This window comes from Cohnella phaseoli, assembly GCF_003386235.1.
Classification (GTDB): Bacteria; Bacillota; Bacilli; order Paenibacillales; family Paenibacillaceae; genus Cohnella; species Cohnella phaseoli.
This window is the reverse complement of the sequence record NZ_QRDZ01000036.1, coordinates 1-57,671: the sequence shown is the minus strand read 5'-3', so window position 1 is coordinate 57,671 and position 57,671 is coordinate 1. Positions and strand designations below refer to the sequence as shown.

General features: G+C 53.0%; 42 protein-coding genes and 1 other RNA gene (1 of these 43 running past the window's edge). 22 read left to right on the top strand and 21 right to left on the bottom strand.

Annotated features, from left to right (window positions below; translation table 11 throughout):
* The 7 genes from DFP98_RS31945 to eno all read left to right on the top strand — a co-directional run.
* Positions 1-1,451, top strand: partial view of a glycosyl hydrolase gene (locus DFP98_RS31945; RefSeq protein WP_116064693.1) — the 3' portion only. 1,198 nt of this gene lie to the left of the window's left edge; the window shows 1,451 of its 2,649 coding nt (coding positions 1,199-2,649); the start codon falls outside the window, past its left edge; it ends in the stop codon at positions 1,449-1,451.
* 479 nt (positions 1,452-1,930) lie between these two features.
* The gene (locus DFP98_RS31940) at positions 1,931-2,959 is read left to right on the top strand and encodes a sugar-binding transcriptional regulator (RefSeq protein ID WP_116064692.1); all 1,029 of its coding nucleotides are present in this window, start codon (positions 1,931-1,933) and stop codon (positions 2,957-2,959) included.
* Between the two features lie 100 nt (positions 2,960-3,059).
* On the top strand, positions 3,060-4,070 hold the full coding sequence (gene gap, locus DFP98_RS31935; RefSeq protein WP_116064691.1) for a type I glyceraldehyde-3-phosphate dehydrogenase: 1,011 nt from the start codon (positions 3,060-3,062) through the stop codon (positions 4,068-4,070).
* 438 nt (positions 4,071-4,508) lie between these two features.
* Positions 4,509-5,690 (top strand): phosphoglycerate kinase, encoded by a 1,182-nt coding sequence (locus DFP98_RS31925; protein WP_116064689.1) that lies wholly within the window; start codon positions 4,509-4,511, stop codon positions 5,688-5,690.
* Positions 5,691-5,701: 11 nt separating this feature from the next.
* Complete coding sequence (tpiA, locus tag DFP98_RS31920) at positions 5,702-6,457, top strand: triose-phosphate isomerase (RefSeq protein ID WP_116064688.1); 756 nt, start codon at positions 5,702-5,704, stop codon at positions 6,455-6,457.
* Position 6,458: 1 nt separating this feature from the next.
* Positions 6,459-7,994 (top strand): 2,3-bisphosphoglycerate-independent phosphoglycerate mutase, encoded by a 1,536-nt coding sequence (gpmI, locus tag DFP98_RS31915; RefSeq protein ID WP_116064687.1) that lies wholly within the window; start codon positions 6,459-6,461, stop codon positions 7,992-7,994.
* A 39-nt stretch (positions 7,995-8,033) separates the two neighbouring features.
* The gene (gene eno, locus DFP98_RS31910) at positions 8,034-9,326 is read left to right on the top strand and encodes a phosphopyruvate hydratase (RefSeq protein WP_116064686.1); all 1,293 of its coding nucleotides are present in this window, start codon (positions 8,034-8,036) and stop codon (positions 9,324-9,326) included.
* A 99-nt stretch (positions 9,327-9,425) separates the two neighbouring features.
* On the opposite strand, the gene DFP98_RS31905 is transcribed toward eno, so the two are convergent.
* The 4 genes from DFP98_RS31905 to DFP98_RS31890 all read right to left on the bottom strand — a co-directional run bounded on the left by DFP98_RS31905 (position 9,426) and on the right by DFP98_RS31890 (position 14,640).
* A complete protein-coding gene (locus DFP98_RS31905) occupies positions 9,426-10,772 on the bottom strand; it encodes an ABC transporter substrate-binding protein (RefSeq protein ID WP_181918068.1) in 1,347 nt (448 codons plus the stop codon).
* A gap of 1 nt (position 10,773) precedes the next feature.
* Positions 10,774-12,177, bottom strand: a complete 1,404-nt coding sequence (locus tag DFP98_RS31900) for an ABC transporter substrate-binding protein (RefSeq protein WP_181918067.1) — start codon at positions 12,175-12,177, stop codon at positions 10,774-10,776.
* Between the two features lie 27 nt (positions 12,178-12,204).
* Positions 12,205-13,578 carry an ABC transporter substrate-binding protein gene (locus tag DFP98_RS31895; protein ID WP_116064683.1) on the bottom strand — a complete coding sequence of 458 codons (1,374 nt, stop codon included), beginning with the start codon at positions 13,576-13,578 and terminating at the stop codon, positions 12,205-12,207.
* Between the two features lie 171 nt (positions 13,579-13,749).
* Entirely contained in the window at positions 13,750-14,640 is an 891-nt protein-coding gene (locus DFP98_RS31890) for an AraC family transcriptional regulator (protein ID WP_181918066.1), read from the bottom strand.
* A gap of 117 nt (positions 14,641-14,757) precedes the next feature.
* Here DFP98_RS31890 and DFP98_RS31885 point away from each other — a divergent pair, with 117 nt between their 5' ends.
* The gene (locus DFP98_RS31885) at positions 14,758-16,575 is read left to right on the top strand and encodes an ADP-ribosylglycohydrolase family protein (protein ID WP_116064681.1); all 1,818 of its coding nucleotides are present in this window, start codon (positions 14,758-14,760) and stop codon (positions 16,573-16,575) included.
* Between the two features lie 601 nt (positions 16,576-17,176).
* Here the strand turns inward: DFP98_RS31885 and DFP98_RS31880 are convergent.
* Complete coding sequence (locus tag DFP98_RS31880) at positions 17,177-18,922, bottom strand: alpha-glycosidase (protein ID WP_116064680.1); 1,746 nt, start codon at positions 18,920-18,922, stop codon at positions 17,177-17,179.
* Positions 18,923-19,511: 589 nt separating this feature from the next.
* Between DFP98_RS31880 and DFP98_RS31875 the strand changes: the two genes are divergently transcribed.
* The 3 genes from DFP98_RS31875 to DFP98_RS31865 all read left to right on the top strand — a co-directional run bounded on the left by DFP98_RS31875 (position 19,512) and on the right by DFP98_RS31865 (position 23,068).
* Positions 19,512-20,837 (top strand): sugar ABC transporter substrate-binding protein, encoded by a 1,326-nt coding sequence (locus DFP98_RS31875; RefSeq protein ID WP_116064679.1) that lies wholly within the window; start codon positions 19,512-19,514, stop codon positions 20,835-20,837.
* A gap of 90 nt (positions 20,838-20,927) precedes the next feature.
* Positions 20,928-22,238: a carbohydrate ABC transporter permease gene (locus DFP98_RS31870; RefSeq protein ID WP_116064678.1), complete on the top strand. Its 1,311-nt coding sequence runs from the start codon at positions 20,928-20,930 to the stop codon at positions 22,236-22,238.
* Positions 22,235-23,068 carry a sugar ABC transporter permease gene (locus tag DFP98_RS31865; protein ID WP_116064677.1) on the top strand — a complete coding sequence of 278 codons (834 nt, stop codon included), beginning with the start codon at positions 22,235-22,237 and terminating at the stop codon, positions 23,066-23,068. The genes DFP98_RS31870 and DFP98_RS31865 overlap by 4 nt, the downstream gene beginning before the upstream one ends.
* 102 nt (positions 23,069-23,170) lie before the next feature.
* Here the strand turns inward: DFP98_RS31865 and DFP98_RS31860 are convergent, their stop codons facing one another.
* Both DFP98_RS31860 and DFP98_RS31855 read right to left on the bottom strand, forming a co-directional pair.
* On the bottom strand, positions 23,171-23,629 hold the full coding sequence (locus DFP98_RS31860) for an OsmC family protein (RefSeq protein ID WP_116064676.1): 459 nt from the start codon (positions 23,627-23,629) through the stop codon (positions 23,171-23,173).
* 91 nt (positions 23,630-23,720) lie between these two features.
* Entirely contained in the window at positions 23,721-24,770 is a 1,050-nt protein-coding gene (locus tag DFP98_RS31855) for an LCP family protein (RefSeq protein WP_246016939.1), read from the bottom strand.
* 222 nt (positions 24,771-24,992) lie between these two features.
* Between DFP98_RS31855 and DFP98_RS31850 the strand changes: the two genes are divergently transcribed.
* Both DFP98_RS31850 and DFP98_RS31845 read left to right on the top strand, forming a co-directional pair.
* Positions 24,993-25,757, top strand: coding sequence for a sugar phosphate isomerase/epimerase family protein (locus DFP98_RS31850; RefSeq protein WP_116064675.1), 765 nt, complete (start codon positions 24,993-24,995; stop codon positions 25,755-25,757).
* A 150-nt stretch (positions 25,758-25,907) separates the two neighbouring features.
* Entirely contained in the window at positions 25,908-27,101 is a 1,194-nt protein-coding gene (locus DFP98_RS31845) for a GNAT family N-acetyltransferase (RefSeq protein ID WP_116064674.1), read from the top strand.
* Between the two features lie 210 nt (positions 27,102-27,311).
* On the opposite strand, the gene DFP98_RS31840 is transcribed toward DFP98_RS31845, so the two are convergent.
* The 10 genes from DFP98_RS31840 to DFP98_RS31795 form a co-directional block, all read right to left on the bottom strand.
* Positions 27,312-28,196, bottom strand: coding sequence for a fumarylacetoacetate hydrolase family protein (locus DFP98_RS31840; RefSeq protein ID WP_116064673.1), 885 nt, complete (start codon positions 28,194-28,196; stop codon positions 27,312-27,314).
* A 4-nt stretch (positions 28,197-28,200) separates the two neighbouring features.
* The gene (locus DFP98_RS31835) at positions 28,201-28,560 is read right to left on the bottom strand and encodes an L-rhamnose mutarotase (protein ID WP_116064672.1); all 360 of its coding nucleotides are present in this window, start codon (positions 28,558-28,560) and stop codon (positions 28,201-28,203) included.
* Positions 28,561-28,595: 35 nt separating this feature from the next.
* A complete protein-coding gene (locus tag DFP98_RS31830) occupies positions 28,596-29,408 on the bottom strand; it encodes an amidohydrolase family protein (protein ID WP_116064671.1) in 813 nt (270 codons plus the stop codon).
* A complete protein-coding gene (locus DFP98_RS31825) occupies positions 29,398-30,585 on the bottom strand; it encodes a mandelate racemase/muconate lactonizing enzyme family protein (protein WP_116064670.1) in 1,188 nt (395 codons plus the stop codon). Before DFP98_RS31825 ends, DFP98_RS31830 begins: the two co-directional genes overlap by 11 nt.
* 18 nt (positions 30,586-30,603) lie before the next feature.
* Positions 30,604-31,590, bottom strand: coding sequence for a Gfo/Idh/MocA family protein (locus DFP98_RS31820; protein ID WP_116064669.1), 987 nt, complete (start codon positions 31,588-31,590; stop codon positions 30,604-30,606).
* A 21-nt stretch (positions 31,591-31,611) separates the two neighbouring features.
* Positions 31,612-32,529 (bottom strand): dihydrodipicolinate synthase family protein, encoded by a 918-nt coding sequence (locus DFP98_RS31815; protein ID WP_116064668.1) that lies wholly within the window; start codon positions 32,527-32,529, stop codon positions 31,612-31,614.
* A 15-nt stretch (positions 32,530-32,544) separates the two neighbouring features.
* Entirely contained in the window at positions 32,545-33,558 is a 1,014-nt protein-coding gene (locus DFP98_RS31810; RefSeq protein ID WP_246016937.1) for an alcohol dehydrogenase catalytic domain-containing protein, read from the bottom strand.
* Between the two features lie 18 nt (positions 33,559-33,576).
* Positions 33,577-34,410, bottom strand: a complete 834-nt coding sequence (locus tag DFP98_RS31805; RefSeq protein ID WP_116064667.1) for a carbohydrate ABC transporter permease — start codon at positions 34,408-34,410, stop codon at positions 33,577-33,579.
* Positions 34,407-35,276 (bottom strand): carbohydrate ABC transporter permease, encoded by an 870-nt coding sequence (locus DFP98_RS31800; protein WP_116064666.1) that lies wholly within the window; start codon positions 35,274-35,276, stop codon positions 34,407-34,409. Before DFP98_RS31800 ends, DFP98_RS31805 begins: the two co-directional genes overlap by 4 nt.
* A gap of 129 nt (positions 35,277-35,405) precedes the next feature.
* On the bottom strand, positions 35,406-36,731 hold the full coding sequence (locus DFP98_RS31795) for an ABC transporter substrate-binding protein (RefSeq protein WP_116064665.1): 1,326 nt from the start codon (positions 36,729-36,731) through the stop codon (positions 35,406-35,408).
* Between the two features lie 140 nt (positions 36,732-36,871).
* On the opposite strand from DFP98_RS31795, the gene DFP98_RS31790 reads away from it, so the two are divergent.
* The 4 genes from DFP98_RS31790 (at position 36,872) to rnr (ending at position 43,735) form a co-directional block, all read left to right on the top strand.
* Complete coding sequence (locus DFP98_RS31790; protein WP_116064664.1) at positions 36,872-38,632, top strand: sensor histidine kinase; 1,761 nt, start codon at positions 36,872-36,874, stop codon at positions 38,630-38,632.
* Positions 38,625-40,232, top strand: coding sequence for a response regulator transcription factor (locus DFP98_RS31785; RefSeq protein WP_116064663.1), 1,608 nt, complete (start codon positions 38,625-38,627; stop codon positions 40,230-40,232). The genes DFP98_RS31790 and DFP98_RS31785 overlap by 8 nt, the downstream gene beginning before the upstream one ends.
* A gap of 133 nt (positions 40,233-40,365) precedes the next feature.
* Positions 40,366-40,602: a preprotein translocase subunit SecG gene (secG, locus tag DFP98_RS31780; RefSeq protein ID WP_116064662.1), complete on the top strand. Its 237-nt coding sequence runs from the start codon at positions 40,366-40,368 to the stop codon at positions 40,600-40,602.
* A gap of 136 nt (positions 40,603-40,738) precedes the next feature.
* Entirely contained in the window at positions 40,739-43,735 is a 2,997-nt protein-coding gene (gene rnr, locus DFP98_RS31775; protein WP_116064730.1) for a ribonuclease R, read from the top strand.
* 79 nt (positions 43,736-43,814) lie between these two features.
* Here rnr and DFP98_RS31770 read toward each other — a convergent pair whose 3' ends face one another.
* Entirely contained in the window at positions 43,815-44,906 is a 1,092-nt protein-coding gene (locus DFP98_RS31770; protein ID WP_116064661.1) for a M24 family metallopeptidase, read from the bottom strand.
* Between the two features lie 151 nt (positions 44,907-45,057).
* Between DFP98_RS31770 and DFP98_RS31765 the strand changes: the two genes are divergently transcribed.
* The 5 genes from DFP98_RS31765 (at position 45,058) to DFP98_RS31745 (ending at position 49,304) form a co-directional block, all read left to right on the top strand.
* Positions 45,058-45,918: a patatin-like phospholipase family protein gene (locus DFP98_RS31765; RefSeq protein WP_116064729.1), complete on the top strand. Its 861-nt coding sequence runs from the start codon at positions 45,058-45,060 to the stop codon at positions 45,916-45,918.
* A gap of 143 nt (positions 45,919-46,061) precedes the next feature.
* Positions 46,062-46,997: an aspartate carbamoyltransferase gene (gene pyrB, locus DFP98_RS31760; protein WP_116064660.1), complete on the top strand. Its 936-nt coding sequence runs from the start codon at positions 46,062-46,064 to the stop codon at positions 46,995-46,997.
* A gap of 205 nt (positions 46,998-47,202) precedes the next feature.
* The gene (gene smpB, locus DFP98_RS31755) at positions 47,203-47,679 is read left to right on the top strand and encodes an SsrA-binding protein SmpB (protein ID WP_116064659.1); all 477 of its coding nucleotides are present in this window, start codon (positions 47,203-47,205) and stop codon (positions 47,677-47,679) included.
* Between the two features lie 204 nt (positions 47,680-47,883).
* Positions 47,884-48,250: a transfer-messenger RNA gene (ssrA, locus tag DFP98_RS31750) on the top strand.
* A gap of 700 nt (positions 48,251-48,950) precedes the next feature.
* The gene (locus DFP98_RS31745; protein ID WP_116064658.1) at positions 48,951-49,304 is read left to right on the top strand and encodes an HAD family hydrolase; all 354 of its coding nucleotides are present in this window, start codon (positions 48,951-48,953) and stop codon (positions 49,302-49,304) included.
* Positions 49,305-50,306: 1,002 nt separating this feature from the next.
* Here the strand turns inward: DFP98_RS31745 and DFP98_RS31735 are convergent.
* From DFP98_RS31735 to DFP98_RS31725, 3 genes are all read right to left on the bottom strand, one after another.
* The gene (locus DFP98_RS31735; protein ID WP_116064657.1) at positions 50,307-50,567 is read right to left on the bottom strand and encodes a hypothetical protein; all 261 of its coding nucleotides are present in this window, start codon (positions 50,565-50,567) and stop codon (positions 50,307-50,309) included.
* Positions 50,568-50,951: 384 nt separating this feature from the next.
* Positions 50,952-51,212: a hypothetical protein gene (locus tag DFP98_RS31730; protein WP_116064656.1), complete on the bottom strand. Its 261-nt coding sequence runs from the start codon at positions 51,210-51,212 to the stop codon at positions 50,952-50,954.
* Positions 51,213-51,244: 32 nt separating this feature from the next.
* Positions 51,245-56,776 carry a DUF3320 domain-containing protein gene (locus DFP98_RS31725; RefSeq protein WP_116064728.1) on the bottom strand — a complete coding sequence of 1,844 codons (5,532 nt, stop codon included), beginning with the start codon at positions 56,774-56,776 and terminating at the stop codon, positions 51,245-51,247.
* Positions 56,777-57,671: the final 895 nt, after the last annotated feature.

Sequence of the window (57,671 nt, the reverse complement as noted above, 5' to 3'; positions counted from 1 at the left end):
CGTTCGGTGCGTACGGCTGGCATCTCGGTCTGCGGATGATGAAGTGGCTGACCGATTGGCAGGTTGCCAAAGGGATCAACCATTTCATTCTGCACGCCTTCAACCCGAAGTGGCCGGATTTGGACTGTCCTCCGTATTACTACGATGGCGGTTGCAATCCGCAATGGCGTTATTTTTCCGATTACTCGAATTATGCGAATCGGCTGCAGTCGATCTTTCGAGGCGGTCGTCACGTCGCTTCCCTGCTGTTGTTTTATCCGGGATCGCTTGCCTATGCCGGCGCGTCGACGCCGATTGAGGACATTCAGCAGGTACTCTGCGAGCATCAGTACGATTACGATTTGATTCCGGAGGAGGCGCTTGTCCACGGTGTCCAGACGGAGGACGGCTTCCTCGCGATGGGCAAGGAGAAATATCGGGGGCTTGTCATTCCCGGCATTTCGTGCCTGTCCGCGTCGCTGCTTCATAAGCTAGTGGCCATCGCGGAAGCGGGAATTCCCGTGCTGGTCGCCGATCGGTATCCGAAACGGATCGTATCGGCCGAACGGGGGCAGGAGAAAAAGTGCGAGGCTGTGCTTGTGGAACTTCTGAGGATGTCCTCGGTCGGCTTTGTCGACTGTGCGGCGGAACTGCCTGTGGCATTGTCGAAGGCCGGAATCGAATCGCAATTGCTGCTGGACGGTTCGGGCGGGGAAGGAGTGCGCGTACTGCATCGCGTCGGCGATGCGGGACCGATCTGGTTCGTTAGCAACGAAAGTCTGACCGAAACGGCCGAGGGGTGGTTCCGCATGACGGACGTCGGCGGAGGCAGGCCGACCCTGGCCTGGGAGCCGTTGACCGGGGAACGTTGGAGACCTGCCGCTCGAGGGGAAGATTTGTGGCTTAGCCTTCCGCCCTATCGCTCTCTTGTTCTGACGACGGATTCCGTTCTTCTGCCGGAGGGGGCGAACGCCATTGGGCGAACCGTTCCGGCTGCCTATCGAAGCGGCGTGGATGTTTTGAGGAGGCAGCGGGTAAGCGAGGAAACGATCTCGTTCGAATGGAGCGGAGCGAACCGTGCGGGGCTCGTCCCGTGGCTTGAGCTCGATCCTTCATTTTCCGGAACGGTCATTTATCGATGGGATGTGGAATTGGAGGCGTCGAACGAGGGGGAACGGCTGCTGCTTGATCTCGGCCAGGTGGAAGAAATCGCCGAGGTTGTCGTCAACGGAATAGAGATCGGCCGCTCGATCGCGCCGCCCTACCGGTTCGATATGACTTCGGCGCTTCGGGCCGGCTCGAACGAGTTTCAGGTCCGGGTCACGAACGTCGTCTCTAACCGCATGAGCCGGGAGCCGGTTCTCGAACGGCTGCCGGAAGCGGCCAAAGCTGTGCAAAGCGTATACGCGGTTCCGAAAGAGGGCGGTCTGCTCGGTCCGGTCTCGTTGGAATGGCTGCGCGAGGCGGATTAGGAAGCGACACGCTTTGTATATGTTTGGCTTTATTAGGCTGTCCCATAAGTAAAAAAAGTCGTACAAAAAGATAATCGATAGAGAATGTTGTCGTGCATATATCTCCTTCCGATGCTATACGATGCTGAAACCTGAATGGGTAACCCCGTTAAGAGGTGGTTTCAGGAGCGTATGAGGCAGTCCCCAGGAGATACATGCACTTTTTTCTTAGTCGATTATCTTGTACGACCTTACTTATGGGACAGCCTCTTGAGCGGGTATTTGTGGCGCGCGCGCGAAACGCTGCTTCCGGATTGTTCGCGTGTACCTGTATAATGGCGAACAGAATTTCGTGCGACGCAGCCCTTGCAACAAACGGGAAAATTCGCTAATATAGAGGTGGGACTCAAAATGATATGGCGGGACATTTTTCGTCCAACCATACAATTCGCATCATTGCCGACGGTGACCATTCGGTCTTAGGGGGATAGGCGGAGGGAATGCGAAAAATGATCGACATACAGAAAAAGCTGCTTCCGGATCTCCTTCAGGTGATGGAGACGAGGTACGATATTTTGCACCGGATCTATCTGGAGGGTTCGATTGGACGGCGCACGCTGGCGGCGAGCCTGGAGATGACGGAGCGCGTACTGCGTTCGGAGCTGGAGCTGCTTAAGTCCCAAGGGCTGCTGAACACGGCGACGACTGGAATGACGTTGACCGCCGGCGGCAGACAGTTGGTGGAAGAGATGGAGCCAATCGTCAAGGAATTGTTCGGCCTATCCGATCTGGAGGACAGAATTCGCGAAGCTTTCGGCTTGAAGCGGGTTATTGTCGTTCCGGGAGATTCGGACGAATCCGATCTCGTCAAAGCGGAACTCGGAAGAGCGGGCAGCCGCGTTCTGCGGGAAAGTCTCTCCTCCGGAGATGTAGTTGCCGTCATGGGCGGATCTACAATGGCGCATCTGGCCAAACAATTTTCTACTACGTCCCAATTGAAGGATAACTGGTTCGTACCTGCCAGGGGCGGATTGGGCGAGAGCGTCGACTACCAGGCCAACACGATCGCATCGGAGCTGGCTAAGCGAGCGGGCGCGCGGTATAGAATGCTGCACGTTCCGGATCACTTGAGCGAAGAAGCTTACCAGTCGATTATGCAGGAGCCGAACGTCAGGGAAGTCGTCGACATGATCCGAGGCGCGCGAATCGTCGTTCACGGAATCGGCGACGCGGTCACGATGGCCAGTCGGCGAAAGCTGATGGACGAGACGAAAGACGAACTGGTGAAGGACGGAGCTTTGGCGGAAGCTTTCGGATATTATTTCGACCGCAATGGCAAGGTCGTTCATCGGATGGCGACGGCCGGACTCAGGCTGGAGGACATCGAAGCTGCAGAAATGGTTATCGGTATTGCTGGAGGCGGAAGCAAGGGCGAAGCGATCGCATCCGTCATGCGTTTCGGGCACGATGACGTGCTTGTCACGGACGAGGCGGCGGCCCGCGAAGCTTTGCGGTATGTAGAGCGTTAAAGCCGGCAAATCGGGTAATCCTTACTTTATAGAGGTCTCGGCGCCTGTGCGCCTTGATATATAGCATCAACACCTTTTTCAATTCTAAGGAGGAACCAACATGGCAGCAGTAAAAGTGGGTATTAACGGATTCGGACGTATCGGACGCAACGTATTTCGCGCAGCGTTGAACAACCCTGAGGTAGAAATCGTTGCAATCAACGATCTGACAGATGTAAATACACTTGCTCACCTTCTGAAATACGACACGACGCACGGCAAACTGAACGGAACGGTTGAAGTCGGCGAAGGCGCGCTGATCGTGAACGGCAAATCGGTTAAAGTTTTCGCAGAGCGTGATCCGGGCAACCTGCCTTGGGCTTCCGTAGGCGTTGAAATCGTAGTTGAATCCACGGGTATCTTCACTGCGAAAGACAAAGCCGAGCTTCACCTGAAAGGCGGCGCGAAGAAAGTTATCATCTCCGCTCCTGCAACGAACGAAGACATCACGATCGTAATGGGCGTTAACCAAGACAAGTACGACGCAGCTTCGCACACGATCATCTCCAACGCTTCTTGTACGACGAACTGCTTGGCTCCGTTCGCGAAAGTTCTGAACGACAAGTTCGGCATCGTTAAGGGCATGATGAACACGATCCACTCCTACACGAACGACCAGCAAGTACTGGATCTGCCTCACAAAGACCTGCGCCGCGCTCGCGCTGCCGCAGAGAACATCATTCCTTCTTCGACTGGCGCTGCGAAAGCCGTTGCTCTCGTATTGCCTGAGCTGAAAGGCAAGCTGAACGGTATGTCCATGCGCGTTCCTACGCCTAACGTATCCGTTACGGACCTGGTTGCCGAGCTGAAAGTCAACGTTACGGTTGAAGAAGTGAACGCGGCTCTGAAAGCTGCTTCCGAAGGCCCGCTGAAAGGCATCATGAACTACTCCGAAGAGCCGCTCGTATCCAGCGACTACAACGGCGATCCTGCTTCTTCCACGATCGATGCGCTGAACACGATGGTCGTTGAAGGCAACATGGTTAAAGTTATCTCCTGGTACGACAACGAGTGGGGCTATTCCAACCGCGTTGTTGACTTGGCTGCTTATATCGCAAGCAAAGGTTTGTAAGAATACGCTACCCCCTAACTCCCCCTTCTGGAGTCCAACCCCCTAAATCCCCCTTCCCGAAGGGGGACCCCAAAGGGCTCCGCCCTCTGGACACCCGGCGCTGTCGGTTGAGTGGCAGAGGACGGGGGAAGGGGAACAGCTTGCTTGGATCGCTTCGTCCCGGATTTGCTCTGCAAACCCGGGACTACGCTTAACTACCGAGCGGGAAGAGCGGCCGCGGGTCGGAAGAAGGGCGGCTCTCCTCTGCGCATGGCTGCGCTTCTTGAGGAGAGAGGGTTGAAAGCTTGGGTTCCCTACGCGATGACTTCGCCGCTTGGGAACCTTGGGTCAAAAGCAAAGCTTCCCTTCGGGGAAATGAGATACAAAAACAAGGCGGGCTCCCTCTAGGAGCCTAGCTTTGCGCAAGGAGATAGACAGCCATCTGAGGAGGTTCGACCCGTGAACAAGAAAAGTGTAAGAGACGTAGAGGTTGCAGGGAAGAAAGTGTTCGTGCGCGTTGATTTCAACGTGCCGCTGGAAAACGGCGCAATCACGGACGATACGCGTATTCGCGAAACTCTGCCTACGATCAAGCATTTGATCGAGAAGGGCGCGAAAGTCATTCTGGCGAGTCACCTGGGCCGTCCGAACGGTCAAGTCGTCGACGGACTGCGCTTGACGCCGGTTGCCGCTCGTCTGTCCGAGTTGCTGGGCAAGCCGGTAGCGAAGGCTGACGAAGTCGTCGGAGCTTCCGTGCAAGCGAAGGTTGACGAGCTGAAGGACGGAGACGTGCTGTTGCTGGAGAACGTTCGTTTCGAAGCGGGCGAGGAGAAGAACGACGCCGAGCTGGCCAAGTCGCTGGCCGCGCTGGCGGACCTGTTCGTGAACGACGCTTTCGGAGCGGCTCACCGCGCTCACGCGTCCACGGAAGGCATCGCGCATCACATTCCTGCAGTTTCCGGCTTGCTGATGGAGAAAGAGCTCGACGTACTGGGCAAAGCTCTGAACAACCCGGAGCGTCCGTTCACGGCCATCGTAGGCGGCTCCAAGGTAAAAGACAAGATCGACGTCATCAACAAAATGATCGAGATCGCGGACAACATCCTCATCGGCGGAGGTCTCTCCTATACGTTCCTGAAGGCGCAAGGCAATGAGATCGGCTTGTCGCTGTGCGATGATTCCAAGCTGGACCTGACGCTCGAATTCATCGAGAAAGCGAAGAAGCTCGGCAAAAACTTCTATCTCCCGGTTGATATCGTTGTATCGGAAGATTTTAAATCGGCTGTTAACATGGATATTGTCGGCATCGATGGTATCCCGGCTAACAAGGAAGGCGTCGATATCGGTCCGAAAACGCGTAAAATCTACGCGGAAGTCATCAAAAACTCCAAGCTGGTTCTCTGGAACGGACCGATGGGCGTATTCGAAGTGGATGATTTCGCAAACGGTACTCGTGAAGTTGCGCAAGCTTGCGCGGACTCGGACGCTTACACCGTCATCGGCGGCGGCGATTCCGCTGCTGCGACTGAGAAGTTCCATCTGGCTGACAAAATGAACCACATCTCCACAGGCGGCGGCGCTTCTCTGGAGTTCATGGAAGGCAAGGCGCTTCCGGGCGTCGTAGCTCTTAACGACAAATAGAGGTGACAAGGATGAGCAGAACACCGATTATCGCGGGCAACTGGAAAATGTTCAAGACGGCAGGCGAGGCAGCGTCCTTCGTAGCCGAAGTCAAAGGCAAAGCGGAAGTATCCGGCGTGGAGAGCGTTATCTGCGCTCCGTTCACGGCGCTTCCAACGTTGGTCGAGGCGGTTAAGGGCACGACGATCAAAGTCGGCGCGCAAAACCTGCACTTCGAAGACAACGGCGCGTACACGGGAGAGATCAGCGGCGTTATGCTGAAAGATCTCGGCATCGATTACGTCATTATCGGCCACTCCGAGCGCCGTCAATATTTCGGCGAGACGGACGAGATCGTGAACAAGAAAGCACATGCGGCATTCCGTCACGGACTGGTTCCGATCGTATGCGTGGGCGAGAAGCTGGAAGAGCGCGAAGCCGGCACGACGAACGAAGTCGTTCGCGTACAGACGGAAGGCGCGCTGTCCGGCCTGACGGCTGAGCAGGTTGCGGCGACCGTGATCGCATATGAGCCGATCTGGGCGATCGGCACGGGCAAATCGTCCACGTCCGCGGAAGCGAACGAGACGATCTCTTACATCCGCAGCGTCGTAGCCAAGCAGTTCGGCGCGGAAGCGGCGGATAAGGTGCGCATTCAATACGGCGGCAGCGTTAAGCCGAATACGGTAGCCGAGTACCTCGGCCAATCCGATATCGACGGCGCGTTGGTCGGCGGCGCAAGCTTGGAGCCGGCTTCCTACGTGGCGTTGGTTGAAGGGGCGAAGTAAGATGGCAGCTCCCAAACCGGTTGCGTTAATTATTTTGGACGGCTTCGGCATTCGCGAAGAGAAGCACGGCAACGCCGTGGCTCAAGCGAACAAACCGAATTTCGATAAGTACTGGAGCACTTTCCCGCACACGACGCTGACGGCGAGCGGAGAAGCGGTCGGCTTGCCGGAGGGCCAGATGGGCAACTCCGAGGTCGGCCATCTGAATATCGGCGCGGGCCGCATCGTGTATCAGGATTTGACCCGTATCTCCAAGTCGATCCGCGATCAGGAATTCTTCGACAATTCGACGTTGGTCGGCGCGGTGCGCCATGCCAAGCAGAACGGCAAGAAGCTGCATCTGTACGGCCTGCTGTCCGACGGCGGCGTTCACAGCCATATCGACCACCTGTTCGCGCTGCTTGAGCTGGCGAAGCGGGAGGAGCTTGAGGAAGTGTATATCCACGGCTTCCTCGACGGCCGCGACGTAGCTCCCGACAGTGCAGTCGGCTATTTGACCCAATTGCAAGGCAAGATCGAAGAGTTCGGAATCGGTCGCATTGCCACGCTGCAAGGCCGCTACTACGCAATGGACCGCGATAAGCGGTGGGAGCGGGTAGAGAAGTCCTATCGCGCGATGGTTTACGGCGACGGTCCGACGGCGGTTGATCCGATCGCAGCGGTCAAAGCTTCTTACGAGCAAGGCGTATACGACGAGTTTTTCGTGCCGACGGTGATCGTCGGAGCGGACGGCAAGCCGAACGGCTTGGTGGAGTCCGAGGACTCGGTCATTTTCTTCAACTTCCGTCCCGACCGTGCGATTCAGCTGTCCAATGTGTTCACGAACGAGGATTTCCGCGGTTTTGACCGCGGCCCGGGCTTCCCGAAGAACCTGTATTTCGTGTGCATGACGCTGTTCGCGGAAACCGTAGGCGGCTTGGTTGCGTATAAGCCTAAAGAGTTGGATAATACATTTGGCGAGGTACTCGTTCAACACGGGAAAAAGCAGCTCAGAATCGCCGAAACGGAGAAGTATCCGCACGTCACGTTCTTCTTCAGCGGCGGACGGGACCACGTTCTGGAGGGCGAAACTCGGATTCTCATCAATTCGCCGAAGGTCGCCACCTACGACCTGCAGCCGGAGATGAGCATTTACGAGGTAACGGAAGCGCTGGAAAAGGAAATTGCCGACGACAAACATGATGCGATCATTCTGAACTTCGCGAACCCCGACATGGTCGGTCACTCCGGTATGCTGGAGCCGACGATCAAGGCGGTGGAAGCGACTGACGAATGTCTCGGACGGGTAGTTTCCGCGGTAACGTCCAAAGGCGGCGTCTGCGTGGTTATCGCCGACCACGGCAATGCGGACATGGTGCTGGACGACAATGATCGGCCGTTTACGGCGCACACGACCAACATCGTTCCGTGCATCGTGACCCAAGCCGGCCTCACGCTTCGCGAAGGCGGCATTCTGGCTGATGTAGCCCCGACGCTGCTTGCGCTGCTTCAGTTGCCGCAGCCGGAGCAAATGACGGGCCAATCCTTAATTGTCTAACCGCATTAAAAATAAACCCACCGAAGGAGTGTTCTACCTATGACGATCATTACTGACGTATATGCGCGCGAAGTGCTCGATTCTCGCGGCAATCCGACTGTCGAAGTCGAAGTTCAATTGGAATCCGGAGCTAAAGGCCATGCCATCGTTCCGTCCGGTGCTTCTACCGGCGCATACGAAGCGGTCGAGCTTCGCGACGGAGACAAAGGCCGTTACTTGGGCAAAGGCGTTCTGAAAGCTGTAGAGAACGTCAATACCGTTATCGCTCCGGAAATCATCGGCTACGATGCGCTCGATCAAGTCGAAATCGACAGCAAAATGATCGAACTCGACGGCACGCCTAACAAAGCGAACCTGGGCGCAAACGCGATCCTCGCGGTATCGATGGCTGTCGCTCGCGCTGCTGCCGATGCGCTTGACGTTCCTCTGTATACTTATCTGGGCGGATTTAACGCCAAAACGCTGCCTGTACCGATGATGAACATCGTTAACGGCGGTGAGCACGCAGATAACAACATCGACGTACAAGAGTTCATGGTGCTGCCGATCGGCTTGCCGACGTTCTCCGAAGCTCTGCGCGCAGGCACGGAAATCTTCCACGCTCTGAAGGGCGTTCTGAAGGCAAAAGGTCTGAACACGGCAGTTGGCGACGAAGGCGGCTTTGCTCCGAACCTTGGTTCCAACGAAGAAGCGTTGTCCACGATCCTCGAAGCAATCGAGAAAGCGGGCTACAAAGCCGGCGAAGAAATCTTCCTGGGCATGGACGTCGCTTCCACGGAGTTCTTCAAAGACGGCAAATACCACCTCGAAGGCGAAGGCAAGTCCTTCACGCCGGCTGAGTTCGTTGACCTGCTTGCTAGCTGGGTAGAGAAGTATCCGATCATTTCCATCGAAGACGGCTGTTCCGAAGACGACTGGGAAGGTTGGAAATTGCTGACGGAGAAACTCGGAGGCAAAGTTCAACTGGTTGGCGACGACCTGTTTGTTACGAACACCGAGCGTCTGGCTGACGGCATTGAGAAAGGCGTAGGCAACTCCATCCTCGTTAAAGTCAACCAAATCGGTTCCTTGACCGAGACGTTCGACGCGATCGAGATGGCGAAGCGCGCAGGCTACACAGCTGTAATCTCCCACCGTTCCGGCGAATCCGAAGACAGCACGATTGCCGACATCGCAGTTGCGACGAACGCTGGCCAGATCAAAACCGGCGCTCCGTCCCGTACGGACCGCGTTGCGAAGTACAACCAATTGCTCCGCATCGAAGATCGTCTTGGCTCCACGGCTAAGTACGGCGGCAAAGCGGCGTTCTATAACCTCAGCAACCTGAAATAAGTTAAATAGCGACATCTTAGTCAGACAGAACGAACGACAAGAAGGACGAACCCTTGCGCTTAGGCGCGGTTCGTCCTTTTTTTTATTTGGTGAAGGTACTCAGGGATCTGCTTTAAGCCGAAAAGAATCCAACAACTGCTGTCCCTTCGTTTGGATCGTCTCGATTGCTTCGTCCAACGATTTCGCATTATCTGCAACGAGATGAAGTTCATTGGATGCCAATTCTTTGAACGCTTGCTTAAATTCAGGAGTGGCGGCGCTGTCGCTCGAACGTTTTGCGGCGGGCTTCAGGGCAAAGAAAGGTTCGATATTGAAGATTTCTTTATTCGGAACATAGTCTTTGCGTACCGGAATTTGGCCGTTCATCGTTTTGGATTCGACTTTGGCAAGATCTTCGCTATTGATGTACTTCACGACCTCCCAAGCGGCCGGCTTCTGTGCGGAGTGATTGCTAACCGCAAAAATGGAGTTCAGAGAAAGAGCGTTCGTCACATCTGGGTTCGCGGGATCCACGGGAACAGTTGCGACATCGAAGTTAAGAGGCTTGCTGTTTGGCTCTGTTCTCTGTTTGTCAACGATCGTCGAATAGTAGAAAAATTCATTTTCCTTGATGGCGACCCGGCCCTTCGTGAAGAGATCGTTTCTAAATTGTTCTACGATGTCTCCCGAAGGAAAGTGCAGAACATTCGACTGATAAGCCTGCATAACAGACGCGAAAATCTTCTTCCAACTGTCGGAAGCGATGACGATGTTGGAGCCGTCGACGCTGATTGGAGTTAATCCGATCGCAGTGCCTGCGTCCAGTATTAAATCGAACAAACCTTGAGCTGATTCGGGTTCAAAACCGTAAATACGTTCTTCTTCGGTTCCCTCGGACGGGAAACGCTGAGCGAGCTTCAATACGTCATCCCACGACATGCGATCCCTGGGCAATTCCACCCCGTACTGATTAAACAAATCTTTGTTGTAATAGAGCACAGAAGTCGAAAACTCGGGAGCAAGACCATATAGCTTCCCGCTTCCTCCTTCTCTTAGCAGCTCGGTCACCGAGGGGGAAATCCCGTTTAGATCAAATTTATCGCGTTCGATGGCGGGCTCCAGATCCATCAAAGCGCCATCTTCTGCAAGCGCTTCGTACAGTGGGGAGCTGAGCAGTAGGACGTCGGGCTGCGACTTTGAGATGGCCACTTTCTGTTCTTCGATTGAACCAGACGGTTGTTCGATCACTTCGAACTCCACATTAGGGAACTGGCCGATAAGCATATTTCCGTAACGTTGATAGAAGTAATCCGAATTCCGGGACATAACCTTCAGTTTAACCGGCTGATCGGGATCGAAGGTTTCCGAAGGCCCTGAACGCTCGCCTTGGCAGCCGGCTATGAGAGCTATGCTAAGTGCGAAGAGCGCAAGGGCGGCAGCCCGGCGAAGAATGATAGGTTTTGGCATGTTATTCGTCTCCCTGCGAGCTTGACTTAACCAGATAGGCATCGAGCAACTGCTGCCCCTCCGTTTGGATCGTCTCGATTGCTTCGTCCAACGATTTTGCTCCGTCGGCGACGAGTTGGAGTTCTCTTGTGACGAGTGGGCGTAATGAATCGGTTAATTCTGCAGGAGAATGATTATCGCTCCACCGCTTCGGGGTGGTCTTCAAAGCGTAAAAGGGTTCGATGTTAAAATCATCGAACATCTTTGCATATTCTTTACGTGAAGGGGTACTCGTGTTGATTGTCCGTGAGTTTATTTTGGCAATTTCTTCGCCATTGATATACTTGACGACTTCCCACGCGGCTCTCTTATGAGCAGAATGATTGTTTATCGAAAAAATAGATGCCATAAATAAAGCAGCGTCGGTCGTGTCGGGAGTAGCTGGATTGACGGGAACGGTGACGATTCCCAATTGAAAAGAATCGCTGGTATTTAATTTTCTTCTGCCTTCTAGAATTTTTGAGTAATACGAAAAGGTGTCTATTCTCATGGCAACTTGGCCATTGATAAACTTGTCGTTCTTATTGCCAAAAATTTCAGTGTCGTTACGAATAATCTCTTCAAGCGTTGAACCTTTCGCTAAGAGTACACTGCCTGATTGGTAAGCTTGCATCACAGATTCGAATACCTTCCGCCAGCCCTCGGATTGAAGAGCCAGGTGGAGGCCGTCAGAGCTAACGGGCGTCAATCCCATCGTCTTTCCAACACCGATAATCATGTCGTATAACGTAGTTGTAGAGCTTGCTTTGAAACCGTATATTCTTTCCTCCTCGTTGCCATCGGTCGGGAATCGTTGAGCCAGCTGGAGAACTTCATCCCATGACATTCGGTCTGTAGGCATTTCAACTCCGTATTTTCTAAACAAATCTGCATTATAGTAGACTGCTGAAGATACAAAGTCAGGAGAAAGACCATATAATTTGCCGTTTCCACTTACTCTTAGTTGCTCGATCACAGCCGGAGAAATACTGCTAATATCGAATTGATCCTGCTGAATAACAGGGTCTAGCTCCATAAGACGTCCTTCGGCAGAGAGTTCTTCGAAAAGTATGTCACGGGTAAAAAGGATATCCGGCTGCTCGGTATTGATTTGTTCCCGAAAGTCTTCATTGGTCATCCGGCCTTGTTTAAAAGGGAGAACTTCGTATTCGATATTTGGGAACTTTCGTTGTAGCAGGTTTCCATATTGTTGATCAAAGCCGCCTTCAGTACTAAACATGATCTTGAGTTTAACCGGTTCATTAGGATCGAAATCTTCCAGGTCGTCTTTCTCCTTCTTCTGACAGGCTGAGAGGAAGACAAGGCTTAGTACGGCGAAGACTAATAAAATGCTCGTTAAGCGAACTGGAGTTTGTTGTTTTGGCAAGGGAAATCCTCCTTTCCGCGATGACATTTATTCGTTTCCCTGCGAGCTTAACTTAACCAGATAGGCATCGAGCAACTGCTGTCCCTCCGTTTGGATCGTCTCGATTGCTTCGTCCAACGATTTTGCTCCGTCGGCGACGAGTTGGAGCTCGTTTGTGACGAGCGGGCCTAATGATACCCTGGCAAACGTATGCGGGAAACGGCTATCACTATGCCGCGTCGCAGTCGTCTTCAAAGCGTAAAAAGGTTCGATATTAAGCTCCTCGAATGCCTTGGCATATTCCTTGCGTGCCGGGGCTGAAAGATAGGCTGTCCGAGAATGAATTTTGGCGACTTCTTCGCTATTGATGTACTTGACGACTTCCCATGCGGCTCTCTTGTGGGCAGTCTGGTTATTGACTGCAAAAATCAAACCGATCATAAATTGATTGGTCATATCCGGAGTCGCCGGATTGACAGGGGCGGTGACGACTCCGAGTTCAAACGGATGGCTGCTCTTTAATTTTCTTCTACCTTCTAACATTTGTGAATAATACGAAAAGGAATCTAATCTCATGGCAAGTTGACCTTTGATAAAGGGATCAGTTTCAGGGGCAAATGTTATTGGGCCTGTAGGAATGTGCAGGTTTCCCGATTGATAGGTCTTCATGACGGATTCGAAGACTTTCCGCCAGCCGTCGGATTGGAGCGTGAGGCGAAGGCCGTCCGAGCTAACCGATGTCAATCCGATCGTATCTCCAACGACCATAACCAGCTCGGATAACCCGCCAGTAACATCTTTTTTAAAACCGTATATGTGTTCCTCTTCGTTCCCATCGGACGGAAACCGTTGGGCGAGCTTGAAAACTTCATCCCAGGACATTCGATCTGTGGGCAGCTCCACCCCATATTTCCGAAATAGATCAGCATTGTAATAAATCGCGTGAGAAAACAACTCTGGAGTCAGTCCGTATAACTTGCCGTTTCCACTGACTCGCAGTTGCTCGATCACAGCCGGATAAATGCCGCTTAAATCGAACCGATCCTGCTGGATGACCGAATCCAATTCCATAAGACGCCCTGCGTCGGCAAGCTTTTCGTAGAGTGGAAGGCTAAGGAAGAGAACATCCGGTTGTTCCTTATTGATCTGTTGTAAATAATCATCGATTGTAAAGGTCCCCAGTCCCGGAGCTACAATCTCAAGTTCAAGATTGGGATACTTCCGTTGCAACAGATTTCCGTAGGTTTGACCAAAGGTCTCTTCGAGAATATACATGACCTTCAGCTTAACAGGTTCATTCGGATCGAAATCGTCCAGGTCGTCTTTCTCCCTCTTCTGACAGGCTGAGAGGAAGACAAGGCTTAGTGCGGCGAAGGTGAATAAAAGTATGGTGACGCGAGCGCGAGTACGAGGTTCTGACAAAAGAAATCCTCCCTTTTTCTAACCCCTGTAAGTTAAATATGATACTCCATATGTAATACCAACATAAAATGGAAGACAATTACTTTCAAGTTCATAAATAGATTGTTTGGGGTAAATATATACACATACGAGGATAACAAACGGACCCCGCGCAATGACGAGGTCCGTTGTCTATTGCCCAGAGCGATACCGGAACTCCAGAGGAGTGACCCCGGTTATTTTCTTGAACAGCCGACCGAAATAATAAGGGTCGTCGTAGCCGACCTCGCGCCCGATCGCGGCGACGGTGTCGCCCGTTGTCTGCAGCAAATATTTGGCGCGTTGGATGCGCAGGGAGTGGGTGTAGGCGGTGATGGTCGTTCCGGAATATTTTTTGAAGACGGAGCAGATATGGTTGTACGTACGGTCGACCGCTGCTTCGAGCATCTCCTTGGAAAGCTCGCGCTGAAAATTTTCATCCAGCGTGTTGACGATCCGGCGATACAGAATAAAAGATTCCGGTGTCGCCGGGTCCGGATGCTGGCTCTCCATAAAGTCGTTGGCGATCAGTTCCAGCACAGTCCAGATGAGTACCGACAGCCGTACGCGAAAATAACCGGCTGGTTTTCTCATCTCGGCGATCATCCGCTCGAACTTCAAAGCCAACTCGAATCGGCACGAGGGACGATGACGGCGGGGCAGCAGCATTCGGATCTCGGTCGAGGCCGCGCTGCGAAGATCGCCGGACGAACCGATAAACGACAAATCCTGCGCGTAGTCGGTTTCGTCGTCCACTTCCTCGATCTGCGGGTCGGCGCTGAACTGCACCCAGAAGAAGTTGAAATGTTCCCCGCCCTCCTTCCATCCGAAATGCCGCTGCCAGGGCTTGAGCAGCAAGATTTCCCCGGAATGCAGAGTCAGTTTTTCTTCCTCGACCTGTAGATAGACGGGGCCGTCATTCACGAGAAACAATTGAAAATTTGGATTGGCATGGGGCGTGTTGAAGAACAACGGATCGCCCGTATGGCTGTTGGCCCATTTTACGTCCAAGCGCGAGCGGCTGGATAATGACAAGAAGTTCACTGGACACCTCTCCGATTCGGACGGCCGCAAATCGTAACGTCGTCCATTTTATCGCGGAATGCTCTCCGGTATAGTCGGTTTGAATTGATTATATCATCGCGCAGAGGAGATGTACCTATGACCCGGCTATCTGAAGAAGAGTTTTACGAAAAGGTGTACGGAGGTTGGTTAGGCAAAAATATCGGAGGCACGCTGGGCGTCCCCATGGAAGGGAAAAAGGAGCTGCTCGATCTGACTTTCTATCCGGTGCTTCCGGACGAACCGCTGGAAAACGACGACCTGGACATGCAGCTCGTATGGCTGCACGCGCTGGAGCAATACGGCGCCCGGCTGACCGCGAAGGAATTGGGTCAGGAATGGGTGGAGCATATCTTCTTTCCTTTTGACGAGTACGGCTATGCATTGGGCAACTTGCGGCGGGGGCTCCCGGCACCGCTTAGCGGCTCGTTCAACAATCCGTTTAACGACTGCATGGGCTCGCCGATCCGCTCCGAGATATGGGCGATGGTCGCGCCGAACCGCCCTGACGTGGCCGCCTATTACGCATACCAGGATGCGATCGTTGACCATGCGGGGGGAGAGGGCGTCTTTGGGGAAATGTTTTTCGCGGCCATCGAAGCCGCTGCTTTCTCCGAGAGCGACCGCGACCGTCTGATCGCCATCGGTCTGTCGATGATTCCGGAGGATTGCCGCACATCCCTGGCCGTCCGCGATCTGATTCGTTGGCATGGGGAAGGCGTCGATTGGAAGGAAGCGCGGGAGTTGATTCTGAAGCATCACGGGCGGGATAATTTTACGGACGCGCCGCAAAATATCGCATTTACGATTCTCGGTTGGTTATACGGGGAGAACTTCGGGGATGCGCTGCTGAAGGCGACGAACTGCGGCTACGATACGGACTGCACGGCGGCGACGCTCGGAGCGATTCTCGGCATCATCGGGGGGCGCGCCAGTCTGCCTGCGGAATGGGTCGAGCCGGTCGGGGACCGCGTCGTCGTCAGCCCGCCGGTGAAGGGCTTCCCCGCGCCGACCAATTTGGACGAACTGACGCGGCGGACGATTCGCATGTCTCGGGAAGTGCTCGCCGTCTGGGAAGACCGGACGATTCGGTTAGAGGATTACGAGATCGCTCCCACCGCGGTGCGCTATCTGCTGCCGCAGGGTTCTTCGGAGCCGCAGGGACTATCCGTTACGGTCGACTACGGAGCGGAAGGACCTTCGATCGGCGCGGGACAACGCAAAAGTATCCGCATAGCCGTGTCCAATCGTTCGCGCGAGCCTTGGAGCGGAACGTTGGAGCTTGAAACTCCGGAGGATTGGTCGGCGGTTTTGGAGCGCCCATTCGCCTTGGCGGTTGGAGAGACGTTCGAGTGGGATGCGGAGGTTGAAGCGGGCGCGATTGTGAGACCGTCATATGCGCTCCAACTAAACGTTCACAGAAACCACGATCGCGTCGTATGGAGTACGGAGCATATTCCTTTGGCTTTGGCTGCCGCCACTCATTGGCGGATTGCCGGACCCGGCATGCCGGATGGGAAGGATGTCGTCTTCCCGGGTCACCAGCTGCGGCTTGCGGAAGCGTCGGGCGACGAGACTCCAGGGACGTATCGCGCCTCGACCAAGCTTGTCGTTCCGACGGCACGCGATGTCAAGCTGATCGTCGGCACAACGGCACCGGTCGTTGCGCGTTTGAACGGCGAAGTCGTCCTGGATAACGCCGAGCCGGCAGAAAATATGCCAGCCTTCCATCGTGCGGCGCACAACCGCTGCGTTTACGTGAATCTAGCGGCTGGGGAGCATACGTTGGATTTGGAGTTCCGAATTGAAGGGAATCCCGCGGACGAGGACATCTTCGTTCTGCCCGTATCTCCGGAACAATCGTCCTTACCGGGCGGCACTTATTTGTATTCCGACGTCGTTTTCGCAAAAAAATAAATGGACAAGGAGCCCGACTAAGCTAAATTAGAGTTAGGGCTCCTTCTTCAACTGCGGGTACGTTGAAAGTGGATTACATTCGTATTGCCGCCTGTTAAGGGGATGTACTATAAACCACAACGATTCAAATTGATTGGACATTGAACTTTTACGGCGGATCCGTTTGCACACATGAGCTTACAAAGGGGAAGTTGTCGGAAAGTCGTACAACCGAACGCAGCTCGAACCAGGCTTAAACGGCGGACTATTGTAGGGAAAACCGCACAAAGCAGCTCGAACCAGGCTTAAACGGCGGACTTTTGTAGGGAAAATCGTACAAAGCCATCCCGGCCTAGGCTCAAACGACGAACGTTTGTAGGGAAAACCGTACAAAGCATCCGAAATCAAGGGTTTGTACGTCACTAAAGCGTCTTCAATGATTATAAGGATAATTCCGAGGAATTATCTGGAAGTGTTGTGGATCATGATTAGCCTGGAGAATGCCTCATACGCTCCTGAAATCACCGTATCACGGGTTCCCAATTCAGATTTCAGGAGCGTATAGCATTGGAAGGAGGTACATTCCCCTTTTACCTAGCGTCTAGAGGACAACCCCCGTTGTCTAGCACCGCCAGATGGAATAGCCGAAGGCCGCTAGTTCGGCCTTCATGGGGCCGCCAGTCTCCTCGACGAGGGCTTCGCCGAATATTGGTGTCCAGCTTTGACCGGCTGTAGCTCTTGGGAGGACGACTTCTACCGGCTGCTCCGAGACGTTCATCGCGACGACGAGGCGTTCCGAGTTGTCGGAGGACAGCCGTTCGTACACGAGCAGTCCTCCATTGGCAACCAGAAACTTGAAGCTTGCGCTCCGCAGCGCTTCGTGATTGTGGCGAAGTCGGATTGCCGCCGCAAAAAACTCGAATAATTCTTTGTTTTGCTTATCTTTCTCCCATACCATGCATCCTCGACAGTGAGGGTCGCCGCCGCCGTTCATCCCCACCTCGTCGCCATAGTAGATGCTTGGAGTCCCGGGGAACGTCAGCTGGAACAGCGTGGCCAGCTTCATGCGCCGTTCATCCTCTCCGCATACGGTGAGCAGGCGCGGCGTGTCGTGGCTTCCGAGCAGGTTAAACGACGCTTCCACGACCTGACGCGGATAAGCGGCCAATTGGTTGCCGATCGTGTTGGCGAAGGGAACCGCCTCAATTACGCCGCGGGCGAAAAAGTCCAGAACGGCCTCCGTCACCGGATAGTTCATCACCGCGTCGAACTGATCCCCTTGCAGCCATGCGATCGAATCGTGCCAGATTTCCCCGAGAATGTAAGCTTCGGGATTCAAGCCTTTGACAACCGACCGGAGCTCCCGCCAGAAAGCATGATCCACTTCGTTGGCCACGTCCAACCGCCAGCCGTCGATGCCGACTTCCTCGATCCAATAACGAGCGACGTCGAGCAAGTAGCGTTTGACCTCTGCGTTTTCCGTATTCAGCTTAGGCATGATCGGTTCAAAGCCGAACGTATCGTAGGTCGGAATCCCGTTCTCCACTCGCAAAGGGAACTCTCGTACATGGAACCAATCGGCGAAAGGGGAATCGGGCCCTTTGTCCGCCACATCGACGAATGGCGGAAATTCCTTGCCGGAATGGTTGAATACGGCGTCCAGCAACACTCGAATACCCTTGGCGTGACAGGCGTCTACGAGCTCCTTCAGCTTCTCGTTCGAGCCGAACCGAGGATCTACTTTCATATAGTCCTTCGTGTCGTATTTGTGGTTGGTCGTCGCTTCGAACAGCGGGTTGAAATAGATGGCGTTGACGCCCAGATCGACCAAATGGTCGAGATGATCGATAACGCCCTGCAGGTCTCCTCCGAAGAAGTTCGTCGGAGTCGGAGCGCCGCCCCAAGGCAGCGTCCCTGCGGGATTGAGCGATGAATCGCCATTGGCGAATCGTTCCGGGAAAATCTGATAGAACACCGCGTCCTTCACCCAAGCGGGAGGCTCGAATACGTCGGCCGGGTTGAGAAAAGGAAACTCGAACAGCGTCAGGTAGTTCTCAGGCTCGACAGAGGAAAAGCCTTTCTCGGACATATAAAGCTCCTCGTTCCCTGAACGAAAGCGAAAGCCGTACTTCAATCGACGAAGAGGGGGAACGGCCTCTGCTTCCCAATAATCGAACAGCTCGTCGGACGCGAGAGGCTTCATCGGGACGACATAGCGCGTTTGTTCCCAGGCGTATTTGTCGCCGGCGATCACGAAGGCCTCGTCCGCTTCGCCTCTTTTCGTCCGAACCCTCAAATGAATGGTTTTGTTGTCGTAGGCGTAAGCCCAGTTTTGTTTGGGGCGATGATAGATGGCTTCTCGCAGCATAGCGCATAACTCCTTTTGGATAGAAAGTAGAATGCAAAAAAGGCACAGCCTCGTCGTGCACGGACGAGGTTGTACCTGACGGTAACAGCGCCTTTAAGTTGCTTGTGCGATGTTTGCGGATTCGGATAGCGGAATACGGCCGATTCGGTGGCTTACACAGTGTGCAACCGTTTGCCCTTGCTGTGAGGCCACGCTCTATCCTTAATTTTCATGTTATCCCAAATCGCCAAATCTGTAAATAGAATGAAATACGGACGATTTCGGAGGGTTTAACAGAAAAAATGAGATTTAATGCGAATTTTAAGCCGAAAATCATGAATATGAGCTGAAAATGGAATTTGCTAACTTTTTTGTTCATCGTATATGATGAGTTTGTGCAATCGTTTTCACGAACATTCGGAATTAGGCTTTTCCACATTCTGAAGGCACTGCTACCCCATAAGGGTACATCCTCGTTGAGTTATTCACTTGGCGAGGGTGTGCCCTTTTTTTGCGGTCAACGTAAGGGAGCGGAAGCGATCGGCACAGTCGGCAGTCGGATCATCGGATGCATGAAAAGGGGAAGCACTTAAAACGGGAGGCTGAGAACATGAAGATTAAGAAATGGAGTATCGGCTTGGTAAGTGTATTGCTGCTCGGGGCATTGACCGCTTGCGGAGGAGGGGACGGTAACGGAGCTAACGGGAGCGCCTCGCCGTCTGCGAACGAGAGTCCTTCGGCCGCGGCCGAAGGCCCGTCCAGTCCGGCTCCGTCCGGGGAGGAAGATGAGGCTCTGAAGCCGGAAGCGGGAGCAAAGCTGAAGGTGTGGGAATCCAAGGAGCAAATGCCTTATATGAAAGAGGTGGTGGCTGCTTTTGAGAAGGAATACGGAGTTCCCGTTACGCTGGAGGAGGTGGCCGGAGGAGATCAAGGCGGAAGATTGGCGACGGACGGCCCTTCGAAGCTGGCGGGCGACGTCCTGACGCTTCCGCACGATCAGATCGCCCAGGCGGTCAAGGCGGGGTTGCTGCTTCCGAACGACGTGTTCGAAGAGGAAACCCGATCTTCGATGGCGGAAGCGGCCGTCAAAGCTTCTTCCTACGAGGGGGTGCTGTACGGCTATCCGAAGTCGGTAGAAACGTACGCGCTGTTCTACAATAAGGATCTATTCCCGGAACCGCCCCAAACGTGGGACGAGGTCATTAAGTTCGCGGAGACGTTTACGAATTCCAAGGAGAACAAGTACGCCGTCATGTGGGAATTCGTCGGCTATTATTCCTATCCGTTCGTCGGCAGCTTCGGCGGGTACTTCTTCGGGCAGGACAATACCGATCCGACCGACATCGGGCTGAACAGCCCGGGGGCGGTGCAAGGCTTCGAGTTCTTGCGGTCGCTAAAACCGATTCTGCCGATGAACGCGGCGGACATCACCTACGACGTCAAGACGCAGCTGTTCACGGACGGCAAGCTGGCTCTGAACATCGACGGCCCTTGGTCGGTCGGCGCCTTCAAGGACAAGGTCAATTTCGGCGTTGCGCCGCTTCCGGCCGTACCCGGCGGGAAGCCGTCCACTTCGTTCTCCGGCGTCAAATCCTACTATGTCAATTCGTATTCGCCGTATCCGATCGCGGCTCGCCTGTTCGCGAACTTCGCGGCGAACAAAAAGAATCAACTGAAAAACTACGAAATGACAGGAGCGATCCCGGCGAACAAAGAGGCCGGAGAAGATCCGAAAATCAAGAACGATCCTTATGTCAGCGGATTCTTCCAGCAATTCGAGAATTCGACTCCGATGCCCGGCATCTCCGCGATCAATGCGCTATGGGATCCGCTTAAGGCGGCGTTCACGACGCTGTGGGACGATCCGAAAGCCGACGTCAAGACGACGCTGGACGCCATGGTCGAGACGGTGAAGACGGCCATCGCTTCCCAATAGAGAGAAGGTTCGCCCAAGAGCGGCTTTCACCCGACGGCCTCCGGCTGTCGGGTGAAGGCCGTCCGAGGCGAAGAAAGAGAGGAATCGCGCATGCGCAAACCAATCGCGGGCGCCTTGCTGTCGGCGCTCTTCATGGGCCTGGGCCAGCTCTATCACGGACAGCGGATGAAAGGGTTTCTGTTTCTGGCCGCCGGAATCGGCCTTCTGGGCGGAGCCGCGGCGCTTGACCTGCCGGAATATTTGCGGGGGCTGTGGACGCTGGGAGACCAGCCGAGCGGCTTGGTCAAGGTCGGCAAGCTGACGCAGATGGTCGAGGGGGATCATTCGATTTTCCTTCTAATCAAAGGCCTGATGGCGCTGCTCGCAGCGCTGCTGGCCGTCGCGCTATATGCGGCCGGCATTCGCGACGCCTATAAGACGGGCGTTCTGCGGGAAGCGGGGCAGAAGATCCGAACGTTCCGGCAGACGCTCCGGGCGATGAGCCAACGGAATTTCGCTTACCTCGTTCTGTTACTGCCCGCTTTATTCATTTTATTTTTGACCGTGCTTCCTTTGATCTTCTCGATTCTGCTCGCCTTTACGAACTATGCGGACCCGAACCTGCCGCCGGCGAACCTCATCGATTGGGTCGGCTTCGCGAACTTCGTCAAGCTGGTGAGCTTAAAGGTATGGAGCGATACGTTCTTCGGCGTGCTGTTGTGGACCGTCATTTGGGCGGCCGTCGCGACTGCGACCACTTATGTCGGGGGAATCTTGGTGGCGGTGTTGATCCATCAGCCGCGCATTCGGTTCAAGGCATTCTGGCGCACTGTGATGATCGTTCCGTTCGCGATCCCGAGCCTGATCTCCCTGTTGGTGATGCGCAACATGTTCAACAACAAGTTCGGTCCGATCAACGATATGCTGCGCATGATCGGACTGGAAGGCGTGCCGTGGCTGACCAATCCGATGTGGGCCAAAGCGACGCTGATGGTTGTTAATATGTGGATCGGCATTCCAATTACGATGATTCTCGCTTTTGGAATTTTGACGACTATACCGCGAGACCTTTATGAAGCTGCCGAGGTCGACGGAGCGGGCTCTTATCAGAAGTTTCGCCGCATTACGCTGCCTATGATGCTGTTTGCCACTGCTCCGGTGCTGATCATGCAGTTTGCCGGGAACATCAACAATTTTAACGTGATCTATCTGATGACGGACGGAGGTCCGGTGAATACGCATTACCAATACGCCGGCCACACCGATCTGCTCGTCACCTGGCTATATAAGCTGGCGTTGGATCAGGCACAGTACAGCTTCGCGTCGGTGATCGGCATTATCATTTTCCTGATGATCGCTTCCCTGTCCATCTGGAGCTACCGCCGCACCCGATCCTACAAAGAGGAGGGGATGATCGCATGAACGGCTCCAACGCTCGCTTGAAGCTCGGTCTCAGCTATGCCATCCTCATTATTCTGACGATCGTCAGCCTGTATCCCGCGCTGTGGATCGTGCTGTCCTCGTTGAAGGAAGGGAACAGTCTGTACAGCGAGACGCTGTTTCCGCGTCAGTTTACATTGGATCATTACCGCGAGCTTTTTCGTGCGACCAAATATCCGCTATGGTTTATGAATACGCTTAAAATTGCGACGCTGTCGACGGTGCTGGGCACGTTCCTGCTGCTATTGACCTCTTATGCGGTGTCCCGGTTCCGTTTTGCCGGACGTCGTTTTTCGTTGAATACGCTGCTCGTGCTGCAGATGTTTCCCGGTTTCATGGCGATGATCGCCGTGTATGTCGTGCTGAATACGATGGGGTTGCTCAACTCGCATCTGGCGCTTGTACTCGTCTATAGCTCCGGGGCGATCGTCACGAACGTGTTCGTGGCCAAAGGCTTCTTCGATACGATTCCCTCCGGTCTCGAGGAAGCCGCACGGATCGATGGAGCGAGCCATCTGACTGTATTCTTCCGAATTATGATACCGCTAGCCAAGCCGATGCTGACCTATGCTAGCCTTATGATTTTTAACGGCTGCTTCGTCGACTTCATCTTCGCCGATCTGGTGCTGCGCTCGGAGGATCAAAGGACGCTGGCCGTCGGGCTGTACAAAATGGTGAACCAGCGCAATTCGACGGAGTTTACGCTGTTCGCATCGGGGGCGGTGCTCGTTGCGCTTCCGGTCATGACCCTGTTCCTTGTGCTGCAGCGCAATTTGGTCGACGGTTTGACGGCGGGAGCGAGCAAAGGGTAGGAATAAGCATCATACATTATAAAACGGTCCTCGGCCGCCTTCCGCTTGCACGGGAGGCTTGGCTGAGGACCGTTTGAACGAGAAGCGTAAGAGAGCTGCGGATTACTCTACCGTTTCCGGAGCTTCGATCACGATATTGCTCAGTTTAAGGTTAACGGCGTTAGCGATCGTATCGCCGACCGGGCACGTTTCTTCCAGGAATTTCACAAACTGCTCGACACGCTCCTGAGGGGCGTCGGTTTTAATGTAGAACGTATAACGAATGTCCGAATAGCCGGGACGAACGTCGGATTTTTTGAAGAAACCGTCCAAATCGAGATCGCCCTCCACTTCCACGCGGAAATCGTCGAGACGAACGTCGAACTTCTTGGCGTACACTCTCGCCACGATCGATTGGCATGCGCCGAGCGCGCCTAGAACCGCTTCTACCGGATTCATTCCAGTATCCGTTCCGCCCAAGCTTTTTGGCTCGTCAATCGTCATTTCGAAATTTCTGGAGCTAACTTTAACGACGACTCCTTCTTGTAAATGAGCCGATGCTTTGAATGTCGTGATTGCCATGCCGTCCAATCCCTTCCATTGTCAGATGGACCCATCGTAACATATTAATCCTATGATGTTAATAAGTTTTAAGGACAGAGTTTTGTCGACTTTATGGAGCTTGAACGAGCTGGCCGGAGAGCTGCTCCTGGACGTAGCTTCTAACCTTCTCTACATCCGGAACGAGCACATCCATCCCGCCGATCATGGCGTTCTTGAACGCGTTCATCTGCGGAACCTGAATACCGTTCAGGTTACCGGTGTCCAGCTTAAGACCGAGTCGGGCCAGCTCGAACATATCGCTTGGCGGAATACTCGTCTCGATATAGGGGGCGATCCCGCTGAGTAGTTGAGGCAGCTTGAGCAAGGTCGTCGTCGATTTCAGCTTGTCGGCGATCGCCGAGAGGAAATTCCTCTGGCGCTCGGAGCGGGAAAAGTCGGACATGGCATCGCTGCGGAATCGAACATATTGCAGCGCGGTGAGCCCGTCAAGGTGCTGTACGCCCTTTTCCAAGTTGATGCTGTATCTCGGATCGTCCCGTTTGTCGATATGCCGCATGTTTTTTTCGATTTCGAAATCGATTCCGCCCAACGCGTCGATCAGCGAAATGAAGCCCTCGAAATCGGTGTAAACGTAGTAATGGATCGGCAGCTCGATCAGGTTCTGCACCGTTTCCATCGCCAGCAGCGGTCCGCCTAAAGTAATTGCGGCGTTCAGCCGATTGGAGCCATGGCGCGGAATGTCCACGTAAGTGTCCCGTAGAAGCGAGAAAAGATGCGTGCTCTTGGAGACCGGATCGATGGATACGACAATCATCGTATCGGAGCGGGGCTTGGCGTTGCTCTTGACGCCCCGCGAGTCGCCTCCCAGCAGGAGAATATTGATCCGCTCGTCCGCGAAACGCTCGGGCGGCTCGATAACCGGCACCGGAGTGGGAGCGCTTCCGTCCGCCGGCATGACGGCGCTCGGCTGGTTGTCGGCCGGGGGTTGATAGATCTCTCCGGCGAATGAAACGATCGTATAGATGTAATAGGCTGCGATTGAAGCGATGATGAGAAAGACGCCAAGGCCCCCGTAAAGCAGCATTTTCTTTTTACTTATGCGTTTCTTGGGTGCGCGCGATCTGGAGAGGCTCGTTGCGTCTGTCGACTCTTGCTCCATGACGTTTGTCCATCCTTCCCGAAGGTTCGATATCCATAATACGTAGCAAATGGGAGGAAAGTTGTTCCATTCCATAAAATCGATCTCCAAAATGCATATAAAGAAGACAAAAACCCCGCTCGTGAGAATGCATTTCCAAGCCTATAATAGAGAGGAGCAAAGCTTGAAGCCGTGCGGAACACCGTGCGTACAAAACGAAACCATGGGATGGTGGGAGATCAAATGAGCAAACCGCAGGTAGGCATTCAATTGTATTCCGTGCGCGACCGCAGCGAGAAGGATTTCTTGGGCACGATCAAGGAGATCGGGGAAATCGGCTATAAAAACGTGGAGCTGGCCGGCTACTACGGACATTCCGCTAAGGAAGTGAAGCAAGCGCTGGCCGATGCCGGACTGCACGCTCCTTCCGCTCACGTAGGGCTGTCGGTGAACGACGCTGCGATCTGGGACAATCTGAAGAAGCAAGTGGAATATGCGCAAGAGCTGGGCATTCAACGGTTTATTGTGCCGTGGTATCCGCTCGGCGACAACCCGACGCTGGACGACGTGTACAAAATGGCCGATACCCTGGAGCAAGCTGGCCGGATCGTCAAAGATTCGGGAATGTCGTTCGGCTACCATAACCATGCTTTTGAATTCAAACCTGTAGGCGACAAGCTCGTCATCGATCACATTCTGGAAAGAGTTCCGGCCGAGCTGCTGTTCGCCGAGTTCGATCTGGGCTGGGTGAAGGTGGCTGGCGAAGATCCTGCAGCTTATGTGAACAAATACGCCGGACGTCTCCCGGTCGTGCACGCCAAGGATTTCAAAGAGGACGGCACGGATTCGGAGATCGGCAAAGGCTCTGTAGATTGGGATTCGGCGCTCGCGGCTTGCGAATCGGCCGGCGTGGAATACGTTATCATCGAGCAAGAGCAATACGAGGTGTCTTCGATCGTCAGCGCGAAAAACAACTTCGAGTGGTTCAAAGCTCGCGGCTGGATCTAATTAGGACGATATCGATTTAGAGCGGAGGGACTCGGCGGAAGCCGGGTCTCTTTGTCGTCATGAGATGCGGTGTCGCGGAACTAGAGAGACTGCGGGATCGCTTTTTGTTAGGATAGAGAGGAAATGAGGATGAAAGGCCGGTGAACGACGATGGAACTCAGACAATTGACGATGGCGGATTACGATGAAAGAATGGCGTTGTTTCAATTCGCCTTTCAACAGAGATTAACGGCAGAGCAACTGGAGCAGCGGAAGAAGAACTTTCGTCCCGAGCAGCAGTGGGGCTTTTTCGATGAACAAGATAAGCTGCTGTCGGTTTTGGGGCTTATGCCTCTTGAAGCATGGGTTCAGGGAAAAAAGCTGGCTCTCGGCGGCATAGGCAGCGTCGCAACATGGCCGGAAGCCAGAAGGCAGGGCTGCGTCGGTCGGCTGCTCTCGCATGCGCTGGAGACGATGAGGAAGAACGGTCAAAGCGTGAGCATGCTTCACCCGTTTTCCTTCCCCTTCTATAAGAAGTACGGCTACGAGCAGACGATCGATCGCAAGAAGTATACAATCGCGACCCGTCTGCTGCCTACTCGCAAGGAAACGCCGGGCGAGGTGAAACGAATGACGGTACCGGACGTTTCCGTTCTGGATACGGTCTATACGGCTTACGCTTCTCGCTATAACGGGACGTTGGCGCGTTCGGCAGAGTGGTGGGAGGATCGAGTGCGGCGACAGGAAGGGACGGCTGCCGTTTACTATAATGAGGACGGTTCTCCCGAAGGCTATCTGCTCTACGACTGCCTGAACGGCAAAATGACGGTGCATGAGCTGACGGCGCTTAACGAGACGGCAAGAGCGGCCATATGGACGTTCATCGCCAATCACGACTCCATGATCAGCGAAACGATCCTTAATGCGCCGATAGACGACGATCTTCCTTATTTGCTGGACGATCCGAGAATCGGACAAGAGGTCGTTCCGTACTTCATGTCCCGGATCGTGGATGCGCAGGCGTTCGCAGAGCAATATTTTTGGAACGGCGGGAAGGACGGAGAGAGCGTATTGCTATGCATGGAGGATCGGCATGCGCCATGGAACGAAGGCGCGTTCCGGCTATCGTGGAGCTCGGAGGGCGAAGGCAAGCTGGAACGGCTTGAGGGCAGCACGGCACAGGAATCGGGCGGAAACGGGGAAGCGATCCGTTGCGACATTCGTGCGCTGACGGCGATGCTGCTCGGCGGGCGGAAGCCGTCTTGGCTTGCATCGGTCGGCCGGGTCAGCGGGCCATCGGATAGCCTGAGGCTGTTGGAGAGACGTATTCCGGAGCGGACTCCGTTCTTGATGGATTTTTTCTGACGATAAGGACGATTATGCTCACGATTAGACTTTTGTGGGCATGTGTCTCCTTCCGGTTGCTGTTGCCGATGTGAAATCTGAATAGGTAAACCCGCAACAGGGGGATTTCACATCGGCAAAGGCAAACGCTCCGCTCCTACAGGAGATACATGCCCCCTTTTTCATCGTTCTCTTATCCATAACTTTGGTTCAATCATTGCATGAGCCGTATTAGACGAATCGATTCGTCAGCTTGCCCAGCTTGTCGATCTCTACGCTGACGACGTCTCCCGACTTCAGATAGACGCGCCGTTCCGGCGGAAGGCCGAAGACGACGCCCTCTGGGGTACCGGTCAGGATCAGGTCCCCCGGCTCCAGTGTCATATGGCGCGAGACGTAGCTGACAATCTCCGCGCACGAGAAGATCATGTCCTTCGTGTTGGAGTTCTGCCGCAGCTCCCCGTTCACCCAGGTGCGCAGGCCGAGATTTTGCGGATCTCCGACCTCGTCGGCCGTCACTGTATACGGACCGATCGGGCAGAAGCCGTCCGCCGTCTTGCCGAGCATCCATTGCGATGTGCGCATCTGCCAGTCCCGGGCGGAGACGTCGTTCACGGCGCAATAGCCGTGTACATAATCGAGCGCCTTTTGCTCGTCGACCGAGGCGGCCTTGAGACCGATGACGATGCCGAGCTCGACCTCGTAATCGACCTCCGCCGTTCCTTCCGGAATGCAGATGTCCGCTCCCTGTCCCGCGATCGTATTGCCGTACTTGCTGAATAACAGCGGCACGGGCGGATAGGGCAGCTTCGATTCGTCGGCATGCTTGCGGTAATTCAGTCCGACGCAAATGATTTTGCCGGGCTTCGGCACGCAGGCCGCCCAATCGATTTCATCGGCCGCAAGGAGCTTGGGAAGACCTAGACGGCGAAGCTCCGAGACATAGTCGGCGAGAGCCTGAAGTCCTTGAGTGCCGGATTGAAGCAGAGCCGTCGGCTCGATTGGAACGCCATCCGCGGGATGGGAGGCCAGCGAGGCTTCTACGTCGAGCACGCCTTCCTCCAACTGCACGCCCAATCGATGCGCCCCGTTTTTTTTCATCGTTAACCATTTCATGTCGTTAATCTCCTTTCGCGCGACCATCCATATGAAAAATTTCCTGCATGTCGGCCCACAAAGAGCCGGACGAAGAGGAGAGCGGAAGCTGGCACGGATCGGTCAGCTCCAGCCACCGGCGCATGAGCGGCTCTTCTGCAAGCCGAGCCATGTCCCCCTCGTAATGCTTGCCTACGTACTCCTTGTAGCTGAACAACAGATGTTCGTAATGATAGATCGTAAAATTCCTAACGCCGTAAATTTGGAACAGCACCAGAAGCTCCGGCCATACGGCTTCATGCAGCTTGCGATATTCGTCCCAGCGCTCCGCGCGAACGCGGACAACGCTGCCGAAACGACGCGGTTGCGTCGAGTGATGCGACATAAAGGCTCCTTTCCTCCGGAATGACCGGCTGCCACTTACAAACGATAAAATTCTTTAGCCGTTCCTCCAAGCAGTGCATCCAACTCCGGCTGCGAGAGTTCTCCGGCCGTACGAACCAGAGTATCCAGCGCCTCTTCGTACGGGAGGCCAGCATTCGAGATTGGCCAATCGCTTCCGAGCATAAGTCGCCGGGCGCCGAACAGGCGCAGAGCGGCTACGACAGCAGGAGCTATGGGCTGAGCGACACTCAGACCGGACAGCTTGCAATAGACGTTGGGAAATGCGGCGGCGCGGGCCAGCTCCGCTTCCCAGGCCGCCATGTCCGGCGTGTCGACGGGCGGCCGGCCCAGATGATCGATGACGATTCTCAGGTCGGGCACGGACTGTGCGATCATCCCCACATGGCGCAGATGTTTAGGGAATTCCACGCCGGCATCGAACGAGAAGCCCGAAGCGGCGAGCACGCTCAGTCCTTTCAGAACATCGGGCCGAACGAGCCAATTGTCGTCCGGTTCGACCATGACCAAATGCCGGACTCCCTTGAACTTCGGATGGCGGCCGAACACTGCAAGCTGAGAAGCGGCTTGCTCCGGGGAAGCAAGATCGACCCATCCGACGACGCCCGAGATCCATGGATAAAGATCCGTCAACCCAAGCAAATACTTGGTTTCGTCCAATCCGTCCTTCGCTTGCACGACGACGGTGCCGGAGATGCCGGCTTTCCGAAGCTTGGGCTCCAGCTCCGGCGGCTCGATCGTGCGGTACAGCTCCCCGAACGCTTCAGGGCTCAGAATAGGATAATGGAGCCGCTCGATGTTCCAGAAATGCTGATGCGCATCAAAACGCATGATCGCAGGTGAAGGGGCCCTTGCTCAAAATTTCGCCCGGAATGAACTTGAATTTCTCGATCAGCTCGTCCGTCAGGTTGACGCCCAGGCCCGGAATACCTTTCGGGAACGTGACGAAGCCGTTCTCGTATTTCAGCGGCTCGACCAGCAGCTCGTCGCGCAGCGGGTTAATCGTACGGTCGTACTCCATGATGATCGCGTTGGGCGAGGAAACGATGAGGTGAAGGTTCGCCATCAGCGATACGCCGGACGTGAAAATATGCGGCGCCATGCGCATCTGGAACGCGTCCGCGATCGCGGCAATTTTCTTGCACTCCATAATGCCGCCGCTGCGGGTGGCGTCCGGCTGAACAATGTCGACGGCGCGCCGAGCAATCAGCTCCTTGAAGCCATATTTCGTATATTCGTTCTCGCCAGCGGCGATCGGAATGTCGATCTCGGACGCAAGGCGGGCATAGCCGTCGATATCGTCGTTGATGAGCGGCTCCTCCAGCCAGAACAAGTCGGCTGGCTCCAATCCCCGCGCCACACGTAGCGCCGTGTTGAAGTCCCAGGTCGCGTCCACGTAGCTCATGCCGGCGTCGGCCATCAGGTCGATGTCTCTGCCGATGGCGTCGCGGACTTTACGCACCTTCTCCACATCGCCGCGAGGGTTGCCGCCGATTCGCATTTTCAGCGCCGTATAGCCCTCTTCCTTATGCCGCAGCATCTCTTCGATCAACTCGTTCTCTTCATTGCTCATGCCCGCGCTCGCATAGACGCGGACGCGATCGCGGCAGACCCCGCCGAGCAGGTCGTACACCGGGCGATTCAGCGCCTTGCCGACGATGTCCCACAGGGCAATCTCCAATCCGCTAATAATTTTGATCGCGCCGCCTTTACGGCCCCAGTGCAGGGAGCGGACAAACATTTTGCGCCATAGCTTCTCGATGTCGAAGGGATTTTCCCCGATCAGCATGGCTCGGAAGTGTTCGTCGATAATCGAGGATACCGATTGTGGAATACAGGAGTCCTCGCTGACTTCGCCGATGCCGTGAAGGCCTTTATTCGTCCAGATTCGCACAAGGGTCGCGTTGCGCTGCAGCGTCGTCCAGCCTGGACATTGCCAGCGTTCTTCCTCGCTATAGCGATACGACAGGCGTATCGTCTCGATGTTCGTAATGACCAGTTCGCTCATGAAAATCACCGTCTCTCGTTAAAATTTCAAAGCTTCCACCGTTCCGTTTATGAAGGAGCGTCGCACCGCAGCCGCGATCTCCATCGTTCGCAGCGCGTCGGCCATTGTCGACAGGGGCGGCTCTTCGCCTAGCAGGCAGCGACAGATGAAATGCTCGGTCTGCTGCTCGAACATCTCCAGGTAGAGCGGGTATTCCCGCTGTATCTCCGCAGATCCGTTCACCTGGTCGCGGCGGGAGAAGTGCATGCCGCCGGATTCGCCGAGCATCTTAAGCTTGAAGGTCCACGGATCGCTCGTCTCGTCTTCTCCAGCCCAGGAGACGTACAGATGAGCAAGCGCTCCGCTCTCGAACTCTGCATTTACCGTCACCTGTTCGTCGCCGTCCGGGAAGAGCTCTCGCCGGATCGTCCCCGCGAACGCCTGAATACGTCGGGGTACGCCGAGCAACGCGATCATTAGATAGATCTGATGGCACAGCACTTCGATGGAGGGGCCGTGATAGAGGCGGGCCCGCTCGTCCGGCATCCGGTAAATCTCGCTCATGAACATCGACAGCGGACGGCCGACGGCGCCTTCGCCAATCAACCGTTTCATGCGCGCCAGCTCCGGCAAATATAAATAACTGTGGCCGGGAACGCACCACTTGCCCTGTTGCCCGGACAAGTCGATCAGGCGGCGGATACCTTCGAGATCGTGGCTGACCGGTTTCTCGACCAATACATGCTTGCCGTGCTTTAGGACGGCTTCTGCCAGCTCGATGTGGCTTTCCATCGGGGTTAGCACGTAGATCGCCTCAATGTCGTCCGACAGCAAAAGCCGTTCCGTCGTCCGCGCTTCCGCGCCCCATGCAGCGGCTTTATCCGCCGCCAAGCCGACGTTGCGATCGCTGACAGCGACCAGACGGGCGGCGGAGCAGCGCAGGATCGCTTGGGCGTGAAAATCCGCGACTCCGCCGCAGCCGATGAAGGCGATGCGTACTGGAGATTGGGCGTTAACGCTTCTCATCCTCGTCACTTCCTTTCCAGGTTAAGGCATGAGCGGAGCGCCGAAGCGTTCCCGCACATAATCGCTGTAACGGCGGAGCATCGTTTTCATCGCTTCATCCGGAACGGCGTTCGGCCGTCGACAGACGTCGTTCTTGACGATGCCACGGGCTTTTAAAATCGTTTTCTCAAATTGGACGAACAGCTCCGCCGCCTGAGTCGTATGGTTCAGAACCGGAAGCAGGTCGTTAAACAGGCGGAAAGCGGTCGTTTTATCTCCGCGCATGAAGGCTTCGTAGACGGCCAGGTAGGGGACGACCATTGCCGCTCCCGGCATCATTCCAACCGCTCCTCGCTCCAGCGAGTCGTACATCTGGACGCAGCCGTTGCCGATAAATACGCCCATCCGTCCTTCGGTCTGCTCGACGATCGAATTGAGCAGAGGCCCCGGGGGCACCGATTCGGCTTTAATATACAGTTCGCCGCCGCGCTGCCGCTCGATATCCAGGAAAGTGGAGACCGGAATGGAAACGCCTGTGACATTCGGGGCATACTGGATCACGACCGGGAGCTTGACGCTGTCCGCTACGGCATGGATGTGCTCGATAATGGCTTCGTTGCCCGGCGGTATGAAGGACGGCGGAACGATCATCACTGCGTCCGCTCCGGCCTCTTCCGCATGGCGGGCGTCCTTGACAGCCAGCGCTGTGGCATTGCGCGTAATGTTGACGACGACGGGAACGCGGCCCGCGACGTGCTCGACGGTCGTCTCGATCATCAGCTGTCTCTCGGCGTCGTCAATCTTGTAGAATTCGCTGGCGACCCCAAGCAAGGCAACGCCGTGAACGCCTTCGGCGATGACCGTGTCGACGATCGAGCGAAGATCGGAGTAATCGACGTTCGCACCGTCGTCCGTAAAGGGAGCCGGCAGAATGGGAATGACTCCGTGCAGTTTCTTCATTGTAGTTAACCTCCTCTAAATGGACAGAACAATTTTGGCGACTGGGCCCGGATCGGAGAGCAGCAGCTCGAAGGAGGCTTTGCCTTCCGACAGCGGGCTGATCTTGAACCAGTCGTCCAAGCCGACGCTGCCGTCCGCCAGCCATTGGAGCGCGGTTTCGAAGTCGCCGTCATCGTAGCAGAAGGCTCCCCTAAGCTTGAGTTCGTTGCGAATGATCACGTTGACCGGCAGCGGACTGTCCGCTTCGTGCAGCCCGGAGAACACCACCCTGCCGCCAAGTCGAGCGTTCAGAGCGCTTTGCATTCGCGTAGCTGCCGCGCCGACGGCATCGGCTACAACGTCGAAGCCGCCTTCGGGCATCACCGCGCGCAGTTCCTCCTCGCCGGTTACGGCGATCGCGCCGAGCTCCTCCGCAATCCGTCGGCGATGCGGATTCAGCTCGGTCAGTACAATATCGCTAAGACCGAAGCGCCGCGCGGCTTGCAGAAGCAGCAGGCCGATCGGTCCGCCGCCGTAAATCAGCAGCCGGTCGGCAGGGTCCAGCTCCGCCAGTCTGGCCGCGTGTATGGCGCAGGCGAGCGGTTCCGCTAACGTGCCGGCTTCCATGGAGACGGATTCCGGCAGCCGGTAGACGCTGGCGGCCGGAGCCGTCGTATATTCGGCGAACGCGCCGGGGCGGTGAACGCCAACGATCTTCCGGCTCTCGCACAGTTGAGGGCGCCCTTCCCGGCAGCTTCGACAGACATGGCAGGACAGGAGCGGATTAACCGTCACCCGATCCCCTGGGCTGAAGCCTTGAACGCCTTGTCCAAGCGCGGCGATCGTGCCGGAAAACTCATGGCCCATGACGAGAGGAGGCTTGCGCAGCGAATTGTGCCCGAGGTATCCGCTCAGCTCCGAGCCGCAGATTCCGGCTTTAGCTACGCGAATCAGCACCTCGCCGTCTGCCGGCTCGGGGATCGACATTCCCCGGACGTTCATCTCTCGCGGACCCTCGTAGACGAGGGCGCTCATAAGCGTTTTTCCCATTGCGAATCATCCTTTCGGTTATCCTTTGACGGCCCCGTCGGCGAGGCCGGAGACGAAGTAGCGCTGCAAAAACAGGAAGACGATCAGAACCGGCAGCGAGGCGAGCACGACAAGGGCGAAAATCTTGTCCCAGTTAGTGCTGTACTGACCGACGGCCATATAAATTCCGGTCGTGACGGTGTAGCCCTTGGTCGAGCCGAGCAGTACGAGCGGGTTCAGGAAGTCGTTCCAGACGAACAGGAACAGGAAGATGACGACGGACGCGGTCGGCGGCTTCAGAATCGGGAAGATGATGCGCCAGAAAATCTGAAACCCGTTCGCGCCTTCCATCATGGCCGATTCGTCCAGTTCTTTCGAAATCGTGCGAATAAAGCCGGTATAAATAAATGCAGTAAACGGAATGTACCATCCGGTGTTGTACAGGATCAGCCCGGACTCGGAAAACATTAGGCCAAGCGCCCGCAGCAGCTTAATGATCGGAATGAGGATGACCTGGGGAGGAATCATCATTCCGCCAAGCAGCAGCAAGTAGGCGAAGGTAAAAAAACGATGCTTCGTTCTAGCCAGCACATAGGACATCATCGAGCCGAGCGCGACGAGACAGACGATGGAAGCAATCGTAATGAGCGCGGTCGTTCCGTATGCTTTGAAAATATTGAAAGTCGGCGTGAACGCCGCTTCGGCAAAGTTGCGCAGCGTTAGCTTCGCGAACGGGATGCCCATCGGGTCGGATACGATTGCGTCCTTTGGCTTGAATGCGTTGACGACCGCGATATAGAAAGGGACGAGCAGCACGAGGCAGAGCAAAATCAAGAAGACATGCCGCAGTCGGTTGGCTGCGCGTTCGCTCATAAGATCCGCTCCTCTCTCTTGCGCAAATAAAGGGTCATGACGATGGAGATAAAGGCCACAAGCGCCATCAGAATGACGGCCAGCGAAGCGGCGTAGCTGAACCGGTTCGTGTTGATGCCGAGCTTGACGATTGTAAAGGCGGCCGTCTCCGTCGCGCCGCCGGGCCCGCCGTTCGTCAGCACCGCGATGCGGTCGTATTCCCGCGCCAGCGTCGTGAAGATGAAGATCATGCACATCGTCATGCTGGGCGCTAGCATCGGGAAGGTGACGCTGCGGAACGTCTGCAGCCGTCCGGCTCCGTCGATCTTGGACGCTTCGTACAGGTCGTTCGGTATGCCTTGCAAGCCGGCGAGATAGAGAACGATAACTCCCCCGAGATTCTGCCAGACAATTAGAATTGTAATCGTCAGGATGGCGTTGCTCGGGATGCCGAAGATTTCCAGCTTCTCTAAGCCGAGCTGCTCCAGTACGCCGTTGAGAATGCCGTTATAATTCAGAATCGCCTTCCAGAGGAAGCCAACAACGACTGCGCTTAGCAGCAGCGGGAAAAAGAACACCGAACGGTACAGATTGGTCATGCGGCCGGGCTTGTTGAGCAGCACGGCGAACAGAAGGCCAAGCACGTTGATCGCCAGCGTGCCCGCAATCGTAATAACGCCAGTCACGCGCAGGGCTCGCAGAAAGTCCGCATCCGAGAAGGCGGCGATAAAATTATCCAAGCCGATGAGCCGATAGACCGGACTTAGTCCGTCCCAATCGTGCAGACTATAGTAGACGCACATGCCGATCGGGATCATCATGAAGATCAGGTAGACGAGGAAGCCTGGGGCAAACAAAAGTCCCCGCGTCCATACGTCTTTTCTCATAGTCGATTCACTCCCTTGCTTGCGAGATCCGGCGAGAAAAAGCAAGGGTACAGGCGACGAGCGCGTGTACCCTTGGCGTTCGATTCGGGACTGCGGTCAAGCCAGCCGCGGATCGGGCGTCCGGGCCTCTTACTTGTTCTTCTCCCAATAATCGTCGAGGCTCTTCATTTCCTTGGCGAGCTCGCTACCGTTCAGTAGCAGGTTCTGTCCAACCTTGGCCAACTGGTTGCCGAGCCCGTTCACCGGGAAGTCCCCGGCGCGCTGCGTCTCGTAGCCGGACATCGTGCCTGCTTCCGCAAGCAGATCGGCAATCTCTTGCTGCAGCGGAGAGAACTCGTAGTTGTCCGGCTCGGCGAGACCGGAGAACATGCCGTCGCTAGCGGCGAAAGCTTTGTGAAAATCGGGATCGAGCACCAAATACTTGGCGAACTTCAGCGCGGCTTCCGGATGAGCCGTCGTATTCGATACGGCGAAGCTCGTTCCGCGGGAGCCGGACATGTACGTTTTCTCCCCATCCAGCGTAGGCGGAGCGAACACTCCGGCCTCGAAGCCCGGATTGGCTGCCGCATAGGCTGCCGTGAACCAGGAACCCATCGGATACATTGCGCCGTTGCCCTTGAGGAACTCCTGCTCGACCTGCTCATATCCGATGCTAAGCGCGCCTTTGTTGAAATAGCCTTTGGCGGCGAAATCTTTGTAGCGTCCGGCGACGGCCATCCAGTTTTCGTCCTGATAGCTGACTTTGCCGGCGTTCTTGTCCGCGTACCAGTTCGGATTTTTGCCGAAAATCTCCGGACCGGTCAGAATGGAGAACGTCAGAGTCGTCATCCAGTCGCCCGCGGTCAAGAATGGGGTGATGCCCGCTTGTTTCAGCTTGTCGGCGACCGCTTCAAGCTCGTCCCATGTGCGAGGAAGCTTCTCGATGCCGGCTTGGGCGAACAGGTCCTTGTTGTAGAAAATTTGCGTGTGCGGTTGCAGATAGGCTTGGAGCGTGTAGAGCTTGCCTTCGAGCAGCAGCGATTCGTAATCGTTGATTTTCTTAATGTCGTCGTCGATCGGAATGTCCATCAACGCTCCGGCCTTGGCGAAATCCTGATAGGAGATGTTGCTTAGCACGTCCGGGAAATCTCCGGCAGTGAGCAGCGTCTTCGCATAGTTGTCGTTCAAGCCCTCAAGCGAAGGAGCCTGAATCCGCTTGACTTTGATGCCGGGATTTTTCGTCTCGAAATCTGCGATCCATTTGTCCCAGAATTCTTCCGTCAGGTTGGTCGTGATGAGGGACAAAAAGGAAATTTCCACCTGCTCTTCAGGTGTTTGGGACGACGACTGACCAGGAGAAGCCGACGGACTGCCGGATGCGACCGGATCGTTGCTTTTGCCGCAAGCAGCGGTGAACGCCAAGGACAGAACAAGCGTCGAAGCGGCTGCCAGACGCGGCCATTTTCTTGTTTTCATCTGATGATCCCCTTTCGAATCTTGTTGAGATTTGCTACAGTTCTAGTATATTTCGAGGCGGAAAACGCTCTCTACAGGAATAACTTGCGATTTGCTGGACGAATTAAACGAATTCGCACCGCGCGGACAGGAGGGTGCCGATGTTAGCCAGATTATACCGTAATTTGATTGGACGGTTTGTCTTCCGCAAGCTGACGCTCGGCATCGGCGCGGCGCTGTTGCTCGTGTTCGTGCTGATCGGGCTGCTAACGTATTACCGGTTCTACGGATTGCTTGAGGAACGGGAAAATGATTTGCTGAAGGTCCGTACGGAGCTGTTGCGGGAAGAATTGGCCGATCTGATCACTCAGTTCAAGCGGGAGACGATCGCCATCTACCCGCTTAGCGGAACACCCGGCTATTATTCCCGCTTTTTACCGGAGGGCGTTGCCCGGACGGAAGAGGAGGCGATCGCGGAGCGGAAGTATTTCACCGGACTGCAATCCTACATGCTGGAGAGAAACGCGAACGTGATGTCGGTGCTCATGTACCGAGGGGCGGATGGAGCGCTTTTTCACAAGAGCCGTTATCCGTCAGCCGCTCTGGATCGCGAGTTCGATTTGACGGGTTTGTTCGCCGCATTGCCTCAAACCTACGAATACCCGTTCATCGGGCGCGTAGACGGCTTGTACGGCAATATAGATCGTCCGCTGCTCTATCTGATCAATCCGCTGTTCGACTTTTCTGATATTCGCGCCGACAACGCTACGGGATATTTTATGACGGTCATCGATTCGCGCACGTTGTTCGGCAAGTTCATGCCGACGGAGGAGCGGGATGGACGGGTCGTCATTCGCCAAGCGGGAAGGACACTTCTGGACAGCCGCGAGGGAGAGGAGCTGAGCGAAGAAGTGATGCTACGGGCCTCAGCGGACATTCCTGCATATGGGATAAGCGTTGCCGGCATGGTTAGCAAAGCCAGCATTCAGGGCAGGCTGTCCGAGATTACGCTGTTAATCGTTGGAGGGCTGTTCGCGATTTGGATTCTATGTATGCTGCTTATCCATTACATTCTTGGCTTTGTCACCAAGCGACTCCGCGGCATGACCCAGCATTTCAAGCGCGTGCAGGCCAATCCGTTCGCCGAGCCGATGGAGAAGACGGGCAATGACGAGATCGGCGATCTGATCGACCGCTTCAACCGAATGACCCGGGAGCTTCAGGATTATATCAACCGGGTGTACGTAGCGGACGTTCAGAAGAGCAATGCGGAATACTTGGCTCTGAAAATGCAGATCAATCCCCATTTTCTGTACAATACGCTGGAATCGCTACGGATGCAGGCGGTCGTCGGCAAGCAGCCGGAAATGGCGAACAAGCTGTTCTATCTCGGGCGGCTGTACCGCTGGCTGCTTAAAACCGAGAGCGAGGAGATTCCGGTCGAGGAGGAGCTTCGGTATACCCAGTATTATCTCGATCTGCTGCTGATGGGGAAAACGAAGCAAGTCGAGCTGGAGGCGAAGAGCGACGAGGATTTGCGAGATTGCATGATGCCGAAGTTCAGCTTGCAGCCGATCGTTGAAAACGCGATTTTGCACGGGGAACTGGAGAAGGCGGACGATCCGTTTATTCTTCTGAAAATCGGGCGCGAGCGGGAAACGGGAGCGCGCCTGATCGAAATCTGGAACAACGGCAAGGGAGCGACGCTCGCCGAACAGGCCAAGCTGAACGATTGGCTGAACGCCAAGCACGTCATTCCGACGGAGCATCTCGGCCTGAAAAACATTCACGAAAGAATCCGGTCCTATTATGGGGACGCTTACGGCCTGTTCGTCAATTCCTTGCCTCCTGAGAAGGGGTTTTCCTTGACGATGAAGCTTCCGGCCGATTCCACACCGAGAGGGGCGCATAAGCATGCCTAAGCTGCTGATCGTCGACGACGACGAATATATCCGCAACGGATTAAAGCATCTGATCGATTGGGAAAATCTCGGCATTGAGATCGTGGGAGAGGCCGAAGGCGGAAACGAAGGCTACGCCATGTTTCTGAGCAAGGCGCCGCATCTCGTGCTCACCGATATTCGTATGCCCGGCGGCAACGGGCTCGAGCTGATGGAGAAAATCCGCGAGAAAAATTGGAACACGCATCTTATCGTGCTGAGCGGCTATGACGATTTCTCCTACGTTCGACAGGCGATGAAATACCAAGTGGAGGATTATTTGCTCAAGCCGGTCGATCCGGGCGAGCTGGAGGAGATCGCCAAATCCTGCGTGGAGCAGATCGAAAGCCGATGGATGGACGAGCAAATCCGCCGGGAAACGTTCCAACTGCTTCGCAACAATGTATTAAACCGCTGGGTAGAGAACAGAATCGAAGACGAGCAATTACGGGAGAAGCTCGATTTTCTGAAAATTCGAGTCGCGCATACGCGTCTCATTCAGGCTGCGGTGATCGGGTGGAAGGATGCGAGAGAGGGAGAACTAACCGAGGCGGAGCGCAATTTCCGTTCTTTCGCGATCTATAACGCGATGGACGAGCTGCTCGCGGAGGCGGGAAAGGGCGTGGCGTTCCTCAACGCCGGACAGCAGATCGTCTGTCTGCTATTTGGCGAAGGGAAGGACGCCGAGGCGTTCGCGGACGCGAATCTGGCCTGGCTGCGAAGCGCGTCGGAGAAATGCTCGGGTCTGTTGAAGACGCCGTGGTACTGCGCGATAGGCAAACCCGCGGAGCGTTTGCACCTCGCACACGTCTCGTACGGCGACGCGCTGCGCCTGCTGGACGGCATGGAGCAGACCGGTCCCGCTCAATGCGCAGACCGCCGTTCGCTTGCTGCGGCTTCCGCGGAAGCCGGTCATGAGGCCAGCGATCACGGGCAGATCGTTCCCGCTCTGGCCGCCGGTCGCCGGGAGGAATGGGAGTCAGCGTTGGAACGGGATTTCGCGGCCTCGCTGGAACAGGACGACCCGCTGGCCGCGGCAAAATACATCGCTTCGGAATGGATCGCAACCGTGAAGGAGGCGCTGCGGCTGCTTCGGGCCGAGGATGCTCGTCAACGCTTGCCGGAAGAACTGTTCGCCCGGCCGTTCGCGTCCGCTACGGTTCCGGCGATTCGCCAGGACGTGCTGCGTCTGCTGGAGGCGGTCGATGAAATCGTCCGAGAGCTATCCTCCCAAGAGAAAAACCGGCTGACGGTGGAGACGGAGCGATATTTGCGCGAGCACTTCCGCGAGGAGTTGACACTGCAAATGGTCGCCAACGAGCTGCATGTAAGCCCGATCTATCTGGGGCGCCTTTTCAAAGCGGAGACGGGGGAGTTTTTCAGCGATTATTTGAATCGGCTGCGGCTTGAGGACGCGATGCAACAGCTTGCCGGGACTTCGCTTAAGGCATCGGAAATCGCGTCTTTATGCGGATTCTCCGATTCGAATTATTTCTTTCGCAAATTCAAGCAGAAGATCGGAATGTCCCCGACGGAATACAGGACGGCTGCCGCTGCGGGGATGCGGGGCGAGTTGCAGTAAAAGCTGCCGCTATGTTCGATGTATAGGTATTTTGCTATCCGCGGCGGGCATTTTTTGGAAGGTTGTCAACCGGGCGGTGATTGTGATAAAATAAAAATACTGTTTTTGTAACGGGATTTAGGGGGTGTAGTCGATGGACATCGTACTGAAAATTATCCTGGTCATTTTCTCGATCGGACTGATTGCGGTCGTTCTGCTGCAACGCGGGAAGAGCGCAGGTCTGTCTGGGGCGATCTCCGGGGGCGCTGAGCACTTGTTCGGAAAACAGAAGGCTCGCGGGATCGATTTGTTCCTGCAGCGTCTGACGATCGGCTTGGCAGTTGGTTTCTTCATCCTTTCTTTGGTGGTTGCTTATTTCGTGAAGAACTAGGACGGGATAACAATCAGGCGGGGGGCGAGAGCTTCCCGCCTTTTTTGCATAGAACGGCATACTGGACAGGGCGTCGTCCGATTGCCAAACCCATATCATGTACATACTATAGTTGGAAGAGGTGATTCGGATGCCGCTGTGCACGGAGCAGGAGTTGCTCGATTTCATGCGGGAAACCGCTTATAAACCATTGACGTACAAAGAGCTTGAGAAACATTTCGGCATTGAGGACGCGGTGGAATTCAAACAATTTTTGCGCTTGTTGACCGAGCTGGAGCAGGAGGGCAAGGTGCTGCTGACGCGCTCCAACCGTTACGGAGTTCCGGAACGGATGAATTTGCTGCGCGGACGCATACAGAGTAATCCCAAAGGCTTTGCGTTCCTGATTCCGGAGGATAGGGAGCATCCCGACTTGTACATTCATGCCAACGACATGAAGGGGACGATGAACGGGGATATCGTGCTGGCGCGGGTGTCCGCGAAGAACGAGAACGGTCGATTCGAGGGAGAGATCGTCCGCATCGTCAAGCGGGCGGTGACGCAGGTCGTCGGCTTGTTCCACAATCACGAGAGCTTTGGTTTCGTGGAGCCGGACGACAAACGGATTACGAAGGATATTTTTATCCGGGCGGAAAATTTTAAGGGAGCGGTAACCGGACAGAAGGTCGTCGCGAACATCATTACATATCCGGAAGGTCGTACGGCCGCTGAAGGCGAGATTATCGAGATTCTCGGTCACAAGGACGATCCGGGCGTCGATATTCTGAGTATTATCCGTAAGCATGGCTTGCCGGAGGGCTTTCCGGACGACGTGCTGGCCGAGGCGGAAGCGGCGCCGGATGCAATCTCCGAAGAGGAGATCGTGCAGCAGGGCCGTCGGGATTTGCGGAATAAGGTTATTGTGACAATTGATGGCGAGGACGCGAAGGATCTGGATGACGCGGTGAACGTGGAGCGGCTGCCGAACGGCAATCTGCTGCTTGGCGTGCATATCGCTGACGTCAGCTACTATGTGCGCGAGAAGTCGAAGCTGGACGAGGAAGCCTACAATCGCGGCTGCAGCGTCTATCTCGTCGATCGCGTCATTCCGATGCTGCCGCATCGCTTGTCGAACGGAATTTGCTCGCTGAATCCGAAGGTGGATCGGCTGACGATGTCGTGCGAGATGGAATTCGAACCGGACACGATGAAGCGGGTTCGCTACGATCTATTTACGAGCGTTATTCGAACGACCGAGAGAATGACCTATACGAACGTGCGGAAAATTGTGAACGAAGAAGACCCGGAAGTGGCCGAGCGTTACTCGGAGCTTGTGGATACGTTTAAGCTGATGAAGGAGATGGCTTTGGGACTGCGTTCGATGCGAATGCGTCGGGGCGCGATCGATTTCGATTTTCAGGAATCGAAGGTGATCGTGGACGAACAGGGCAAGCCGGTCAATATCGTCAAGCGGGAGCGGTCGATCGCAGAGCAGATTATCGAGGAGTTCATGCTGGCTGCGAACGAGACGGTGGCGGAGCATTTTCACTGGTTAAAGGTGCCGTTCGTGTACCGGATTCACGAGGAGCCGACCAACGAGAAGTTGTTGACTTTTATGCAGTTTGCGAGCAATTTCGGCTATGCGGTTCGGGGCAAAGGCAACACCGTGCACCCGAGAGCGCTGCAGACGCTGCTGGAGGAAATTCGCGGCGCCAAGGAAGAGACGGTGCTCAGCACAATGCTGCTGAGATCGATGAAGCAGGCGAAGTACGATGCGGAGAGCCTGGGGCATTTCGGGCTGGCTGCGGACTACTATACGCACTTCACCTCGCCGATTCGTCGTTATCCCGACCTCATCGTTCACCGCGTCATGCGCGAGGTTTTGGAAAACGGAGGGGCGCTCCCGGAGTCGCGCTTCGAAGCGTTGAACGCGCGTATGCCGGACATTGCGACGCAGTCGTCCGAGCGAGAGCGCACGGCTGTGGATGCCGAGCGGGACACGGAGAAGCTGAAGAAGGCCGAGTATATGCTGGACAAGATCGGCGAGGAGTTCTCCGGAATTATCAGCGGCGTGACGAGCTTCGGCATGTTCGTCGAATTGGAAAATACGGTCGAAGGACTTATTCGTCTTAGCGATATGACGGATGATTATTACCATTTCCACGAGCTTCATATGGCGTTGATCGGGGAGCGGACGTCCAAGATCTACCGGATCGGCGACGAGGTGGAAATTCGCGTATCTCGGGTCAACATGAACGAGCATACGATCGATTTCGAGCTGCTTAACATGAGGCCGCGGAGCTCGGAACGCATCAGCTACGTGGATGCAAGAGGAGCTGCCGGTTCCGGTCGCAATGCCGATCGCAAGCGCAAAAAGCTGAACGCAGCTGGCCGTTGGGTCGGCATCGGCGGCGGCTCGGACGAGCGCGGCGGGCGCAGAGGCAAGGGCGGACGCCATGACGGCGGAAGCGGCGGCAAAGGCGACGGACGCAGCCAAGGCGGTGGCGAACGCGGTAGCAACGGCGAAGGACGCGGCCAAGTCGCTGGCGGACGCGGCGCCAAGGGCGATGGACATAACCCGGGAGAAGGCGGGCGTGAGGAACGCTATGGCGGCAAGGGCAGTGGCTCCGGCGCGGGTACAGGTCGCGGCCAGTCGGTGCCGGATGAGCTGGACGGCGGCTTCTACAACAGCGTCGTCTCCGGCGGCGGGAAGCGGAAGAAGAAGCCGCGCGGCGGTGGAGCCGAGTCGGTGAAAGCAACTGTGTCGGATGAGGCTGCGAAGCCTGTTATTCGGAATGACGCAAGCGATAGCGGAGTTCGCGAGAACGGCGACTCAAGCGGAAGCCGCGGCGGTCGTGACGCCCAAAATGCGGTCAGAGCGGATCGTGAGACCGGCAAAGCCGCAGGAGGCAAGAGACGCGGTCCTGGGCTCGACATGTGGGGGCTGCCTCGTTCGGGCAACTACAAGACGATCGACGATGAGGCTGACGGCGGTAAATCCTACGGCAAACGCAAGGGCCGCGGAGACGGAGGCGCCCGCGGAACGGGCAAGCCATCCAAACCATCCAAGCCGCTGGTCAAACCCGTCGCTGCGGTTCCGCAGCAGCCGGGCGGAAGCGAGAAGCCTCGGAAGCGGAAGAAAAAGAAGGAATAGAAAAAAACCTTTCGGTTGAACGACGGGATGGGGCTGTAATGCCCCTAACCGCTTGCTCTATCCGAAAGGTTTTTTCTTGTCAGCCCCCGATTGTCGTGAACGCCTTGGGGAACGAAGTCAGAACCTCGACGCCGCTAGCGGTGACGAGAACATCGTCCTCAATGCGCACGCCGCCTACCCCTGGAACGTAGACGCCCGGTTCGACGGTAAACGTCATACCTTCAATCGTAAGGTCTTCGTTCATTCCGTGAACCGAAGGATACTCATGAACGTCCATGCCGAGACCGTGGCCGAGTCGGTGATTGAAATAAGGGCCGTAGCCAGCCGAGGCGATCGTTTCCCGAGCGATACGGTCGAGACTACCGAGCGATACGCCAGGGCGTATCGCCTCAATTGCACGCAGGTTGCCTTGAAGCACAGCATCGTATATTCGCTTCAGTTCCTCAGATACTTCCCCTACCGCAAACGTACGAGTAATGTCAGAGGCATAGCCTTCGGCATATACGCCAAGATCGAACATAATCATTTCACCCTCGGAAACCGTCCGTCGATCGGGCGAGCCGTGAGGGAGTGCCGTTTTCGGCCCGGTTAGCACCATCGTATCGAAGGAGGGGCCTTCCGCTCCAAGCTTCTTCATCTGGTACTCCAGCTCGGCGACAAGCTCGATCTCCGTCACGCCGGGCTTAACCAAAGCGACGCCGGCTCGCAACACTTCCTCTACAAGACGCACCGCCTGCTTCATGCTCGCAACTTCTGCCGACGTTTTCGCCGCTCGCATCTCCCGCAATGGCAGACCGATGTCGACGAATCGTGCTGCGGAAGCAACGGCCTGGATGGCTTCGAATCGATTGACGTTGAGATCGTCCTTTTCTACCCCAAGTGTCGTTAGAGCGGGAGGAAGCATCTGTCCGAGAATTTCGTATGCGTTGTCCGTATCCTGATGAGTGTGGATGCTTGCGACGGATGAGGCCGTTTGGGCCGCTTCGTAATCAAGAGCAGGTACAAGAAGCCGAGCCTGTTCTCCTTTAGGGAGAAGGAGAGCGAGCAGCCGCTCGTGAGGATTGGTCGCAAAGCCGGTTAAGTAATACACGTGTTTCGGAGAGGTGATCAGCATTGCATCCAGCTGTTGCCGTTCCATATATTGTTGCAGTCGTTTAATTCGTTCCGTCATCTGTACTCAACCGCCTTTCGTATCTCCTAATTGTAGCGGATTGGAACGGAGGGTTCCAGCGGTCGATCGGCGCTGAGTCGTCTGTTTGCATGTGCACAGCATAGATGCTAGTGTGGAAAGAAATGGTGAGGGGACGCAGGGAGGTGCTGTCATTTTGGAAAAGATCGGATTGGTGCTCGAGGGTGGAGGAATGCGCACGGCATACACGGCCGGAGTGCTGGAATATTTTGCGGAGCAGGGGTTTTATTTGCCCTATACGATTGGAGTGTCTGCCGGCGCTTGCACTGCGGCAAGCTATTTATCCAGGCAACGAGGGCGGAATAAAGTGGTCAATATCGACTGGGTGGCGGACCCGCGATATTTATCCTGGAGAAACTGGCTGAGAAATCGGCAGCTGTTCGGCATGGATTTTATATTCGATGAAATTCCGAATTCTCTTGTTCCGTTTGATTTCGCAGCATTCTCTGCGAGCTCGGAGGAGCTTGCGGTCGGAATGACGGATTGCGAGACCGGAGAAACCGTGTACGGCTATAAGAACGCCCCCGGCTTTGAGGTGTTGAGGGCGCTGCGCGCGTCGAGTTCATTGCCGTTTATCGCTCCGAGCGTCGAATATGACGGACGTCCGATGATGGATGGAGGCATCTCGGATCCGATTCCTTTGCGCCAAGCGGAACGGGATGGCTGCGATCGCAATATTCTTATTTTGACGAGGAATGAGAGCTACCGGAAGTCTCCGAATCGTTTTCCGTGGCTAGTACGAACCGCTTATGGCAAATACCCCGAATTCGTGAAGACGTTGCTTCGGAGACACGAAATCTATAACGAGACGCTGAGCTATATCGACAGACGCGCGCAAGAGAGGAAAGCGTTTGTGATTCGGCCTACTGTTCCTCTCGAGGTCGGACGGATGGAGCGGGATCCGGCGAAGCTGCTGGCCTTGTACGAGCAGGGAATGAAGGATGCGAGAGAGCTAATGCCTTCGTTGCAAGAATGGATGTCTGGGGAAGTCTAGAGCGGTGCGCCCCTTTGCGGGAAGAGTCGGATTTTGGAAGCTCCCTTCGACAAATTGCTCCTGATTCCCGATTTACAACCGAGTCCGTATCCTATAGGATAATATTTGGTGTGCACTGGACAGGCTCGGGAGGATGACATTAGATGAAACAGTTATATCATGTGCTTGGTGCAAAGCAATTCGAGAGGAACGAGTTGGAGCAGCTGTTTGACGCGGCATTGGACATGGAAAAGGTCGTTGCGCGCGGCGGGGATCGACGTCACGAAGGACGGATTATGACGACGTTGTTCTTCGAAGCGAGTACGAGAACCCGGCTGTCGTTCGAAGCGGCGATGCATCGGATGGGCGGAGGAGTAATCGGGACGGAAAATGCTTCTCAGTTCTCCTCCGCAATCAAGGGAGAGACGCTGGAAGACACGATCCGCATTCTCAGCGGCTACAGCGATGTCATCGTTATGCGTCATACGGAGATCGGCGCCGCTAAGCGTGCTGCGAAGGTTGCCTCGATTCCGGTCATCAATGCCGGAGACGGAGCGGGAGAGCACCCGACGCAGGCGTTGCTTGACACCTATACGATTCGCAAGGAATTCGGCAAGATCGACGGCCTCAAAATCGCGATGGTCGGCGACCTTGCATACGGACGAACGGTCCACTCGCTTAGCTACATGCTGGCCAACTATGAGGACGTCATGGTGTACTATATTTCTCCGGACAATGTGCGGATTCCGGACAACGTCAAGAGATATATGGAAGAGAAGGGCGTGCGGTACGAAGAAACGAACGATCTGAACTCGGTGGCCGGATCGATCGACGTGCTGTATCAGACTCGTATTCAGAAGGAGCGTTTCCCTTCCGTCGAGGAGTACGAGAAAGCCTCCGGTCAATTTATCGTGGATGCAGAGCTAATGTCGCGGATGAGCAAGCATGCGATCGTGCTGCACCCCCTGCCTCGCGCAGGCGAAATCGCCGAGGAAGTCGACGACGATCCTCGTGCCGCGTACTTCCGTCAAGCCGTCAACGGCTTGTATATCCGGATGGCGCTCGTGGACAAGTGTATTACGGAATCCCGGCAAGGTTAAGGTGTTGTGGGAGGGAGGCGCTTCTTGCGCCGTCCCTTTCTTATGTGTTATGCTTCTGAAATTCGAACATACGTATATACTTATGTGATTATGAATGCAGTTAGGTAGTTAGGTACATGATCTAACTGAAGCGGTCGGTTGAAGGTGCGGTATGCTGCATGGTATAATGGAAATCCGGCAATTCTAAGAGAGCAGGTGAAGGAAAGTGGGCAAGAAAAGCCAGTATGACAAGCCATTGGCGCAAAATAAGAAGGCCTCCCATGATTACTTCATCGAGGATACCTACGAAGCCGGCATGGTGCTGACAGGAACTGAAATCAAATCCTTGCGAACTGGCCGAGCGAACCTGAACGATTCGTTCGCGACGATCCGCAATGGGGAGATTTTCCTGCACAACATGCATATCAGCCCGTTTGAACAAGGCAATCGGCACAATCCGTCCGATCCGACAAGAGCGCGCAAGCTTCTGCTTCATAAAGAGCAGATTCATAAGCTGCTTGGACTGACGAAAAGAGATGGCTACACGCTGGTTCCGCTTAAAGTGTACGTGCGCAATGGTTATGCCAAATGCCTAATCGGTTTCGGCAAAGGGAAAAAGCTGTACGACAAGCGCGAGTCCGATGCCAAGCGGGATGCCCAGCGCGACATTCAGCGGATTCTTCGGGAGAAGCAGAAGGTTTAAATCGGGTTGTGAATATTGGCAATCCCGGGTTATTATCGGGGGATTGGTTTTACGGATATAAAGTGGTATTGCTGGCATCAACATTTTCGGTAAAGGCAAGCCGCTCGTGTTATAATAGATTTTGCAACACAGCTTGATTCTAATCATCCGTCGCGGGTGACCTTGTGGAGTTCCGGCGTTACTATCGTCCGGCAACCCAAATTCGGGGGCGTTTATGGATTCGACGGGGACAGGACGAGCGTGGGTAGCGGGTAGTAGGGCTGCGTCTGCTTCACTAACGCGGAAGCCAATTTAAACGGCAAAGCTAAACAACCAACTCTGGCTCTGGCCGCCTAATAACGGTCACCAGGCTCTTACTCTCCATCGCCCATGTGGCGGGCTAAGGGCTCAACTTTAGTGGGATACGCTGTCTAGTCTCCGCCTGGGGCTGGCTGAAGAAGACAATCAGGCTGACCCGAAGAGAATCCGGTGACAGGGAGTCTCTAGGGTGACATCAAATCTGTCACTACACCCGTAGAAGCACATGTGGCGTTGTCTTCGGACAGGGGTTCGACTCCCCTCGCCTCCACCATCATCAAAGCCAGCCGCATGAGGCTGGCTTTTTTGCGTGGAGCGAGGGTTAGTCGATTACCCTGAATCCGAAGGAGGACAGTTGGGGGCGTTCCGCGCGCAGGTTTGCGGAGCAAACCGAGCACGGCATCTGATTCTACCGCTGAGGTTGTCCTCGTCGAATTTGCCTCGGCAGCAAGTTCAATCAATGAAGTCAGATACCCCCGAGCCTCCCATAAATTGCGACACGAGAACTCCGACATGAAATGGTCGGATTCGATTGGGGAGCTAGGAGGGGAATCGTCCCAGTCCTCATGAGGGCAGGTTTTTCTATGTCTTGAAATTGTAGCCGTAGATCCATTAAGGAGGACGTTTCACAGACCGAGTAGTCATATTTCATGTTACCTTATCAGCCGAAGTTTAAAATACCCATTTTATGGTATAGTAGGATTGTTGGGGTAATTGAATAATTTAATCATACATATATTTAAGTTGAAACTTCCAGGAGATGTAGTAATGGAAATGGTGAAGTACTATTCATTAAATGAAATGGTTACATGAATTTTTTTATAAAATATCGGGCAATTTAGCTCAAATCGTACCACGGGTGGGGAGAGCAAAATGAAGAATAAAGAGACGGAAGATTTTCCTTATACGGCGATGAGGGACGGGCAGAAAAGTTGAGCTACAGTATCCATCGGTAACTTCAACTCGTTAGAGTAATAACGAATGGAAGCAAAGGGTGGCAGGATGATAAATTGGAGGCAATCGGATTAGATGGTATCATTCCAAAAGAGTATGTGTTCATATCCGAAGTTATCGGTTATGAAAAACCAAGCCCAGAAATTTATCATTATGTTCTAAGTATGACTTCTTTACCACCAGAACAGGTACTTGTCGTGGGCGACTCTTGGACAAATGATGTTGCGGCTCCAATACAAGAAGGGTTGAAAGCTATATGGTTAAATAAGAAGAATTATCAAGTACCTCAAGAGCCCCGCCCTCTAGCAGTGATTACCGAAATAGAGGAGTTACGCGCGATTTTGTTGTCACACGTAGGGGATCACTATGAATAGCACAAGATGCTCCTCCGGTTTGTTTATTCAATAAAACGGGTAAGGTTCATAATTACTACAAGAAGCTCTGTTCCAAGAAAGCTGTTCAAAAGGATGGTCATCGAGAATCAAGTAGCCGATCAGTGTAGGACGCTACAGACTGCGTAGTTTGATCGAAGAAATTGAAGTCAATAACGGGGAGTTCGTGGGTTCGTTTTTAGGTAAGGACGCTCCACCATCATCAAAGCCAGCCGCATGAGGCTGGCTTTTTTGCGTGGAGTGAGGGTTAGTCGATTACCCTGAATCCGAAGGAGGACACTTGGGGGCGTTCCGCGCACAGGTTTGCGGAGCAAACCGAGCACGGCATCTGATTCTACCGCTGAGGTTGTCCTCGTCGAATTAGCCGCGGCAGCAAGTTCAATCAATGAAGTCAGATACCCCCGAGCCTCCCAAAAATTGCGACACGAGAACTCCGACATGAAATGGTCGGATTCGATTGGGGAGCCTGATTGGGGTTCGATCGCACTAAGTGGAAAAGGGCGAGTCCGTACAGGGAAGTAATACATTCCAACTGGAGATGAAAAAATTGGAAGAGAAGCGGTAAAGCTGATTCGACAGTTGATAAGCCAAAGGGACAATTTTGCTATAGAAACGACTTTATCTGGAAGCTTTGCATTGCGACATATGAAAATGGCAAATGAACAAGGATATCGAGTCGTATTGTATTACATTGGTTTACAAGATGTTCAAATGCACATTGATCGAGTAACATCGAGGGTGGAGCAGGGAGGGCACTGGATTGCTGAAAGTGATATTCGCTGGAGGTATGGTCGGAGTTAAGCGTATACACACTATTTACTTTTTATGAATCTTTAGTATCTCAGTATCAATAATGATACCCGCTAATTGCATAAAATCAAAACCTAAGATGCCGTTGATTTCAAACCCATAATTCATTTCTCCAACTTCAATCGGAATGAAATGAAACAGATATGAAAGGTAACCCGTCAATAAGTTCAATGTTCATCCTCTACCTCTAATTCCAATCCATCTCCGTTCACGAATTTCTACCCTTGGTCTAGAAGTATGAAAGAAGTAAAATTCATTGGCTGGACGAGTTCTCTGCAATTCATTACATTGCTTCATTGCTTCAAAAGAGTCGTCGAACTTTTGTACAATTGCCATTTCGTCTACGAGACGGAGCCCGTCATCTGAGTGTGCTTGAATAGCTTCAATGACTACCCATTCGTTAGGGTAAAGATTTTGCACTTCGTTCCACTTCATGATGAACCTCCGTTCATTGCTTTGATTTTAGTATATATCAGCTCGGCGTTACCTTCAATGGAGACGGGGAGTCTCTAGGATGACATCAAATCTGTCACTACACCTGTAGAAGCACATGTGGCGTTGTCTTCGGACAGGGGTTCGACTCCCCTCTCCTCCACCAATACCATCAGTGAGACCACCTCGTGAGGTGGTTTTTCTGTGTTTTATGGGTTTGTTGTAGGGTACATTGGGGCCAGAAAATTTTGCTGAACCTGGCTTGTGGGGGCATTCTGGTTATGTATACAGTGAGTTTCCCTGTTGCAGTGCAATGACAGTAGAAACTGACCGCAATGAATACAGGGAAGAAATAAATAAAAGCCCGCTTTTGGCGGGCCTTCGTGTTTACATAGTGTTAGTATCTATTGAATCCAGTACTGTTGAGATTTGGTCTAACTTATCACAGACATCACTGAGACTATCATACAATCCGTTTCCTTTGATATCGCTTGTTAAGGACTCCAACTTGTCACATACATCTGAGATTGAATTATAAAGCCCTTGTCCCTTTAGTTCTTCAACAGAAGATTTTAAATCTTCAATGTTGGAGTTCATAGTATATATACCGTCCCTAATTTCTTGAAGTACTTCGATTAATTGATCCAAAATAAGCCCTCCTTCATTCTGTGGAACTAGACTTAAAGAACGATCTTCCCATTCTGATTCTTTACAACTCCTGATTCAATCAAATACTCACATGCTTGTTGCATTGCATGATTGATGTTGCCGCCAGTTCTACTGAATCCAAACGCACGTGCAGTAACCAAGTAAAGGTCGGTGGTAGTTATTCCAATACTCTTGCTAACTATCTGGAACATTGCTTCAGTGATTTCTTCTTTCGAAATATGATTTATTGCTCTAATCCCAATGTCATTAGAAAGAGGGACCCGTGCTTTAATCTTATCGGCCCTCTTGATCCAGAGGAAATCATCCCTTTTTTCTAATTTATCCGCAAGGTACCTATCGATCACATAGTTGACTGAATCCCGGACTTTGACAGTCACCTTCTGATTACCAAACAACCTAGCTACTCTTTTGCACAGTAATTCAAAATGGATAGGGTATTCCTTCTGGACAACATGTTCGATTACGTTCTTCAAGTACGTCGTGTCATCGGAAGGGCGTTTAACTTCATGCACATTGGCCTCTTCGTAATAATCGAACGAATATGGGTTGCCGTAAGAATGATCATCATTCGATACGGGACTCTCAATGACCTCAATGTTTATCGATTCTTGTAAGAGTTCGTCTTGAAATCTAGACATTGCTCCAGAATTTATGCTGCTTTCTTCTGAATATTCATTTAAAGCTTTATGGACAGCTTCGAGTAGCTTCCGGCCCTCTGCTAAAGGATCTTTAATCCAGTCGGTAGACCATATGCGATAGATCCTCCAGCCTATATCTTCTAAGACAGTTTGACGCAGCCTATCACGTTCTCTAGCTGTTCGAGCTGAATGATAAGTAGCTCCATCACATTCTATCCCTAGAACGAACCTACCGCTTAACGTAGGGTGTTTAACGGCAAGATCAATTCGATATCCGGAGCAACCCACTTGGGTAGCTATAGAGAATCCATTCTTTACTAAAAAGTCGTAAACAGATTCTTCAAATGGGGAATCTACATTTACTGTATCGGTGAACGTCAATTCGTTAAGAATTGCGTCAGGACCATTGATAGCAAACTCAATGTAGGAACGTAGCATTTTGACACCCTCGGCGTTTGTACTCTCCAGCTTTATGTCGGTTGGCCGAATTGATCCTACTAATTTCACGTTATACTTGGCTCGGGTTATGGCAACGTTTAACCGGCGAAATCCGCCCGATCTGCTTAAAGGCCCGAAGTTCATGTACATTATGCCGTTTGGATCTTTAGCGTATCCAATGCTGAAGATAATCGTATCACGTTCATCACCTTGCACATTCTCCAGGTTCTTGATAAAGAATGCTTCTTCTTTATCCTCATTAAAGAATTTCTCGTACTCTTGGTTTTGTAAACGTAATTGACGAATTGCAGCGTCAACGGCTTGCTGTTGGGCTTCACTGAAAGTGACAACTCCTAAGGATCTGTCAGGATAATTGCGGAAATGCTCATAAACCAATTCTGCAACACGTGCAGCCTCTCTGGAGTTATACCTTTTACCTGCTCGATCATAAACCCCGTTTTCAACATAAATGTATTCGACGCCGTGATTAGGAATCTTATCAATGTGAGACGGAAATGTGATTAGATCATGATTGTAGATCTTTGCGTTCGAGAATGCGATTAGATGTTCATGTCGGCTTCGGTAATGCCATCTTAGTGTACGCTCTGCAAGAACAGTTAAAGATTCATCAAGGATGGACTCAAAGGCGTCTGTATCGTCTAAACCTTCATCATCAGAATCGTCCGCATCAAAGTCACCATCTGATGTACTCGCGGCGAAGAAACTTGTTGGAGGTAACTGTTTATTGTCACCGGCTATTATAACCTGGCTCCCCCTCATAATTGCTCCGATTGCATCTTCTGTACAAACCTGTGAGGCTTCGTCAAAAATTACAACATCAAAATTGTAATTATCTGCGTCAAGAAATAGGCTTACAGAAAGAGGAGACATCATAAGACAAGGCTTTAATGTTAGCAACAGATTAGGAATCGCTCGGAATAGCTTGCGAAGAGGAAGTATTTTACGCTGCTTCCCTAATTCACGTTTTAATATCCCGACCTCATCTACGGCCATTGTTGCTGTGTTCAGATCCGGTAACCTCGAGACTAACCGTTCTTTAATCCTTGTTCGGGCTAGAGTAAGCTGAGTCAGATCAAGGCGATTAAATTCACGAATGATCTCATCGTGACTCCGACTACGGAATGAGTTAACCGTAGGAAACTTAACGATCACAGAGTCTACCCAAAGTCGGTAAAATCGCTTTAAGAAAGTACCTACAATCTGATTTTTGTCGATCTTAAGCTCTTCTATCTTCTGGACATACTCCACTAGGCCTTCTTTATTACACTCATCCCGACAACTACGGAAATCAATCCATTCTTCCAATGAGGAAATGTTATTTAAGCAATTGTCAATCTTTAAGGATATCTCTGTTAAGTCTGTCCGGTGTAATTCTTCTTTATTGTCGAAGAGGTCTGCATACCAACGCCATTCCTTTTGTATCTGGGACAAGCTATCTTTTAGGCTCTTATTGTATGTAGAGACCTCAGAGATAAAAGTTGTGTCGGAACAAATGCTAGCAATATAATCCATGGGCAAAGCATATTTTTCATGTATCTTTTTAAAATCACCTGTCCAAGATAATGAACCTAAGATTGAATTCCAGTCCGTCTGGATACTACCATTGAAGAAGTTTTGATAAGTCTCTTTAAGACGTTCACTCTCCGTATTGATCGTAAGATCAGTAATCTGAATGATTTCGAGCTTGGAGAGGTCGTCCATTACTTCATCAAATGAAAGCTCTCTACTGCTAAGTCTAGTCACTTCTGTAAATAGCCCATCTAGATCCTGTAGTGAATTAGTTACTTCAGTAATCATTTCAAGGAGTACCTGTGAATCCATTGCCGTATAATCCGAAGTTGTTGAGAGTACTCTTTGAAGTATAAGCGGTAGATCATTGTCCTTAATAATTCCTAGGTTCTCATGGTAAGTTTTAAGGCTTTGATAGATAGAATTGCTGCTTATAAGGAAGTCCTTAACATTTGATGGAATTGGTTCACCCGAGAACGAATTGATGATGCTTGAGAAATGTTCAAGTGATTGTTCCAACAGTCCCCAGTCTGTTAATTTCCCCGCGTAATGGACTCCAAGTAGTTCAGTTAAGAGGGGATCATTCACTTTTAGCCATGCATGCTTTTCGGAGAGATCCTTTAACTGATTTAAAATGGTAATAATTGTTTGATCATCGATCTTTTGATTACTGCCCTTCATTAAGCCAAGGAGATGTTTCTTGTCTGATCTGTAACTCTTCTTAAGGTGTTTAAACCAAGAGGTATATTCCACTTTGAACCGTTTAAGCATAGATGAGAAATCCAACTCAAAGATTTCTTTATCAAAGAGGTTGCTAATTGAAGCTGTAATTTCATTGATTTGGTCGTAGGTAATCTTAGCCTCTAAGGATATCTTCTTAATAGCAGTGTATTTGCCAGGCTCAAACCACGCTTCGGTTGGCCTTGGATTAAGAAGTATATGACTCATTAGCACGTGAAGGCTTTCTAAGCCGACAATAGATGATTTGTATGGAATTTTGAGTGTTTCAACAATACCTTCTGCCGCGGCAGATACGGCTTCTAATCTTTTGGAAACCGTGGATAATTCGTTTATGATTGATCTTGCAAACTTCATCACATCATTTTCAGTAGGAAAACTTTCAGAGTCTAATAGCTGCTTAATGTCTGAGATTTTTGTTTGGAGTTGTAACTTTCTAGCTTCCGCTTGCATTGTGAAGTAATCGCTATGGTACACCTTCTGCAGATGATCCCGATATTCCTCATACTCCTGTTTCATCCCAAGATATTTCTCTGCTTGCTGAATAAGCAAGGATATATTGTCCGTTGTTACCCAATGAATCGGAATACCTGGTGATTTCTCAGATACATTGAGGATCTCAATGAGATCACCTATTTCGGATAAGCTCGGTCCCCTATTCAAACCAAGTGTTATGTTAGCTTTGTTGAAATTCTTCAAAAGTGTTTCGAAGGCAGGGGACAGTTTCCTTAGATTTGTTTCAATATCATGCCTTAACTCGTGAGAGACATTAGGAACGTTGCAATTTCTCCATGGGTTAAGAACATAATCAGCGGTCATTTTTCCAATGATCTTGGATAACTCATTCAGGAGGTATTTATATCGATTCAATTGTTCCGGTGTTGTTTCAGCAACGTTGTTAATGGTGAATATCACGTCGGGGGTCTCATACAAGTTTGCCAATTTCCCATTAACCATATATAGAGATTGATTAAGAGGCTGTATGATCGTATGGAGCTCCGTGACATAATGGTTCAGTTTTTCTCTTTGTCTCTCAAGTAATTCAAGCTGTGAGATTGCCTCTTCATGAACTTTAAATCTGTTTAAAACTAATGTACGTCCGAGATCATTCAGAACCTCTTTCTTATTGGCTTTATGGCTGTGTAGGGTCAAACAAAAATCTGAGAGGCCGGCTTGAGACAGGCGTTTATGTACTACCTCAAGTGCTGCCATTTTCTCAGACACAAAGAGGACTCGCTTACCTTCAGCAAGACTCTCTGCGATTATGTTTGTTATGGTCTGGCTTTTCCCGGTGCCTGGGGGGCCTTGCAGCACAAAACTGACACCCTTCTTTGAATAAAGAATGGCATCTTGCTGGCTGGAATCAGCATCTACAACTTGAAACGTATCTATAGCCCGTGTCTTCTTGTCATGATTATAGTGATTGAATTCAGCTGGCAATGTTTTTATTTGAGTTCTGTCTCCAGATAACCCAAGAAGAACGGGATGGGATTTAATTTTGTCTTGATTTTTATCTAGGTCTTCATACATGTTTATTTTCAGAAATGAGAGTAGGCTTAGTCCCGTTTCAAGGGCAACTTCCCATTTGTTTTTAATAACTGTTTTGCTGAGGGTTGTGAGATAATCTGTTATGTTGTCTTCATGTGCATCAAATTCAAGTAGAGTTACCCCAAATTCGTGCTCCATCTTATATTTTAGTGTTGGGTTGATAACGACCTCGTCTTCATGTAGACGCAGGACAAAAGGGGATGTAATGGACTCTAATGTAAGTGTAACTGGAACAAGCACGATAGGGGATGTGATTGTTTGGTCAGAGTCCAGGCTCTCCTTCCATTTGAGAAAACCAAATGTAAGATATAGGATATTGACACCCTGCTCTTCAAGTGCTGTCTTAGCTTTATTTCTAAGGTTTCTTAAAGTCTTCTGTTGCTCTTTGATTGATTGGTTAGTTTGGATATCACCAAGTGAAGTAAATGGCTCAGTAGCTTCATCGTCCTCATCTTCGAGTTCTTCATAAGGGAAAGGGAATTCTAAGGCTGTCTCATTCACGACTAGCAGCCTGAACAATTCAGCAAGCTCAGGACTTACAATCTTTATGTTGGAACGTTTGGTTTCCCGATAATTAATGAGTCTGTTTTTCTTGCCCAAATCAAGGAGTCGCTTTTTCCATTTATCTATACGGACATCAATCGCAGCCATAATTAACACCTCAACCATCCAGGGCTTTAGTCATACATATGCAGTAAACAATTTCTTATAAATAATTTCAACAGTTAGAAAAAAACTCCTTCTTTCGACTCAGGATGCTGTTAATTGTCAACATATATATTATAATGTTGATTTTAATTGAGTCCAAGGGCCACACCCTCTTCGGGGGTTACGTTTGGCTTGCGTTCTCCCACTAGTTGTGCTGATTCCCAAGCTCAATATCATAACCTTTCATGTTACCCATCAAATTTCTGATACTATACATTGAAAGTCAGAAGTTATATGATGCTGTTCTTAGGAAGCTAGAAAACTGTCTAGGATAAAGGATTTCTTGAGAATCTGACGGCTTAAAATATTTTGTTGCAGATCATTTTGTCCGTTTTATTCGTTTTGATGAAAACGGTTATTTTGTATTCACTTCTCTAGATATACCTAATGAAATCCCTGTAGAGATTTTATAAAACGAAAAAATTTCCCGGGGTACTTGGTTGATTGTAAGAAGGTTGCTCTGTAAATTTCTGCCCCGGGGGGTCCAGTTTGCATTTTGGTATTTCGCAATCATGCTATAAACCATTTCCTTTTTATAGACCTGTGTCTACACGATTTTGTATCGATGCAGGTCTTTTTTGCTTTCAGGGTTAACAGCGAAGACAAGGAGCGTGAGAGGGCTCCACATCATTCAGGAGGAGAAGAGTATTCAGATTCGGATTTGTGTGGCAGGGAGAGTAGATGGAGTGCTACGATAAAAATGCAGTCGAAAAACACCCTCGTATGAAATAAAATGAAAGCAGACGAGGGGACGAGTGACAATGAACAGATACGACAAGGCATTTAAAGAGGAAGCAGTCAGATTGAGCGATGAGATAGGCCCCAGGAAAGCCGCCGA

Coding starts and splice junctions, on each gene's coding strand:
- DFP98_RS31885 (WP_116064681.1), top strand. CDS start 14,758: ATGACCCGGCTATCTGAAGAAGAGTTTTACGAAAAGGTGTACGGAGGT.
- pyrB (WP_116064660.1), top strand. CDS start 46,062: ATGAAACAGTTATATCATGTGCTTGGTGCAAAGCAATTCGAGAGGAAC.
- DFP98_RS31875 (WP_116064679.1), top strand. CDS start 19,512: ATGAAGATTAAGAAATGGAGTATCGGCTTGGTAAGTGTATTGCTGCTC.
- DFP98_RS31770 (WP_116064661.1), bottom strand. CDS start 44,906: ATGACGGAACGAATTAAACGACTGCAACAATATATGGAACGGCAACAG.
- secG (WP_116064662.1), top strand. CDS start 40,366: ATGGACATCGTACTGAAAATTATCCTGGTCATTTTCTCGATCGGACTG.
- DFP98_RS31805 (WP_116064667.1), bottom strand. CDS start 34,410: ATGAGCGAACGCGCAGCCAACCGACTGCGGCATGTCTTCTTGATTTTG.
- gap (WP_116064691.1), top strand. CDS start 3,060: ATGGCAGCAGTAAAAGTGGGTATTAACGGATTCGGACGTATCGGACGC.
- DFP98_RS31795 (WP_116064665.1), bottom strand. CDS start 36,731: ATGAAAACAAGAAAATGGCCGCGTCTGGCAGCCGCTTCGACGCTTGTT.
- DFP98_RS31810 (WP_246016937.1), bottom strand. CDS start 33,558: ATGGGAAAAACGCTTATGAGCGCCCTCGTCTACGAGGGTCCGCGAGAG.
- gpmI (WP_116064687.1), top strand. CDS start 6,459: ATGGCAGCTCCCAAACCGGTTGCGTTAATTATTTTGGACGGCTTCGGC.
- DFP98_RS31860 (WP_116064676.1), bottom strand. CDS start 23,629: ATGGCAATCACGACATTCAAAGCATCGGCTCATTTACAAGAAGGAGTC.
- DFP98_RS31870 (WP_116064678.1), top strand. CDS start 20,928: ATGCGCAAACCAATCGCGGGCGCCTTGCTGTCGGCGCTCTTCATGGGC.
- DFP98_RS31850 (WP_116064675.1), top strand. CDS start 24,993: ATGAGCAAACCGCAGGTAGGCATTCAATTGTATTCCGTGCGCGACCGC.
- DFP98_RS31820 (WP_116064669.1), bottom strand. CDS start 31,590: ATGAGAAGCGTTAACGCCCAATCTCCAGTACGCATCGCCTTCATCGGC.
- DFP98_RS31800 (WP_116064666.1), bottom strand. CDS start 35,276: ATGAGAAAAGACGTATGGACGCGGGGACTTTTGTTTGCCCCAGGCTTC.
- DFP98_RS31905 (WP_181918068.1), bottom strand. CDS start 10,772: ATGCCAAAACCTATCATTCTTCGCCGGGCTGCCGCCCTTGCGCTCTTC.
- DFP98_RS31725 (WP_116064728.1), bottom strand. CDS start 56,776: ATGGCTGCGATTGATGTCCGTATAGATAAATGGAAAAAGCGACTCCTT.
- DFP98_RS31790 (WP_116064664.1), top strand. CDS start 36,872: ATGTTAGCCAGATTATACCGTAATTTGATTGGACGGTTTGTCTTCCGC.
- DFP98_RS31785 (WP_116064663.1), top strand. CDS start 38,625: ATGCCTAAGCTGCTGATCGTCGACGACGACGAATATATCCGCAACGGA.
- DFP98_RS31845 (WP_116064674.1), top strand. CDS start 25,908: ATGGAACTCAGACAATTGACGATGGCGGATTACGATGAAAGAATGGCG.
- DFP98_RS31835 (WP_116064672.1), bottom strand. CDS start 28,560: ATGTCGCATCACTCGACGCAACCGCGTCGTTTCGGCAGCGTTGTCCGC.
- DFP98_RS31940 (WP_116064692.1), top strand. CDS start 1,931: ATGCGAAAAATGATCGACATACAGAAAAAGCTGCTTCCGGATCTCCTT.
- DFP98_RS31880 (WP_116064680.1), bottom strand. CDS start 18,922: ATGCTGCGAGAAGCCATCTATCATCGCCCCAAACAAAACTGGGCTTAC.
- DFP98_RS31830 (WP_116064671.1), bottom strand. CDS start 29,408: ATGCGTTTTGATGCGCATCAGCATTTCTGGAACATCGAGCGGCTCCAT.
- tpiA (WP_116064688.1), top strand. CDS start 5,702: ATGAGCAGAACACCGATTATCGCGGGCAACTGGAAAATGTTCAAGACG.
- DFP98_RS31865 (WP_116064677.1), top strand. CDS start 22,235: ATGAACGGCTCCAACGCTCGCTTGAAGCTCGGTCTCAGCTATGCCATC.
- DFP98_RS31815 (WP_116064668.1), bottom strand. CDS start 32,529: ATGAAGAAACTGCACGGAGTCATTCCCATTCTGCCGGCTCCCTTTACG.
- DFP98_RS31840 (WP_116064673.1), bottom strand. CDS start 28,196: ATGAAATGGTTAACGATGAAAAAAAACGGGGCGCATCGATTGGGCGTG.
- eno (WP_116064686.1), top strand. CDS start 8,034: ATGACGATCATTACTGACGTATATGCGCGCGAAGTGCTCGATTCTCGC.
- DFP98_RS31825 (WP_116064670.1), bottom strand. CDS start 30,585: ATGAGCGAACTGGTCATTACGAACATCGAGACGATACGCCTGTCGTAT.
- DFP98_RS31855 (WP_246016939.1), bottom strand. CDS start 24,770: ATGGAGCAAGAGTCGACAGACGCAACGAGCCTCTCCAGATCGCGCGCA.
- DFP98_RS31735 (WP_116064657.1), bottom strand. CDS start 50,567: ATGAAGTGGAACGAAGTGCAAAATCTTTACCCTAACGAATGGGTAGTC.